Here is a 57,671-nt window from a genome sequence, read left to right as displayed (position 1 = left end):
TCTTCAGGTTTCGCAGCGTACTGCGCATGGCGGTGATCTCCGCCGCTGTCAGGCCGTCTGTGATTCCGTCGATCTCCATCAGGGCAGCGAGATCCATTTTCGCAGTGAGGTTGAAAGCGGTGCCGCTTTGCAGCAAATCCAGATCCGCGTCCATATGATAGGTTTTGTCGCCGCTGATGGAGTCCAGCATGGTGAGGTTGGCATCCAGTCCCACGGCGGTTTTATAGTTTTTGGAGGCGTCCAGCTCCATGGCCTCCAGCATCCGGTTGAGGACGGTAAAATCCTGGTCCAGCTGCGACACAAGGGCATCCCGCTGCAGCAGCACCGCCGTCTGGAAGGCGGAGTCCCATATAACATCACAGCCCATGGCCTCGGCAAAGGGACGCAGAGGCATGTAGGTGCTGCCGCCTTTCTCATAGCAGGCCGCACCCAGCTCTATGACGGAGGAGGACGCACCGTCAGCGGTGGTGACAGAGATGGTGTCGCTGCCGCTGCGCAGGTGGTAGATGGTGCCGCTCATGGTGCAGATCACTTCTCCGCCCTCATGACTGACGATGCCGCCGAAGGCCTGCAGCACCGGTCCACAGGGAACCATGGTCCGGCCGTCCTTCACCTCGGGCACGGCACCGGAAAACTGGATGTACGTTCCGTCCAGCATCACGCCGATCTGGCCCGGAACCGTGCCCAGGGCCGCTCGGGTCCGGGCAATCAGCGTGGACTGCCGGTAGGCCTGCCACTGCTCGTCCAGCCAGTCCTCCAGCAGGGTATCCCGGAACTGCTCATCCGTGTCCAGCAGCCACTCCTCCATAAATGCCTCTTTGGAATCATAATAATAGGAGAACCAGCAATCGCCGGATTCCCAGTAGGCGTCCGCGTCAAAGGAGGCGATTTGATCCGCCATCGTGGTCTTTTCCCACTGTTCCCGATCCAAGCGTTCCTCCACATCCGCCTGGTAAGCGGTTTCATCGCCGCCGTACATATACGCAATGCACTCCTCGCGGGAGCTGTAGCCATATTCCTGCCATAAGGGTGGGGTCAGATCCTCTGCCGCCAGGGCGGGAATTGCCAGGGAAAGTGCCAGGATCAGGGAAAGTGCCAGTGAAAAAATGCGTTTCATGTTCAAATCCTCCTTATTTGTTTCACGATGTGGGGGTCTATTAAAAGCCGGGGATTGCCTCCTGGCATGTACAGAATTCCACCGGCGCCATGGAAAAGGCCGGCTTGCGGCGTTTTGCATCATAAAGGGCCTGGTCTGCCCGGTGAAAGGCCGGCTCCAGCGCCGCCGTCCCGGCGGACAGATAGGTGCCGCCGAAGCTGCCGGTGACCAAAGGCTTTTCGCACAGTCCGTCAAAAAACGGACGAAGCCGGTCCAACAGGGCAGCCTCCTCCAAAGGAGGAAGCAGCAGCAAAAACTCATCTCCGCCCCAGCGGCCAATGACCTCCGCCTCCGGAAAATGCTCGGTCAGGGCGCTGGAAAAAGCCAGCAGCGCTTCATCTCCCGCCAAATGGCCGCAGTGGTCGTTGATGGCTTTCAACTCGTCCAGGTCGGCCAGGAGCAGCAGGCGGAGTGCCCCCTTTCCTGCTGTCAGTGCCGCCTCCAGCCTGTTCTGCAGCCCGTGGCGGTTGGCCAGCCCGGTGAGGAGATCCAGCTCTGCCTGAATGCGGTACTGTTCCGTGGTGCGGAACATGCTGTCCAAATTGGATACAACACCTACCATCCGCACCGGAACGCCGTTCTCCATAATGGGCGTCACATCAATTTTGCACCATGTGAACGCAGTGTTTCCCGCCCGCATGCGGGCAAAGTAGGAGGCGGGGCGGCCGGCGTAAATCTCTTGAAAAGCGGCGCCGATAGCCTCAGCATCACCCGGATGGGAGAAATACGCCGACACGGCAGCTTGGTATTCTGGAGGGCTCAGGCGGGAAAATGGCTCCAGATCCCGAAGAATCTGCTGGCCGGATTTTCCATAAATGGCCTCTGCATTTTCAAAAAACGTATACCGCTGACCGGGAATATCCACCTCAAAAACGCACATTTGCGCCGCCTGTAAGGCTAAGCTCAAGCGCTGCCGATAGGCGCGAAGACTTTCCAAAACGTGTTGCTCCGGAACCATTGCTTCCCCCTGTCTGCTCCCGCCGCCCTGCCGCGGCAAAAACAAAATCTTTTACAAAACCAACCATCCCTGTCAGGCCAGTAAGAAAACTCAGCGTCTCCAGTTCGCCGCCGGATAATGGCTCGCTTCAACGGAATGCTTACGGTAGCTGTCAAGATACGCACATTCCTTGGCATCGGAGCATTCCTCCCAGCCAATCCACAGATTCTCGTACCCTGCCGCCTGCCAGACCGCCCGACCGCCGCGGTGTGTTTTTCCCTGCCCGTATCCATAACGGATATACTCCCGGATTCGCTTTTTCAGGCTGCCCCTGCGCTGCGCTTTCCCAATGTACAGCGTCACATGGTCGCCGCCGTCCCATTTTTTTGGATTTCCTGAAGCGTTTCCCCCTGATAGGGGCTATCAAACAGATTCACTTTATGCAATGGCAAAAACGCAACCGGCCGCTCTGTCCGAACCGCAACAAGATACACGCCGTTTCCCTCTGGAACCTGGGTGCAGTGCTCTTTTTCCAGTTCCCGGATATACGCGCCATGCTCCATGAACACGCGCCAGCTTTCCGGGCTTATCCAACTTGGCGCTTCCCCTGTGCCGTGCATATCGCTGCCCCATTTCCGCCGATCAAGAGATATCCGCCATCTCCAGATACTTATATCCGTTTTCTGCGATGTGGTCCTTTCGCCCCTGGAGATTGTCCCCCAGCAGAAGGTCAAAGACGGCTGCCGTCCGCTCTACATCCTCCGGCATCACCCGGATGAGGCGTCTGGTGGCCGGGTTCATGGTGGTCAGCCACATCATGTCCGGGTCGTTCTCACCCAGGCCCTTGGAGCGGTCAATTTTGACCTTTTTCCCCTCCAGGGATTTGACAATATCCGTCTTTTCCTTATCGGAGTATGCAAACCAGGTCTTATCGCCGCAGTTGATTTCAAAAAGAGGCGTCTCCGCAATATAGACATACCCCTTCCGGATGAGTGTTGGCGTCAGGCGATAGAGCATGGTGAGGATCAGCGTCCGAATCTGAAAGCCGTCCACATCGCCGTCGGTACAGATGACCACCTTGTTCCAGCGAAGGTTCGTAAGGTCAAAAGCCGCCATGTCCTTTACGTGCTTATTCTGAACCTCTACGCCGCAGCCCAGAACCTTCAGCAGGTCCGTGATAATCTCGCTTTTGAAGATGCGGGCATAGTCCGCCTTGAGACAGTTTAAAATCTTGCCGCGGACCGGCATGATGCCCTGGTACTCCGCGTCCCGGGAGAGCTTGACGCTGCCCAGAGCGGAGTCGCCCTCCACAATATAGATCTCCCGCTTGTCCACGTCCTTGGAGCGGCAGTCCACAAACTTCTGCACCCGGTTGGCAATGTCGATATTGCCGGAGAGCTTCTTTTTGATGTTCAGCCGGGTCTGCTCTGCCTTTTCCCGGCTGCGCTTGTTCAAAAGAACCTGTTCGCCGATTTTTTCTGCGTCAAAGGGGTTTTCGATAAAATAGATCTCCAGGTTGCTGCGGAGAAACTCCGTCATGGCCTCCTGAATGAATTTATTCGTGATGGCCTTTTTCGTCTGGTTTTCATAGCTGGTCTGGGTGGAGAAGTTGTTGGAGACCAGAACCAGGCAATCCTCGATATCCGCCCAGGTAATTTTGCTCTCGCTCTTCTGATACTTCCCCTGGTCCCGGAGATATTTGTCCACCGCGGAGACAAAGGCGGATTTCGTGGCCTTTTCCGGGCTGCCGCCGTGCTCCAGCCAGCTGGAGTTGTGATAGTGCTCAATGACGTTGACCTTGTTGGAAAAGCAGCAGGCCACGCTGAGCTTTACCTTATATTCCGGCTTGTCCGCCCGGTCCCGGCCCTTCTTTTCCGCCTGCCAGAAGGTGGGGACGGTGAGGCCGCCCTCCCCCGCCAGCTCCGCCACGTAGTCCTGAATGCCGTTTTCATAGAGAAACTCCGTCTCCTCAAACTGCCCGGGAGCCGTTTCATCCCGGAAGCGGAAGGTAATGCCCTCATTCACCACCGCCTGCCGTTTCATCACGTCGGTAAAATACGCTGCGGGAATGGCAATGTCGGTGAACACATCCAGATCCGGCAGCCACCGGGTTCGGGTGCCGGTCTTTTTCGCCTGGCTTTTGGGCAGAGGCTTCTTCTCCAGCTCGCCAACAATCTCGCCCCGCTCAAAGTGGAGACTGTATTCAAAACCATCCCGCCAGACGGTGACGTCCATGTAGCGGGAGGCGTATTGGGTGGCGCAGGCGCCCAAACCATTCAGGCCCAGGGAATACTCATAATTGTCGCCTGAGACATTGTCATATTTGCCGCCGGCGTACAGCTCGCAGTACACCAGCTCCCAGTTGTACCGCTGCTCTTTCTCGTTCCAGTCCACCGGGCAGCCCCGGCCCAAGTCTTCCACTTCAATGGAGCGGTCGGCGTACCGGGTGACAGTAATGGTTTTGCCATGGCCTTCCCGGGCCTCGTCAATGGAGTTGGAGAGAATCTCAAACACTGCGTGCTCGCAGCCGTCCAGACCGTCCGAGCCGAAAATGACACCGGGCCGCTTCCGGACCCGGTCTGCGCCCTTCAGGGACGAGATGCTCTCGTTGCCGTAATCGTTCTTTTTGATTGCCATGAACTCCTCCAAAAGGCAGAAACTGCCGTAAAATCAATAAAGGTATTGTATCACACCAGCACGCCCTCTTTCAAGTGTCCCGCCAAAAGCCGGCACATTTCCTGCAAGTTCCCGCACTTTACGCAAACTTCACAAAAATGTTGTTGCGCAAAATTTTGCATAACGGGGGTGTCACCCGGGTAAAACACCTGTATTTCAGGGTTTTACACATTCTCCACAGGATTTTCCACACTGTTATGTCAACTGTGGAATTTCTCAAAAAATACACGATGCACCATGTCCCCTGAAAATTCCGATGCGATCCTGGAAAACAGGGAAAGATCATGGAGAACGGCGGCACCAATTATGACGGCCCTTGTTAACAAGCTGTAAATTTCTCCAAAAATTTTCCATTTGTTGCAAATGCAATCTATAATTACATTTGGGTATGCTAATATATACCTCAGAAGGAAACAACCATCGGCCTTTTGGCCGGACACAGAAAGGATACAGGTGAACGGTATGATGAAGTTTTATATTTGCAGACATTGCGGCAATGTGGTGACCAAGCTGACGTCCTCCGGGGTTCCCGTGAAATGCTGCGGTGAGGATATGCAGCTGCTGGAGGCTGGCGTCACCGACGCGGCGGTGGAAAAGCATGTGCCTGTTGTCACGGTGGAGGGCAGCTTGGTAAAGGTAAATGTGGGATCTGTTACCCATCCCATGACGGCGGAGCACCTGATTCAGTGGGTGGCGCTGGAGATGGAGCAGGGCGCGCAGATTCATTGGCTGCACCCTGAAGAGACTCCAGAGGCGGTGTTTGCCCTGCCGGAAGGCGGGAAAGCCAAGTCGGTGTATGCCTACTGCAATCTCCATGGCCTGTGGAAGGCGGAGCTGTAAAACGGCGCAGAACAGCGGGTGCGAAGAATTCGCACCCGCTGCTTTTTCCCCGCAACCGTCAGTTGCGGGAATGCCAGCCTTTGCTGGTTGTACGCAACCGTTCCTTCTGCTATGATAAGGGCAGAAAGAGGTGAGCGGATGGAACTAAAGGAAGTACTGGTGCGGGAGCGGAAATTCCGGGGACTCAGCCAAGAGGAGCTGGCGGCAAAGATACGGGTATCGCGCCAGGCGGTCAGCAAGTGGGAGACTGGGGATGCGCTGCCGGATTTGCCTCGTCTTCTGGCCTTGGCGGACGCACTGAAGGTTTCACTGGACACGCTGTGCGGCCGGGAGGCGGCCCCTTTGGAGCAGCAGACGGCGCCTGCCGGAAGCGTGCGTGCACGGAGCTGGCCTTGGCGTGGCGTCTGCATTCTTCTGACTGTTTGCCTGCTGGCAGGAGGATTCTGGGTCTGGGTGCACCGGAATGATGTTCCGGCCGAAGAAGCCGCAGCGGAACAAACTACGCTGCCGGAGACCTTTGCCGCCACCGGAGAGCGCTTTTGCGGCGCGGGAGCCGGTCAACTTACCTATCTGTTTACGCCGAGCGTCGCCGGCGAGGACTATACCTATCAGATTACGTTCACTGGCCTGGACGGGCAGGCCCAGACCTTTGACGCACCGTACAGCGGCGGTGTCTGTACGGATACGGTGTATTTGAGTCAGGCGGAGCATTACCAGGTAACGGCGCTGATCAGCGACGGCAGCGGCAGCCGGGCCGCCTTGCTGGCCCGGGATCTGCACTTTGACGAAACGGGGGCGGAATGGACGCCAGCGGAGCAGCCGTCTTGAAAATCTCCTTGCGTTTGGACGCCGGACGTGATATAACTTCCTCCGGGAATGAAGTTCTCCCACGGGCAACCGAAACCGCTTTTTCAAGCTGATGACTTCTGTGATGTTCAGGTCGCAGAAACCATCAGCTTTTTTGTGGTCCAAGGAGGTTTTTTATGCTGACATCACTGGCTCTGATTTTTCTTGTGGGGCTCGCTGCGGCGGCAATCTGTCAAAAAATTCATCTGCCCCGAATTATCGGAATGCTGATCACGGGCATCCTGCTGGGACCCTATGTCCTGAATTTGCTGGACAGCTCCATTCTGCTGGTCTCCGCGGATTTACGGAAGATGGCCCTGGTCATTATTCTCATCAAGGCTGGCCTGTCGCTGAATATTCGGGATTTGAAGGCCGTGGGCCGTCCGGCTCTGATGCTGTCCTGCATTCCAGCCAGTGCGGAGATTCTGGCCTATGTGCTGTTCGCCCCCGACCTGCTGGGCATTACCCGGGTGGAGGCGGCAGTGATGGGCGCCGTACTGGGGGCGGTATCCCCGGCGGTGGTGGTGCCCCGGATGGTGCACCTGATGGAAAACCGCTGGGGCACCCGCAAGCGGATTCCCCAGATGGTGCTGGCGGGTGCATCCATGGATGATGTATTTGTCATCGTCCTGTTTTCCACTTTCACCGGTATGGCCCAGGGCGGCTCTGCCAGTCTGGCGGATTTTGCCGCCATTCCGGTGTCCATTGTGCTGGGTGTGGCTGTGGGCGCTGCGGCGGGGGTTGTACTGGCCTGGTTTTTTGAAACCAGCTATGCCCGGGCCAATCCCATTCGCAACAGCATGAAGGTCATCATCGTGCTGGGTACTGCCTTTTTGCTGATTGCCCTGGAGGCATGGCTGACGGAAAGCGTTCCGGTCTCCGGGCTGCTGGCGGTAATGAGCATGGCCTGCGCACTGCAGCTGAAAAGCGCCCCGCCGGTCTCCCGAAGACTGTCGGAAAAATTTGGCAAGCTGTGGCTGGCGGCGGAGGTCACGCTGTTTGTGCTGGTGGGCGCGGCGGTGGACATCCGCTATACGCTGGAGGCCGGACCCAAAGCGGTTTTGCTGATTTTTCTGGCGCTGGCTGTACGGTCCCTGGGCGTATGCCTCTGTGCGGCGGGTACCTGCCTCAGCCGCCGGGAGCGGCTGTTCTGCGTAATCTCCTATCTCCCAAAGGCAACGGTTCAGGCGGCCATCGGATCTGTGCCGCTGGCCATGGGTCTTCCCTGCGGCAATCTGGTGCTGTCCGTGGCGGTGCTGGCGATTTTAATCACCGCGCCGCTGGGGGCCCTGGGGATGGACGCGTCCTACCGGACGCTGCTGGAACAGGAGCCGGCTGAGGGCGATGGACGGTAAAATGCAAAGACAGAAAAGGAGGCGCGCCCTTTAGGAAGGGCGCGCCTCCTTTTTTGCATGCAGGAAGGGTGTTTACACCAGTCCGAAGAGCTTGAGAATCACCCCGTAGATCACAGAGACCAGTGTTCCGAAGACAATGACCGGCCCTGCCACCAGGAACATTTTGGCGGCCATGCCGGTGATGAAGCCCTCGCTTTTGAAGTCAATGGCCGGTGACACCACGGCGTTGGCAAACCCGGTGATGGGAACCAATGTGCCGGCTCCGCCGAACCGGGCCAGCTTGTTGTACAGGTTCAGCCCCGTCAGCAGGGCGGAGAGAAACACCAGCGAGCAGGAGGTGGCGGTGCCGGCGTCCTCCTTGCCGAGACCCGCGGCGGCCCAGCCGTTTTGAATGAGCTGGCCGAGGACGCAGATAAGTCCGCCGATGACAAAGGCCAGAATCATATTCTTCACGATGGGGGACTTTTTTGCGTGCTGCTGCACATACTGCTGATATTCCTGGGGAGACATATCCATGGAGATTCCTCTTTTCCTGTGTTTTCCCTAGTTTCTCCAAAACCGGAAAACCTTATGCATACCCTTGCAATCCGGCAGGAAAGCAGGTAAACTGGGAGAGAATTTTCCGGCGCTTGGAGGGCCCTTTATGAAACCTGCTGAAAAAAGGCTGGGACTGTATGTCCACATTCCCTTCTGCAAACAAAAATGCGTCTACTGTGATTTTTACTCTCTGCCCCACACGGAGAGCCGCATGGATGCATACACTGCCGCCCTCTGTTCCCATTTGGCGGAGACGGCACCCTTCGCGGCCGGATACCGTGTGGATACAGTTTATTTCGGCGGTGGCACACCCAGCTATCTGGGGGTGAAGCGGCTGGAGAAAATTCTGAAGGTTATTCAAAAAAAGTACCGTGTAGAGCGGGAGGCGGAGATTACCCTGGAGGCCAATCCGGATTCCTCCGGAGACTGGCGGGCGCTTCGGGCGCTGCGCCGCTGTGGCTTCAACCGGATTTCCCTGGGGATGCAGTCTGCTGATGATAAGGAACTGCATGCCATTGGACGGATCCACACCATGGAACAGGTGCATGCCGCTGTGGAGGCAGTTCGAAAGGCTAAGCTGAAGAACCTCTCTCTGGACTTGATTTACGGCCTGCCCCGCCAGACCATGGAGCGGTGGAGAGAGAACCTGGCCGCCGCCGTGGCGCTGGAGCCGGAGCACCTGAGCTGCTATGGACTGAAGGTGGAGGAGGGAACCCCGCTCTTTGCGGTCCGGGAAACTGCCGGCCTTCCGGGGGATGAAGAGCAGGCAGAGATGTATCTGTACGCAGTGGAATTTTTGCGCCGGCATGGGTACGAGCAGTATGAGATTTCCAATTTTGCAAAGCCGGGCTTTGCCTCCCGGCACAATCTCAAGTATTGGACGCTGCAGGAGTATGCGGGATTCGGCCCCGGTGCCCACTCGGACTTCGGCGGTGTGCGGTATGCCTACGCCAGAGATCTGGAGGGATATCTCCGGGGTGTGACGGAACACACACCCATGCTGTCGGAAAACGAGCGCATTCCTCCGTTGGACCGGGATACGGAGTGGGTGATGCTGGGGCTTCGGACGGTACAGGGACTGGAACCGGCGGTGTTTGAACACCGTTTCCGGCGGCGGTTCAGTTGCTTTCTGCCCTTTTTAACTGCGTGTGAAGCTGCCGGATACGCCGTGCAGGAGGAGGGGCGCTGGAATCTGACGCCAAAGGGTTTTTTGGTGTCCAACCAGATCATCGGCGGGATGCTGGACGCGCTGGCGGAGGACAAACGGCGCCGGGCAGAGGCCGCCGCACGGGGCGATTTCCGGGTGGAGCTGGATTGAGAGCGTCTAGGGGAAGCCGGGCGAATCTGCGCCCGGCTTTTTTACTTTCTGAAAGTTTCCCGAGCTGTGGAACCTACATCGGCCGAATAGCGTCTAATAAAAAAGCAACCCTGGAAAATTTCTGTCTTTTTGGAGACATTTGTTTCCATTTTGACATTTACTTTAGGTATGGGGTGTGCTATTGTAAAAGGCGTTATGTAGACCGTTTGTTTGCGCATTTGGAGGCAGTACATGAAAACAATCTTTCAAAAAACGATTTCTTTGCTCCTATCCATGTCCCTGCTGTGCGGCGTCAGCCTGACAGCGGCGGCGTCAGACGCCCTGGGGGAGGATCTGACTGCCAGAGATACCCTGTTAAACCAGGAGACGGAGCTTTCCACCAACGTATTTTGGAGCAGTACCTATTCCGATCTCCGAACGGAGAATCTCATTACATATGCCCCCAATGAGGATGTGACGCCCATTGTCACCTATGGCAATGCGCTGACGGACCGCAGCACGATTTCTTCCATGGCCAAGACCCTGGAGAGTCAGGGTTACCGGGTGGTGGCCGGGATCAACGGCGACTTTTACAACGTGGGGACCGGCCTGCCCATCGGGCTTGTCATTTCCGGGGGCCAGCTGCGCAGCAGTGACGGCGGCTATTATGCCATCGGCTTCCGGGCTGACGGCACCGCCGTTCTGGGAAAGCCGGCGGTAAAGGTGACCGCTGACTTGGGCTATACCGTGACCGACGGCTACGGCGGAACCACAGCGGTGGCCCGGCAGCTTACCGGCGTCAATAAAGCGCGGGTTTCCACCGGCGGTATCTATCTCTATACGTATGACTTCAATGCCAAGCATACCACCGGCAACACAGAGGCGGGTGTGGATGTGATCTGCACCATCGAAGACGGCAGCCTCTCCATCGGAGACACATTGACTGCGACGGTGGATCGGATTGTGGAGGCCGCGGCTGCCACCACCATCGGGCCGGATCAGGTGGTGCTGTCTGCAAACCTGCAGTCCAACAGCTACCATTTGGATGCGCTGCGGAATATTCCGGTGGGTGCCACCATCACCTTGTCCACGGCCGCGGCCAGCGACGAGTGGAATGATGTGGAATACGCCGTGGGCGCTTTGTATTCTCTGGTGGAATACGGCAGCGTGGCCTCGGGCCTGCAGGCCGGTGTGAATCCCCGCACCGCCGTGGGGCAGAAGGCAGACGGGACTCTGGTGTTTTATACCATCGACGGCCGGAAATCCGGCCACTCCATCGGCGCGTCCCTGACCCAGGTGGCCCAGAGAATGATAGAGCTTGGCTGCGAGACCGCCCTGTGCCTGGACGGCGGCGGATCCACTACCATGGCGGTTACAGAGCCTGACGATGTGTCGGCCAAGACCATCAATACCCCATCCGAGGGCAGTGAGCGGGCAGTTTCAAACCAGATTTTTCTGGTGGCCGACAGTGAGCCCACGGACCGTCTCAGCCATTTCTACGTACAGGCGGACAATCAGTATGTCCTGGCAGGCAGTAAGGTGAATATCACGGCCTCTGCTGTGGACACCAACTTTATTCCCATGGATCGCAGTTATGATTTGGAGGCGGATGACGGGGAGCTGAACGGCAATGTGCTGACCACGCCTGCCTCCGGCGGTGAGATCACCGTCACGGCCGAGGGCGGCGGCAAACGCGGGACGACCACGGTGTGCGCTGTCACAGATCCGGATGCGATTACAGTCCGCAGCAGCAGCGGCACCGTACTCACCAGCCTGAATGTAGCGCCGGGCGCCTCCGCGGCGCTGGTTGCATCTGCCGTATACCGCCACCTGAGTTTGAAAGCAGATCCGGAGGCCTTCACCTGGACCGTCTCCGGCGATGTGGGTACCATTGACCAAAGCGGCATCTTTACCGCCGGAGCGCCTGGCAGCGGATCCATCACGGTCTCCGCCGGCAGCAAGAGCGTGACCATTCCTGTCACGGTGTCTACCCTGGCGCTGAAGACAGTAGAGGATTTCGAGGGCACCAGCACCATCTTCCGCGGCAGCGGCACTGGCATGGACTTCAGCCTGAACCACACGGCTGATTTGGTGAAGATGGGCCGGGGATCCGGCAAGGTGGATTACACGTTGTCTGATTCGCTGGACTACAAGGCCCAGTGGCATGCGGCGGCTCAGACCGACATCAGCGGCCAGGTCTATACCAGCTTGAACCTCTGGGTTTACGGCGACGGATCCGGCAATATTCTGCGCCTGCTGTACAGCGACGGTACCACTGGTACGCTTACCACCGATGTCGCCACGCTGGATTTCACCGGCTGGAAGCAGGTGAGCGTGTCCACTCAGGGCGGCAGCTTTGCCATCCAGGGACTTGAGATCTCCGCCGGTGATCGCGCATATATAGACGACGGGCTGGGCGGTCAGATTACCGCCGCGCCTACCACACCCACCTCCGGTACCATTTATATCGACCAGATCGTAGCATCCTTTGCCGGCACGGTGGACAACGAGGTGCCCGTTATTACGGCAGCGCTGGACAACGCCGCCTGGAGCGTCACTGCAACAGTTTCTGACGCGGTGGACGGTGTGCTGCCTGCTTCCACTGTCTCCGTTTTCTATAATGGCAAGGATGTGACCGGCAGTGCCTCCTATGATGCCTCCACCGGCAAGGTGACCTATGCCCTGCCTGGTCCCGGCGAGACCCATGAGGCCATGCGGGTGACCATCACGGCCAAAGACGGATCCGGCAACATTGGCCGCGCTTCTGTAGATGTGGAGCCTTATGGAGTGGATCACAAGTTTACCGACATCGGCGATTACTGGGGAGCCACTTACGTGGATTTCCTGTATACCTCCAATATCACCACTGGCTATGACGACGGGACCTTCCGGCCAGGGCAGAATATTACCCGTGCCCAGTTCTCCGTGATGCTGTACCGGTATCTGGGCCTGGAGGAGAGCAAGTACGCAGACGTGGCGCTGCCCTTTGCGGACAACAGCGCTATTCCGGCGTATGCGGTGCCGGCGGTCCGGGCGCTGTATACGGAGGGGATTATCAACGGCTCCGCCGGCAAGAACGGAAAGCTGTACTTCAATCCCGGATCCAGCCTGACCCGGGCCCAGGCGGCCACCATGATTGGCCGCACCCAGGAAAAGGGATACGCCACCACGGCGCTGACCTTTACGGACACCGCCTCCATTCCCGCCTATGCCACCTATTATATCCAGACCATGGCGGCACAGGGAATCATCGGCGGCTACACGGACGGCAGCTTCCAACCCCATGCAAATATCACCCGGGGCCAAATGGCGAAGATTCTTTATAACCTGCTTTGATGGCAGTCGAACGGAGGCCGGCGCATTTGCGCCGGCCTCTTCTTAAAAAAAGAGATCGCTTTACGGATTCTTTACCGGCACGGCTTGCTTTTTGGCCGTTCCTGTGGTATGATACCACTCAATTAGTCGGCCGCCGTGCCAAGAAAGGAACTGTGGAACAACCGTGGATCAACCTCCGTTACCCACCCACATATGCCTGTTTGTATCAGGACAGTCTGCCTCAAAAGGGGGTAAGACTGCCCTTTTTTGCGCCTGCGGCCAAAATTTTGGAGTTTTTTTAAGGAGTGATGAAGTTCCTCATGGACCCTTCCAGTCTGACGATGACCGCTGCAATCGTGATGCTCATCTGCCTGTCGGCCTATTTTTCCGCTACGGAAACAGCCTTCTCCAGTCTGAACAGAATCCGATTGAAGAGCAAGGCCGAAGCCGGAGACCGCCGGGCGGCCTTGACGCTGGAGCTGGCGGAGGATTACGACCGCCTGCTCTCTACCATCCTCATTGGCAACAATATTGTGAACATCACCGCCACCACCGTGGGCACGGTGCTGTTTACCAAACTGGTGGGAGAGGGATATGGCCCCACCGTCTCCACCATCGTGCTGACGGTGGCGGTGCTGATTTTTGGGGAAATTTCACCCAAAAGCATTGCCAAGGAGTCTCCGGAGCGCTTTGCCATGTGGTCGGCCCCTGTCCTGCGGATATTTTTGGCTGTGCTGCGGCCGGTAAATTTCCTTTTTGCACAGTGGAAGCGGCTGCTCAGCCATGTGTTCCATACGGCAGATGATCCCGGTATTACCGAGGAGGAGCTGATTACCATGGTTTCCGAGGCGGAGAGCGAGGGTGGCCTGGATGCACATGAGAGCGAGCTGATTCGGTCGGCCATCGAATTCAGCGATTTGGAGGCAGGGGATATTCTGACGCCCCGGGTGGATTTGGTGGCCATTCCGGAGGATGCAGCCATGGAGGCTGTGGCCACCGCTTTCGCGGAGAGTGGATACTCCCGCCTACCGGTATACCGCAGGAGCATTGACGAAATTGTGGGCGTGCTCCATGAGAAGGACTTTTACGCCGCCCGCTACCGGGGACAGAATACGCTGAAAAATGCCGTTGGCCCGGTGCACTACACCACGCCCAACGCCCGCATCGACCAACTGCTGCGGGTACTGCAGAAGGAAAAGGTCCACATGGCTGTGGTGGTGGATGAATACGGCGGCACAGAGGGCATCGTCACTATGGAGGACATCATGGAGGAGCTGGTGGGCGAGATCTGGGACGAACACGACGAAGTGGTGGAGCAGTTCCGAAAACAGGGGGACGGCAGCTATCTCATTGACTGCAGCGCGGATTTGACGGATCTCTACGACCTCTTTTCCGTCCGCGGCGGAGACTGCGATGCCAGCACCGTTTCCGGCTGGGTGATTGAGCAGCTGGGCCGGGTCCCCAAGGATGGGGATCGCTTCCAGGCTGATGGGCTGGATGTGACGGTCACCCGGGCGGATCAACGCCGGGTGCTGGAAATTCGGGCCAGTGCGCCGGGCCGCGAGATGGCGGAGGTTTGAATTTAGACACCGCGCGATCTTTGGTGATTGTGGCGCCGCGGCTTCCGTGGTAAAATTAGAACGGGAGTTATCATGTAACAGAAGGAGCGTTGCGAGGGGATGCATGTCTATTCAACGGGCCAGTGGGTGCTGCTATTTTTCTTTTACTGCTTTTTGGGCTGGGTGTGGGAGAGCTGCTATGTCTCTTTGAAACAGCGCCATTGGGTAAACCGCGGTTTCCTGCATGGACCGCTGCTCCCCATCTATGGCTCCGGTGCCATCATCATCCTGCTGGCTACCATTCCGGTGGAGGATGATCTGCGGCTGGTATTTTTACTGGGCATGCTGGCCGCCACTGCGCTGGAGTATGTCACCGGGGCGGTGATGGAGCGGCTGTTTAAGGTCCGGTACTGGGATTATACAAAGCAGCCCTTCAACTTGAATGGCTACATCTGCCTTACCAGCTCCATCGCCTGGGGATTCTTTTCCATCCTGATGGTGCGGTTTATCCACCCGCCCGTTGCCCGGCTGCTGAAGGATGTACCGGCCTGGTGTGTGGATCCGCTGGCATTGCTGCTGACAATCGCCTTTACTGTGGATGCGGTCCGATCCGTCCAGGCGGCTATGGATCTGCGGGAGGTTCTCACTAGGATGACAGAGGAGAACGAGGATTTGCGGCGTCTGGCCAAGCGGGCGGAGGTCTATTCTGCCTTTGCCGGGGAAGAGCTGAGAAAATTCCGGGACCGGACAGAGGTGGAGCGGCTACTGCTCCAGGACCGGATAGAAGCGGAGCGGCAGCAGCGCCAGGCCCGCGCCGCGCGGGCGCTGAAGCGCCAGGAGTTGATGGAGGAGACGCTGCGCCGCCGCACAGAGGCCAAGCTGGAGGCGCTCCGCAACATTGCGGAAGTGCTGGAGAGCTGTCGGGATCATCTGGAGGATGCCAGGGATTTGACGGAGGAAATGCTGGCCAAGCGCAGGGCGGACTTGGAAGAGGCCATCGAGGGACTCCGCCGGCGGGAGGAAGCCGTCCGTACCAAAACCATTCAAACGTATCAGCGCTCCCTGCGGATTCTGCGGGGAAATCCCTCTGCTAAGGCAGGGGAGTTTGCCGAGGCACTGGAATCTCTGCGGAAGCTGGGAGAGATCCGCCGGAGCAAGGATAATTGACGGCTGCTGAAAGCCTGACAAAAAACCAGCGCGGTCCGGTATGCGGATCGCGCTGGTTCTTTATGACAGCAGAGCATTTCCCAGCAGGGCCAGAAGAGCCGCCAGGTCATCCTGGCTGATATCCGGCTGAAAGAGAACGGGAGAAGGGGATTCTTCCATGCGGCGCCTCCTCTCTCAGCGGCTGTGCCGCCGGTAAAACCGCAGGGACAAAGGAATGGACACCGCATTCAGCACCAGGGCGGCAGCGGCCATCGCCGGAATCAGCCAAGCGGGAAGCTGTGTGCCGCCGTAACTGGTGGAGATGATGGCAATCGAACTCAGTGCTCCGGCACTGCCGCAGACCAGGAAGATGAAGAGAAACATCACCACCCGGCCCTTTTCCACGCCAAAACGGAACAGCGGCGGCAGCATGATGGCGACAATGCCAAGTGCCGCGCAGCCGGCCAGAAGGATCAGTACAGGAGAATAGCCGCCGGAGGTGGGCTGCCAGAAGAGGGAAATCACACCTTGAAGAAGCAGAGAGATCACTGCGGCTGCCGCCGTTGCCAGCCAGCCCAGTACATATTTGCTCAGAACGACGTCCCGGTCTGCATAGGGCATCATCGCGGCCAGCTGATCCCATTTGCTGCGCTCGTCATAGGCGCCAGCGGTATAGGGCAGCATGGCGGCGTAGACCACGGCGAAGAGATTGTTGAAGGAACTGGGAATGGCGGAAAAAATCAGGATGATCAGAAGAAAAATCCGCATCTGCTTCCACAGTACGTAAAAATCTTTCATCAGCAGCGCTTTCATTGCCTTTTTCCTCCCTTGACCAAAAAGAGAATGACATCTTCCACCGTAGGCCGATCCAGAACCAGCGTGGCAGGTACTTCGGACCGCTTTACCAGTGCCCGGACGCCGCCATAGCCGCTGCTCTCCCGGCCGATAACGGCCTCCGGCACCAGGCTGTCCGCCTGCCCAGAGGTTCCCGTGAAAAGGCCGTAGGTCTCCAGCAGCCGGTCTTTTTCGTCACAGAACAACAGCTGCCCCTGATGGAGAAAGGCAATATAGTCGCACAGCTTCTCCAAATCGGAGAGAATATGGGAAGAAATCAGAATGGAGTGCTCCTCCTGACGGGTAAACTCATTGAACAGCTCCAGAACCTCGTCCCGGACAATGGGGTCCAGCCCGGCGGTGGCCTCGTCCAGCACCAGCAGCTTCGGACTGTGGCTCATAGCCACGGCGATGGCCAGCTTCATTTTCATACCCCGGGAAAAATCCTTGAAGGCTTTTTTCAGGGGAAGGTCGAACCGCTGGAGATAGGCGCGGTACTGATCGGCGTCCCACCGGCGATAGGTCTTTGCCATTACCTTCCCCACCTGGGCGGCATTCAGAACCTCCGGGTAGTAGGCCTCGTCCAGCACGACGCCCACATCCTCCTTGACACTGAGAAACTCGGGAGAGGACGTATCCACCCCAAGAACAGCGGCGCGGCCGCTGTCCGGCTGCAGCGCGCCCATCAGCAGGCGGATGGTGGTGGATTTTCCAGCACCGTTTTCTCCGGCCAGACCGCAGATGGTGCCGCTGGGGACCGCCAGGCACAGATCCCGGATGGCAAATCCGCCGAAGCTTTTGTTGATATGGGACAATTCAATGGCATTCATATGGTTGACTCCTCCTCTGACAGGATGCGCAGCATTTCATGCAGCTCCGCGGACGACACGCCGCAGGCGGCGGACAACTCCACAGCGGCAGAGAGATGCGCTTCCAGCTCCTTCAGCTGCTGTTCCCGGACCAGGTCTAAATTTTTTTCCGACACAAAGCAGCCTTTGCCCGCCACGGTGTACAAAAAGCCGTCGGCCTCCAGCTCGTCATAGGCCCGCTTGGTGGTGATGACGGAAATGCGCAGATCCTTGGCCAGCGCCCGGATGGAGGGCAGCGCTGTCCCCGGCTGCAGCGCTCCGGAGAGAATCAGGGCTTTGATCTGAGTATAAATCTGGTCGTAGATGGGTTGATTGGTGGTGTTTCGGATGATCAGTTCCATGGAAATCCTCCGTTCGTACTGTACATGTACAGTATATACAGTATGAACGGAATGTCAAGAGGAAATGAAAAATATTTTTGCAGCGATATTTTATGGACCTTGCACCTAGGAAAGCGGCGAAAACTGTGATATACTGCAAGCTCAGAAAGAGCAGGGAGGCAGCGACGCGTGGAAATACTCAGGGGCGCCAACAACTGGAAACTGATTTGCCGCCGGGACAGGGACGGGGTGACGATTCTGAAGGCCTCCACCTGCGACTGCCGGGCGGCCCTGCCGGAGACGATTTGGGATCTGCCGGTGAGGGCGCTGGGGGATCACGCCCTGGCCCCCGGTGCCTTTGAGGCCCTGGACGGTACGGAGATTTTAGTGACCTGCGGCCCCGTCACCGGCGGCGAGGAGTGGGACACTCTGAAGCTGCAGGAGCTGTGGCTGCCGGACAGCCTGGAACGGGTGGGGGATTACGCATTTTTCAACTGCAGGCAGCTGAAGCGGCTGCACCTGCGGGACACGGTCCGCTATTGGGGCGGCGGTGCCCTGATGAACTGCCGGGTCCTGGATACCTTTGATCTGGCCTGCACCGGTCAGGAGGGGGAGCTGCTGGCCTATTTTGCCGGAGAACTGCCGGCCGAACTGGATGTGACGCTGACGGAGCCTGATGGAGAGACTGTCCGGCTGATTTTTCCGGAATACCAGGAGATTTATGAGGAGAACTGCCCGGCACACCATTTTGATTACAACATCAGCGGGGCGGGCTATGCCTATCATCACTGCTTTTACCAGAAAAAACTCAACCTGAAGACCTACGACGAATTGTGGCGGCCCATGCTGGGCATGGAACACGACCCGGACTGCGCGCTGCGCCTGGCTTTTTACCGCCTCCGGATGCCCCGGGATCTGGAGGCTGGAGCGGAAGCGGACTATCTTTCCTACCTGCGCAGTCATACGGCGGAGGCCGCGGAGTGGCTGCTGCGGGAACGGGATACGGCGGGCCTGCAATTTTTGCTGCAGCGGACAGAGCCGGATCGGCCAACGCTGGCGGCTGCCTGCGAGCTGGCCCGCACCGCCGGTGCATCGGAGGCCCTGGCCCTCCTTCTGGAAGAGCAGCACCGGCGGTATCCGACCGGGGCGGAAAAACGGTTTGACCTGTAAAGCGCGGGCGATCCCTGCGCCGCCGCGGAAGCGGCGCACAAGGGGATTGACGGATCCAAACCCTTGGCGCAAGGCGGAATTCAGTTCCACCGCGCAGGGGAGGGGAAACCATTCGGCAGACGTGTGGAAAGGAGGGGACGGAAGATGGCGGAGCAAAAAAATCTGACGGAGATTGGTGCGGAAATTTTGGCGACAGCCCGGAACCAGCTGTATCTGAACCTGCCCTATCTGGATGTGGCGCTGTGCGGCCTGGCCTTCCAGCCCGGCGGCGGTGTGACGGATACGCTGGCCACCAACGGAGAGGTACTGTATTATGACGGCAGCTACCTGTCGGAGCGCTATCTGCGATCTGACCGGTATGTGAACCGGGCCTACCTCCATGTGATTCTCCACTGCATGCTGCGGCATCTGGCCAAAAAGCGGGGACGGCGGGAGGAACTGTGGGATCTGGCCTGCGACATCGCGGTGGAGAGCATCCTGGACGAGCTGCCCTACCCCTGCCTGAACGCCGGACATACCCCTCTGAAGCAGAAGGTCTACGGGGAGAACCGGCAGGAGATGAAAGTGCTGACCGCCGAAGGAATCTACCGTCGGTTGCTTCGCCAGGACCTGCCGGCATATGAGCTGGCACGGCTGCAGCGGGCCTTCCTGGTGGATGACCACGGGCCCTGGGTGCCGCAAAACCAGGACCAGCAGGAGCAGAGCCAGCGGCAGGATGAGCGGTGGCAGGGCAGCGCCGAGCAGACCCAGACGGGGCTGGAAACCGTGCTGGCAGGCGTGGCCACCGGCGCAGAGGCGGTCCGGCAGCAGCTGCAGGTGGCCAATCGGGAAGGCGTGGACTACCGGGCCTTTCTCCGGCGGTTTGCCGTTCCCCGGGAGGTTATGGAGGTGGACGGCGACGGCTTTGACTATGGCTTCTACTCCTACGGCCTGCGGCTTTACGGCAATATGCCCCTGGTGGAGCCTCCGGAGACGAAGGAGGAGAAGCGGATTGAGGACTTCGTGATTGCAGTGGATACCTCCATGTCCACCTCCGGCGAGCTGGTGCGGCAGTTTTTGGCCTGTACCTACGCCATCCTCCGCAGCATCCAGACCTTTACCAGGAAGGTGAACATCCGCATTCTCCAGTGCGACGATCAGGTGCGATCCGATACGGCCATTCATCGCCTGGAGGATCTGAAGGACTATATGGATCACTTCGAACTGGTGGGCGGCAGCGCCACGGACTTCCGGCCGGTGTTTGCCCATGTGGCGGCACTCCAGGCCGCAGGGGTCTTTACCAATCTGCGGGGACTTTTGTATTTCACCGACGGCATGGGCGTCTATCCACAAAAACGCCCGCCCTATGACACGGCGTTCGTCCTGCTGCAGGAGCCTGGTCTGGACGTCCAGGTACCGCCCTGGGCTATCCGGCTGGTGCTGGATGTGCCGGAGCTGGAAGAGACTGTGCGCCAGGCAGCGGAGGAAGCGCCGGATTTGATTGACTTGAGCGAGCTGCCCCAGCTGTAACAAGAGAAAAAACCGCCGCGGGCCGGAGCGGCCGGCGGCGCTGCGGAGGAACCAATATGAACATCAAACAGGCAAAGCAAGAAATTTCCAATACGCTGAAGGCCTATCTCACCCGGGACGAGCTGGGAAATTATCTGATTCCAACCATCCGGCAGCGGCCCATTCTGCTGATGGGCCCTCCGGGCATTGGAAAAACGCAGATTATGGAGCAGATTGCCGCCGAAACAGGGGTGGGCCTGGTGGCGTACACCATTACCCACCATACCCGGCAGAGTGCCATTGGCCTGCCCTTTATTGAAAAGCGCACCTATGGCGGACGGGAATTTTCCGTCACCGAGTACACTATGAGCGAAATCCTGGCCTCCGTGTACGATCTGATGGAGAAGACGGGCTTAAAAGAGGGTATCCTGTTCCTGGACGAAATCAACTGCGTGTCCGAGACGCTGGCGCCCATGATGCTGCAGTTCTTACAGTGCAAAACCTTCGGCAACCAATCCCTGCCGGAGGGCTGGACGATTGTGGCGGCGGGCAACCCGCCGGAGTATAACAAGTCTGTCCGGGACTTCGATGTGGTCACCCTGGACCGGGTAAAGCGCATCGACGTGACGGAGGACTTCGCTGTATGGAAGGAGTACGCCTACCGCCGGGGCATTCACGGCGCCGTCATCTCCTATCTGGACATCAAGAAGGAGCATTTTTACCGCGTGGAGACCACGGTGGACGGCCTGCAGTTTGCCACGGCCCGGGGCTGGGAGGATTTGTCGGAGCTGATTGGCGCCTATGAAACGCTGGGCCTCCGGGTGGATCGGGAGGTGGTGGGCCAGTACATCCAGCTGCCCCGTATCGCCAAGGACTTCGCCAACTATCTGGAGCTGTATTACAAATACCAGCAGACCTATCATGTGGAGGAGATTTTGCAGGGCAGCTGGAAGGCTGTCACCATGTCCGAGCTGCGGGCCGCGCCCTTTGACGAAAAGCTGTCCGTCATGGGACTGATTCTCAGCCGGCTGGCGGAGGAGAGCGGCCGTGTCCGCGGCCAGGATGCGCTGACCACGGCCCTGCATACCGATCTGCTGGACTTGAAGGAGCAGCTGGCCGCGGGGGCGTCCCCGCTGGAGACGCTGGCGTCGCTGATTGCCGGGCGGCAGACCGAGGTCAAGCGGGCCAAGGAGGCCGGACAGCTGGACAAGGAGACCCGGAACCTCTGCCAGCGGGAGATCCAGACCCTGGAGCGATACCGGCAGGCGCTGCAGCAGGAGGGAATTTCGGACGGCGACACGGCAATGGCGGCTGTCCGGGAGTGGTTCAGCCGGGAGATCGAAAGCCGGAAGAAGCTGGGAGAAGAGACGGGCACGCTGTTTGCCAATGCCTTCCGCTTCCTGGAGCAGACCTTCGGCGACAGCCAGGAGCTGGTGATTTTTGTTACGGAAATCACCGCCGGATACAACACCAGCTGGTTTGTGGAGAATTTCGGCTGTGACGCCTATTTCCGCCACAACCGGGAGCTGCTGTTTGACAACACCCGCCACCGGATTCGGGAGGAGATTGCCCAGGCCCGGACGGCGGAGGAAACAGAGGCTCCTGAGTGAGGGAGATCTCGCGCCCCGGTACTGCCGCTGCCTGAGCGGGAGATGAAGCCGGTGGAGCTTTGGCATCAAAAAAAGAGTGTGCGGACGATGCCGCACACTCTTTTTTGCTTGGAATGGTGATGAAATCAGCCCTGGCAAACGGGGACAATCCAGCCCTTGGTGTCAGGAATCTTGCCCCACTGCATGCCGGTCATGGTGTCGTACAGCTTTTGGGTGACGGGACCGATTTTGCCCTCACCGATGAAGATCTTGTCGCCCTTCCAGTCCAACTCCTTGACGGGAGACACGACAGCGGCGGTGCCGGTGCCGAAGATCTCCTCCACCTTGCCCTCGTGGCCGGCCTTCATCAAATCGGCGATGGCCAGGTGATCCTCAACAACCTCATAGCCCCAGTCGCGCAGGAGCTCGATGCAGCTGCGGCGGGTGACGCCCGGCAGCACCGTGCCGTTGCAGGGAGCGGTGTAAATCTTGCCGTCAATCTTGAACATAATGTTCATGCTGCCGACTTCCTCTACATACTTCTTCTCCACGCCATCCAGCCACAGAACCTGGGCGAAGCCCTGCTCCTCAGCCATTTCGCCGGCCTTGATGGAGGCGGCGTAGTTGCCGCCGCACTTGGTAAAGCCGGTCAGGCCGGGGGCGGCGCGGATATACTCATCCTCCACATAGATCCGGACGGGGTTGATGCCCTCGGCATAGTAAGCGCCGGAGGGGGAACAAATGATGCAGAAGGTATAGGTGGGGCTGGCGTGAACGCCCAGCGCCACATCCGTGGCAAAGGCGAAGGGGCGGATATACAGGGAGGCACCGTCAATGTGGGGCACCCAATCCTTATCCACTTCCACCAAGGCCTTGACGGCCTGGACATAGTCCTCCACGGGAACGGGAGGAATGCACAGACGCTCGGCAGAATCCATCATCCGCTGGCCATTGCACTCGGGACGGAACAGCTGGATTTTGTTGTCGGCGGTACGGTATGCCTTCATGCCCTCAAAAATCTCCTGGGCATAGTGCAGCACTACGCAGGCGGGATCCATGGTAAAAGGCTGGTAGGGGACGATCCGGGGATCGTGCCATCCCTGCCCCTGGGTATAGTCCATCAGGAACATATGATCGGTAAACAGCTTGCCAAAGCCCAGCTTGGTCTCGTCCGCGGGCTTGGCCTTTGGGGTTGTGGTTCTGGTGATCTTGATATCCAGCATGTCAGTGTTCTCCTTTTATATTCTTGAAGTTTTGCCGTTCAGAATAAAATAAAAGACCTCCGCTTCACCTGCGTATCCGCAGGAGAGGCGAAAGTCAAACTTCCGTGGTACCACTCTCATTGCCGTCCCGTAGGATCGGCCGCTTATCTGCCCTGATATCGGTGGGCTTCCGGTGCGGCGTACTGGGAAAATCCGTTCCGCCTACAGCTCCCGGGTGAGACCGGCGGAAAGCCCCCTGCTGCCTTGCACCTGACGGCAGCTCTCTGCAAGAGGAAAAAATCCGCGGCATATCCCGTTCATTGCATCTTCATATAATGGATATTATCTCATTTATACGCCCGCAAACCGGTAAAGTCAATCGGTAAAATGCACATAAAAAAGGGAGAACCGGCAAAATTGCCGCCGGTTCTCCCCCGTGCCTGCGTCCGAAGCGGTGTTATTGAACACAGGCCATGCCGCGGCGAAAAGCCTCAATGTTCAACGGCACCAGCTTTGCCTTGGATCCAGTGAACATATGGTGAATCATGGCTTCGATTGTTTCGGGCTTCAGAAGCCCCGTCTGGGCCACATATGCACCCAGCATCACCATGTTGCCCACTTTGGGATTGCCCACCTCCTCCGCAATTTGGGAACAGGGAATATAGTAGGCGTGCAGATCCGTACGCTGGACCTTGTCGGTGACCACATCGCTGTTGACAAACACCGCGCCGCCCGGCTGGACGCCAGCCTCAAATTTCGCCAGAGAGGGTTCGTTCAGGGCGATGAGCTCCGTGGGATGTGCAAACACCGGGGAGCCCACAGGCTTATCGGAGAGCACCACGGAGCAGTTGGCGGTGCCGCCCCGCATTTCGGGGCCGTATGAGGGAGCCCAGGTGACATTTAATCCTTCGGCCATGCCTGCCTCCGCCAGATTTTTGCCGATGGCAAGTCCCCCCTGTCCGCCAAAACCGGAAATGATGATTTCTCGTTTCATCTTATTTCACCTCCGCCTGTTTCAGTGCCGTTTCCTTGATAACGCCCAGAGGATAATAGGGAATCATATTGTTCTTCAGCCAGTCGATGGCCTTCAGCGGGGTCATGCCCCAGTTGGTGGGACAGGTGGACAGCACCTCAATAAAGGTGAAGCCCTCCCGGTTCATCTGCTTTTCAAAGGCCTTCTTAATGGCCCGCTTCGCCTTGTTGATGTTGGCGATGTCGGTGACGCAGACCCGCTCGGCATAGACACAGCCATCCAGTGTGGACAGCATCTCCGCTATACGGATGGGCATGCCCGCCTGCTCCACAGTGCGGCCCGACTGACAGGTGGTGGCCTTTTGGCCAATGAGGGTAGTAGGGGCCATTTGGCCGCCGGTCATTCCATAAATAGCGTTGTTGACGAAAATCGTGGTAAATTTCTCTCCCCGCATAGCGGCGTGAACAATTTCCGCGGCACCGATGGAGGCCAGATCTCCGTCACCCTGGTAAGTAAAGACCGCCTGGCTGGGATGGGTGCGCTTAATGCCGGTGGCCACAGCGGGCGCCCGGCCGTGGGCGGCCTCCTGCATGTCGCAGTTGAAATAGTTATAGGCAAAGACGGAGCAGCCGACAGGGCATACGCCGATGGCATCGTCCAGCAGGCCCAGCTCCACCAGGGACTCGGCCACCAGCTTGTGAATGATGCCGTGGTTGCAGCCGGGGCAGTAATGCAGCTCCGCGTCTGTCAGACCTTTGGACTTTTCATATACGATTGCCATCTCACTTGACCTCCTTCAAGGCCGCCTTGGCCGCATCAACCATTTCCTCCACGGTAGGCATCACGCCGCCGGCGTGGCCTAGGTAATGGATGGGCTTTTGCCCTTCCACTGCAAGCCGGACATCATCCAGCATCTGGCCGCTGGAACTCATCTCCACATCCAAAAAAGCTTTTACGTGGCTGGCAGCCGCCAGGTTGTGAAGGGCCCTTTCCGGGAAGGGCCACAGGGTGACGGGGCGGAAGAGACCGACCTTCACGCCCTCGGCCCGCAGCGCCTCCAAAGCGGTCAGGGCAATCCGGGCAGGCGTACCGTAGGCGGTAATGACAATCTCCGCGTCTTGGCATTGATGCTCCTGCCAGCGGGTTTCGTTCTTCGCCATGGCCGCGTACTTTTCCGCCAGATGGTGATTGTGGCGGTCGCAGTCCTCAGGAGCCATGTACAGGGAGTTGATAATGTTGTTGTGCTCCCGGCTCTTGCGCCCGGTGGCGGCCCAGTCCTTGGGGGGGAGTTTTCGTTTGGGAATGGGATGCCATTCAATGGGTTCCATCATCTGGCCGATGAGGCCGTCACAGACAATCATAACGGGGTTGCGGTACTGGTCGGCGATGTCAAAGGCCTCCTGAACAAAGTCCACGGTTTCCTGAACATTGGAGGGAGCCAGCACCAGCGTCCGGTAATCGCCGTTGCCGCCGCCGCGGGTGGCCTGATAGTAGTCACCCTGTCCGGGCTGAATGGTGCCAAGGCCTGGGCCGCCCCGCATACAGTTGACGATGACACAGGGCAGTTCTGCGCCGGCGATGTAAGAGATGCCCTCCTGCTTCAGGCTGATGCCGGGGGAGGACGAGGAGGTCATGGCCCGCATACCGGAACCGGCAGCGCCGTAGACCATGTTGATGGCCGCCACCTCAGATTCAGACTGGACAAATACGCCGCCGTGCTGGGGCAGATGTACGGACATGTACTCAGGGACTTCGCTCTGCGGGGTGATGGGGTACCCGAAGAAACAGTCACAGCCGGCCCGAATGGCGGCCTCGGCGATGGCTTCATTGCCTTTCCAAAGTTCTTTTTCCACAGTTCACAACCTCCTTCTTCAGAATTTTTCCACAGTGATAATGGAATCCGGACAGATTTTTGCGCAGCTGGCGCAGGCGATGCACTGGGCAATGTCCGTCACATGGGCGGGGTGATAGCCCTTGCGGTTGATGACCCTTGTGTCGATTGCCACAATGTGCTTGGGGCAAACCATCGTACACAACTCGCACCCCTTGCACCGGTCGGAGTTAAAGGTTACCTTGGCTGTCATAATAGATAGATTCTCCTTTCTCCGGAAGTCCACGGGTCATTCCCATGGCTTTTTCATCCTGATGGTAATGGGGAACACAGGTTCCCGCAGGTCAGACAATTGATTGGTAAATTGCGCTTCCGCCATATGGCAGAGAACGGGAATGCCGGTTTGGGAGGAGACCGCCCCCGCCAGGGCTGCACCCTTGCGGATCTCCTCTGCCGTAGTCTCTCCGCAGAGGTGGGTGTTATTGACAATCCCGCCGCAGGTAAGACCGGTGACTGCTTCGATGCCCCGTAAATAGCGGATTGCGGCATCAGCGGTTTTTACCTCGGGGCGGTTTGCATTCAGAACATAAATTAACTGGTAATCCTCTCCTGCAATTTTAGGCTGGAACCGGGCCAGCACCCGGGCACCCACCGGATCACCGCCAATATCCAGCACACCGCGGACTTTCCGGTTTTCCAGAATGGCCAGCAGCTCGGCGGGAAGGGCGGGAACGTCGGCGTCGGAACAGGCTTGGGAAGATGAGATCAACTCAATACCGGCGGATTCCAGCATCTGTCTGCGCTCCCTGGAGCGAAAGTAGGGATTCACAATGTCCAAGTCTGCCATCATAACAGGCTTCCCCTCCTGGGCCAGAGCCAGCGCCAGATTCACCGCAAACTCTGTCTTTCCGGTTCCATAGTGGCCGGTGACAATAGAGAGCCGATGCGTACAAATATCCCCTGCCGTCAAAATAAGCTCACCTCCCAAAAGTTGGCTTCCCAAAAACTTGCTACAAAACTAGTTGTATTATTTCGCTTATGTTGTATGATGTCATTGTATACGAAAAGAAATATGATGTCAAGAGCCTTCTTGCAAGATCACACAAAACGCGATATGATACAAAAACAGAAAACCAGGAATGGCCGCGGCAGTGCCGCGAAAAGGAGTTGGACAAAGGATGAGAGCACAGAAAAAGACCAAGCTGTCCGAGCGGACCTCAGACCGTCTGTACGAGATGATTATGGAGGAGAACCGCTATGAGCCAGGCAGCAAGCTGCCCAATGAAAACGAGCTCAGTGCGGCGCTGCAGGTCAGCCGCACCACTCTGCGGGAGGCCATTTCGTTTCTGGTGGCGCAGGGCGTCTTGGAGATTCGCCGGGGTAAAGGCACATATGTATCAGAAACCCTGCCGGATACCGGCTTGAATCTTACAGCGCTTTCCAGCCTGCGGGCCAAGGAACGGGCAATGGACCTTTTTGAGATGCGGCTTATTTTTGAACCGGAAACGGTGGCGCTGGCCTGCCAACGGGCCACAGATGAAGAATTGCAGCAGATCCGAAAGAAGGCGGAACGGATGGAACAGGTGGCCGCCTCCGGCGGAGATTGGCCCTTGGCAGATCAGGAATTTCATATGGCGCTGATCAAGGCATCCCATAATGAATATATGCGCCGCCTTTACCCCATTATCAACGGCGCTGTCAACGAGATCCTGCAAATCTCACAAAACCGGCAGCAGATGCAGGAGATTGCCCTGGCGGATAACCGGCTGATTCTGGAATTCCTGATGAAACGGGATGAAACGGGAGCGCGCCATGCGATGAGTATCCATATGAAGCATTTGATCAATACGCTGAACCGGTAATTACCTGTACAGCCGGAAACGCTGGGTCACCGGAGAAAAAAGAATTTTTGGCAAATTAACCCAAACCCAAAGCGGAAAATGTGTATAAAGCACAATGGAGTACAGAAAAACCAAAAATTTGCTAGATGAAATACACAACTTTACCCCACTTATTCACAAATTGTACACAAATTTAATGAGACCCTCTTAACAAAGCTGAAATGTTCGTGTATAATGAAAGCTGTAAAGAGCGTTTAGATTTCATCATAAATAGCAGGAAGAACGCTAGGATTTTATCAAAGTTAAGGAGTTCCTATGGAGATGACCCTGCAGGAGCGGCTGGAGCAGTTGTTGAACGCCTATTCTTACTATTTTGACATCGAAAGGGACATTCAGGTATCCGGCGGAAGCTTTCCGGCCGCAGCGGCCTATCACATGCGGGAGGAGAATTACGTCGCCACCAAGGCCCACACGATTTATGCGACGGAACAAAATGAGTACGTATACTTTTACGTGACAGAGCATCTGGATGCCCAGACGTTGCAGCAGCAGGTAGACCTGTCCCGGAAGGCGGGCCTGGCTGCCATCAATCCCCACAAGGAGCACATGTTTTCCTATGTTACGCTGGTGATTCTGGCGGACACCATTGATCCGGAGGCACAGAAACTGATCAAACGGACACGCTTCCGGAAGAATTTTTGGCTGGCACTCCACGGCTGGATGGAGTATCACATAGCAGCAATGGAATGTTCTACGCAGAGCTTCTTTTCCAATCCAGCCGGGAAAGAGGCACGCAAGACCTTGGAGCGCAATTTCCTACCCAAGGCAAAATAAGAAGGGAGAGTATCATATGAACTCGTTAGTAATCCTGTTGATTTCTATCGTCGTTCTGGTCGGCGGCTATTTGTTCTATGGCAAATGGCTGGCAAAGCAGTGGGGGGTGGATCCTTCCCGGGAGACCCCTGCACATACCATGGCGGATGGCAATGACTACTGTGCCGCCAAGGCCCCTGTTCTGCTGGGTCACCACTTCGCATCCATCGCCGGAGCCGGCCCCATCAATGGACCCATCCAAGCGGCTATTTTCGGTTGGGTTCCCGTCCTTTTGTGGATTCTGGTCGGCGGCGTGTTCTTCGGCGCTACGCACGATTTTGCCGCTCTGTTTGCCTCTATCCGGCACGAGGGTAAGTCCATCGGCCATGTCATTGAGGTCAATATCGGCCGCCGCGGCAAGAAGCTGTTTCTGGTGTTTGCCTATCTGACGCTGCTGCTGGTGGTTGCCGCCTTCGGTTCCATCGTGGTGGGCACATTTGCCGGGTTTAATGCCGATGGATCCCAGAACATCGCCAATGGCCGGACTGCCATGATTTCCATGTTGTTCATCGTTTTGGCCATTGCGTTCGGGTTCCTGGTGTACCGGAAGAATGCCCCGCTGGGAATCTCTACGGTTATCGGGGTTGCCGCCCTGGTGGCCTGCATTGCCATCGGCTACAATATTCCGGTGTTTGCCAGCGCCAATTTCTGGACCATTTTCGTCATGGCCTACATTCTGATCGCCTCGGTAACTCCTGTGTGGATTCTGCTGCAGCCCCGTGACTATCTGAACAGCTTCCTGCTGTATGGTATGATCATTCTGGCTGTTGTGGGCATTGTGGTGGCACACCCCACCATGAACCTGCCGGCATATACAGGCTTCGGCGGTGTGGACGGCACAAGCCAGCTGTTCCCGGTTCTGTTCATTACCGTGGCCTGCGGCGCTATCTCCGGTTTCCACTCCCTGGTGGGATCCGGTACCACTGCAAAGCAGCTGGACAACGAGAAGGATGCGATGGCCATCGGCTACGGCGGCATGCTGATCGAGTGCGCGCTGGCCGTCATCTCCCTGATTTGCGTCAGCTTCCTCTTCGGCAGCGACCTGATTGCCCTGAAGGCCTCCGGTATCCCCGATGCTACGCCTACGGTGGTATTTGCCACTGGCATTTCTCAGATGCTGGCAAAGATTGGTCTGCCCACTGATGTGATGTACTCCGTACTGATTCTGGCTGTATCCGCATTCTGCCTGACCTCTCTGGACACCGCCACCCGTCTGGCCCGCTATATGCTCCAGGAGTTCTTTGTGGATGAGGGCGAAAGCGTTGAGAATCTGACCGGCTTCAAGAAGGCAGTCTCCAATCCGTTTATTGCTACACTCATCACTGTTGTCCTGGGCGGCATTCTGATGACCGGCGGCTACAGCCTGATTTGGCCCCTGTTCGGTGCTGCCAACCAGCTGCTGGCTGCTCTGGCTCTGCTGGCCTGCGCTGCCTGGCTGGGCAACATCGGCAAGAACAACAAGATGTTCTACATTCCCATGGTGTTCATGCTGATTGCCACCCTGACCTCTCTGGTGATCACCTTCAAGACCAAGATTGGCCGTCTGATGAATCCTCCTGAGGCTCCCACTGTCCTGGCTGACGTTCTGCAGGCCGGTTTCTCTGTGGTGCTGTTCGTCCTGGCCATTGTGCTGGTGTTTGAGGGTTATAAGGCTCTGACCAATAAGAAGGCTGCACAGAGCAAGTAAGCAAGCACTTGTGCGTTTCATGTGGCAGAGTGCCAGTCTCTGCAGGCAACACAAAAACAATAAAAGGCGCCTCCGGTTCAACCGGGGGCGCTTTTTTTAGCCTATATGCCGTTGTTGTCTGATGCGCCGGCAAGCAGGCGAAGGGCTTCGATATATCCACGAAACCCATGTCCCTTGATGGTGGCGATGCAGGCGGCGCGGAGATAGGAGATGCGGCGGAATTCCTCCCGGGTGTCCGGATCGGAAATATGAACCTCCACAGTTGGAATGCTGACGCCCTTTACCGCGTCCAGCAGGGCCACACTGGTGTGGGTATAGGCGCCGGGATTGATCACAATGCCGTCCACGTGGTCAAAGTAGGCTTGCTGAATGGCGTCCACCAGCGCTCCTTCGTGATTGGACTGGAAAAAGGATACCCGTACGCCCAGCCGATCCGCCTCGGCCTGAATCATGGCACACAGGTCGTCATAGGTCTCATGGCCGTATATTTCCGGCTGCCGGATGCCCAGCATGTTCAGATTCGGGCCGTTCATCACCAGAATGTTCACAAAAATCCCTCCAAATCGCGGCGGCGGTATCTGCCACCGCACCGTTGTTGTCGATGGCCGCGTCCCGGAACTGCTCGTACAGGGGGGCTCGCTCTGTCCACATGGCGGCAAGGTCCGCTCCCTGGGACAGCGGGCGGCCGTCTGTGGGAAGGGCATCCAGCGCCCGGATTAACTGATAAATCCGGCCGTTTTGGTGCAGGGCAGCATAGTTCCGGGGATCCTTCACCACGCCTCCCCCTGTGAGAAGCAGCTTGCCGGAGAGCTTTCCGGCTTCCGCAGTCTCCTCCTGCTCCAGTGCCCGAAAGGCCGCTTCGCCGCCCTGGGCGAAAATCTCCGGAATAGAGCAGCCGGCCCGCTCCACAATCCGCTGGTCAATGTCAATGGCCTCCCGGCCGGTGAGCGCTGCCAACGCAGCGCCGACGGTGGTTTTACCGCAGCCCGGCATGCCAATGAGCACCAGATTGGTGGCATCCCGCCGCAGCAGGGAGAGGATACGTTCATTCCCGCCGGCGGGAATGACCTTGTCAAAGAAGAACTCTTCCGCCGCCACCGCCTGGGCCACCAGCATGGGCAGGCCATCCGAGTAGGGCAGGCCCAGCGCCTCGGCCTGCAGCAGCAAAGCCGTCCGGCGGGGATTGTACACCACGTCCAGCACGCCCTGGCAGGCGGGAAAGGCAGTGAGATCCACCGGGGCGGCGCCGTTATGGGGGTACATGCCGACCGGCGTGGTGTTCACCACAATTTCCGCATCCGCATGGCGGGAGAGGTTTTGGTAGTTGTCGGGACCGGAGCGGGAGATGACCACTACCTCCCAGGAACCCAGCTGCGCCGCCACGGCCCTGGCGGTCAGAGAAGCGCCCCCGCTGCCAAGAATCACGGCTTTCCGACCGGCAAAGGAGATGCCCGCCCGTGCTGCCATATAGCGGAAGCCCGCGGCATCGGTATTATAGGCATACAGCTTTCCATCGGCCCGGCGGACCAAGGTATTGACACTGCCGATGGCGGCGGCCATCTCGTCGATGACATCGCAGTAGGGGATGACGTCCCGCTTGTAGGGAATGGTGACATTCAGGCCGCCGATGTCCCCACGGCGGAGGAAGTCCGGCAGCTCCTCCGGCTCCAGCTCAATGAGACGGTAGCCCTCACAGCCCAGTGCCTTGTGAATGGGAACGGACCAGCTGTGGCCCAGCTTGCGGCCAAGCAAACCGTAGATCTTGTCCATCAAATCAGTTCCTCCCTAGAGAAGTCAGGGGGAGTCCGCTCCCCCCTGAAATTTTATACTTCCGCGTAATTGCCCAGGAAGCTGAAGTTGGCGCAGCTGCGCTCCATCTCCTCCAGCATGGCCAGCACGCTGGGATCCTGCACGGAGGCGTCCAGTTCCAGGAAGAAGATGAACTCAAAGTCGCTGCCCACCACGGGGCAGGATTCCAGCTTTGTCAGGTTGATATCCAGCGCCGCCAGCTTGGAGAGAATCTCATACAGCGCGCCGGGACGGTTCTCAAAGGCAATGATCAGGCTGATGCGGTTGGCGCCGGCGTAAATGGCGGGATCTTTGGAGATGCAGATAAAGCGGGTATAGTTGTTGTCGCTGTCCTGAATGCGGTCGTTGATGCACTCCAGACCATACAGGGCGGCGCAGGGGTGGGAGGAGATGGCCGCAGCATGGCGGTTGCCGCTCTCCGCCACCATCTTGGCGGCCATGGCGGTGTTGTCACAGGGAATTACCCGGACACCGTTCAGGCCACCCAAAAATTTGCTGCACTGGCCAATGGCCTGCTCGTGGGAGTAGATCTCCGTGATGTCGCCCAGCTTCACGCCGGGCAGCGTCAGCAGCTCGTGACGAATGCACAGGCGGGTGGAGCGGACGATGGAGAGGTTGTGCTCCTGCAGCAGCTCGTATACCGCCCGGACGGAGCCGTTGGAGCTGTTTTCAATGGGCAGCACACCGAACTTGCACAGGCCGGACTCCACAGCGGAGACCACGGCCTCAAAGGTCTTGACATACACGATATTGCCCCGGGGCAGCAGACGGTCGCAGGCCACCTGGGAGTTGGCGCCCTCCACGCCCTGGCAGGCCACCAAACCCGTCTGGGGGAACACGGCACTGCCGGCCTCCAGGGAGGCCTTTACCTGGGCGGCCACCTTGGTGGGGGCGGAGAGAAGTTCCGCCTGCCGGGAGCGGGCCAGCTCAAACAGCGTGGAGAACAGGTGGTAGGCGTACCGTTCCTTTTCCCCGGATTTTTCCGTAACCTTGGCCAGCACTTCCCGCTCCCGCTGTTTGTTCAAAATGGGCAGATGATGCTCGTTCTTATAGGCGGCGACGTCCTCCGCCAGGCTCATGCGCTCCAGAAACAGCTGCAGCAGCTGATTGTCCACGGCGTCGATTTTCGTACGGATTTCAGAAAGTTCCATGATGTCCCTCCAATAAAATATCTAGCAGGACCGCCGCAGTGACGGCCTCCACCACCGGAACGGCCCGGTGGGCAATACACGGATCATGACGGCCCCGAATCTGAAGCTCCGCCGTCTCCATAGCGGACAGGCTGACAGTCTGCTGAGGCCTGGAAATGGACGGCGTGGGCTTGATGGCCACCCGCAGGATTACCGGCATCCCGGTGGTGATGCCGCCCAGAATACCGCCGGCGCGGTTGCTTGCCGCAGCAACGCTCCCATTCTTCACGGTAAAGGGGTCGTTGTTTTCGGAGCCGCGGAGCCGGGCGGAGGCAAAGCCTGCGCCGAATTCCAGCCCCTTCACCGCCGGAATGCCGAAAAGAGCGGCGGCGAGACGGTTTTCCATGCCGTCGAACATGGGGTCCCCCAGTCCGGCGGGAAGGCCGATGGCAGCGCATTCAATGACGCCGCCCACACTGTCACCATCCTGTCGGGCAGATTGGATGACCTGGCGCATCCGCGCGCCGGCCTCATCGTCCATGACGGGAAAGGGCTTTGCGGCAATGTCCGCAAACAGTGCCGCTGTGGGATACAGGGGAAAGACACGGTCTTCCTCCGCTCCCACGGATTGAAGATGCGCTCCCACATGGACGCCCCGGCGGGCCAGAATCTGCTTGGCAATGCCGCCGGCCACGCACAGGGGGGCCGTCAGGCGGCCGGAAAAGTGCCCGCCGCCCCGCATGTCCGCCTGGCCGCCCCATTTCACAAAGGCGGTGTAATCCGCATGGGAGGGCCGGGGTTTGTCCCGAAGCTCCTCGTAATCCGAGGAGTGCTGGTCGCTGTTTTCGATGACGGCACACAGCGGCGCACCGCAGGTGACGCCGTTTTCCACACCGGAGAGAAACAGGGGGATGTCCGTCTCCTTCCGCGGTGTGGACAGACCATCCTTCCCCGGGCGGCGGCGGTCCAGAAAGGCGTTCAATTCCTCAAAATCAATGGCTTCCCCGGCGGGAAGTCCATCCATATTGACGCCGATGGCACGGCCGTGGGACTGGCCGAAGACAGAGATTTTCAGCAGCTTGCCGAACTCAGAGGACATGGACGTCACCTCCCAGACGCGTGTATTCATCGAAGAAATTCGGATAGGATTTGCGGACGGCCTCCGCTCCCAAAATGGTGACGGGGGCGGCGCAGGCTGTGGCAGCAATGGCCGCCGCCATCACGATGCGGTGGTCGTTTGCTCCATCCACAGTGCCGCCGGAGAGCTGGGGCAGTCCGTAAACGGTGAGGCTGTCGGGCCCCTCCTCCGCCTGGCCGCCCAGCGCGGTCAGAAGGCTCCGGACAGTTTTCAGCCTGTCGCTCTCCTTGATGCGGAGCCGGGCGGCACCCACGAACCGGGTGGTACCGCTGCGCACGGCGGCCATGACCGCCAGCGGCGGCAGCAGGTCGGGACAGCCGGACATGTCGATGTCCACCTCTCCGGGCTGAGTCAGCCGCAGGAAGTGGGCCGCTACCGCCATATCACCTTGGGCGGAAAAGGCATTCAAGCCCTCCAGCCCCAGTTTGCTGCCAAGGGCGATAGCTGCATACCAGAACCCCGCCTGGGACCAGTCCGCTTCCACAGTGCCGTCGAAGGCCTGATAGGCTGCGGGGCGGAGCTGCCAGCTGCCGCGCACAGGTCCCGGAGAAACTGCCACGCCGGCGGCTTCCATGGAAAGGAGTGTCATGTCAATATAGTTGGAGGATTCCAGCGCCGTGGTGCTGACAAGAGAGCTGTTTCCATCCAGCAGCGGCAGAGCAAAGAGCAGTCCGGTGAAAAACTGGCTGGACACGTTGCCCGGCAGGCGGTATTCCCCTGCCGTCAGCTGTCCGCGAACCGTCAGAGCGCCGTCCTTCTGCGCATAGAGGATGCCCTTCTCGTCAAACAGGTCAAAATAGGGCTGCTGGGGCCGCTCCATCAGCCGTCCCCGGCCGGTAAACACCCCGCCTCCGGCAGCCGCCAGGGCGATGGGGATGAAAAACCGGAGCGTAGAACCGGATTCTCCGCAGTCAAAGCGCGGCAGCTCTGAAGCGGCTGCAGAAGTTCCTCCGAAGCCGTAAATCCGGAGACAGCCGTCTTCCGGCTGCTCCCAGCGTCCTCCCAGAGACTGAATGCACCGCAGGGTAGCCTCAATGTCCTGGGAGAAGGCGATGTTTCGGATCGTGCTGACGCCGGTGCCCAGGGCGGCGGCAATCAGCAGCCGGTGAGCCATGGACTTGCTCGGGGGAGGCGTGACAGTGCCGGAGAGCTTCCGGGGGCCTATACGAATGTCCATTTACGCCTCCAGTCCCGCAGAGATAATGGGCAGCAGCTCTGCAACCGGCACCTTTTTCAAGGAGCAGAGGCCGATTTTCCGGGGAATCACCAGCGTGATGGTGTTGCCGGAGCGCTTCTTGTCCGCCAGTGCGGCTTCCGCCAGCGCGGCGGCGGAATATGCCGTGCCTGTGGGCAGTCCGTTTGCCAAAAGACATGCGGAGACGCGGCTTGCAATGGGAGCCTCCGTCCAGCCAAGACGCTCGGCAGCCCGGGCGATGACGGCCAATCCCGCCGCCACGGCGTGGCCGTGGGGAATGGCGTAATTGCTGCATTTTTCAATGGCATGGCCCACGGTGTGGCCCAGATTCAAAAGCTTCCGCTCCCCCTGTTCCCGCTCGTCCCGCTCCACAACGCCGGCTTTGTACCGGACGCACCGGGCAATGACTTCTGCCGGGGCGGAAGCGAGGGCGTCGTCCTCAAAGAGGGAAAACAGGCCCTCGTCTGAGAGAACGCCGGTTTTGATGGCCTCAGCGGCGCCGTCGGCAACCATGTCGGCGGGGAGGCTTTGCAGGCAGTCTGTATCACACAAAACGGCTGCGGGCTGCAAAAAGGCCCCGGCCAGATTTTTCCCGGCCGTGAGGTCAATGGCGGTCTTGCCGCCCACCGAGGAGTCCACAGCGGAGAGCAGCGTGGTGGGCAATTGCACGCAGCGAATCCCCCGCAGGTACACGGCGGCGGCAAAGCCCGCCATGTCGCCGGTGACCCCCCCGCCCAGCGCCGCTACGCAGTCGCCGCGGGTCAGGTGCGCCGCGGCCAGGGATTCCAGCAAATCGGACAGGGTGGAGAGGCTTTTGTGGGCCTCTCCTGCGGGAAACACATGGGTGCTGACGGCAAAACCGGCGGACCGAAGGCTGTCGGACACGGTATTCAGATACAGGGGGGCCACGGTGCTGTCGGTGATGACAGCCACCTGGCAGAGAGGGAGAAGGCCCTTCAGCCGGGGGCCGCATTGGCCCAGCAGTCCCGGCCCGATGGCCACCTCGTAAGCGGGGGTTGTGCGGATAGGAATGGTTTGAATGGAGTTGGACATAAAAGAGTACTCCTTCGTATCAAAATAGGGAAGCGGACATTGCCTCGACTTAGTTGCCTCCCGCCGTGGCCTTCTTCTCCCGACCGTCTTTCAGCAGGGCATGCAAAGCCTTGGCGTCTTTTGCCTTCAAGGCATTGGCGTATTCGGTCAAATGCGCAATCAGCTCATCCAGCTCTGCGGTCAGATAGTCGGCGTCATCCAGAAACAGCTCCGTCCACATATCCTCATCCAGCCGGGCCACACGGGTCATATCCTGAAAGCTTCCGGCGGAAAAGCCCCGGCGCTTCTGCGCCTCCGGAGATTTCACATAGGCGCTGGAGGCAATATGTGCCAGCTGGGAGGTGAAGGCGATGATGCGGTCATGTTCTTCCGGGTCGGAGAAGGTGAGGCCCGCGAAGCCCAGGTCCAGGAAAAAGGCCTTCAGTGTTTCCAAAAGCTGCATATCCGTCCGCTTGTCCGGCGTCAGAATCATGGAAGCCCCTACGTACAGATCGTCTGTGGCGGCGGTAAATCCGCCCCGCTCCCGGCCGGCCATGGGGTGCCCGCCGATATAGGAAAAGCCGTACTGCTCCGCAATGGGGCTGATGCCGGCAACCACTACCCGCTTCACACCGCACAGATCCACCACAATGGCGGACTCGGCAATCAAAGGAGCATGCTGCCGCACCCAGTCAATCGCGGCGCTGGGGCGGATGGCAATCAAAAGAATTTCGCAGGAGGGGAGATTTTCATCTGTCAGCGGAGCGTCCATCGCACCGCACATCCGGGCCATCATCATGGTCTCCCCATTGAGATCCGTGCCATATACCGTATGGGAGGTGCGGGTTTTGATGCTTTTTGCCATGGAGCCGCCGATGAGGCCCAGGCCGACAATTCCGATCTTCATTTCATCAGTCCTCCAGGGTCTTCATAACCTCGTGAAGCTTCAGAAGCTTCTTGGCCAGGGGATCAAACACCTCCGGCTTCAGAGACTGGGGACCGTCGCACAGGGCGTGGGCAGGGTCATTATGCACCTCAATCTGAAGCCCATCGCAGCCGGTAGCCACGGCGCCCATAGCTAGGGGCTCCACCAGCCAGCTCTTTCCGGTGGCGTGGCTGGGGTCGATGATGACGGGCAGGTGGGTGAGCTTCCGCAGCACGGGAATCGCTGCCAAATCCAGCGTGTTGCGGGTGTAGCTCTCAAAGGTACGGATGCCCCGCTCGCAGAGAATGACCTTCTCGTTGCCGCCGGCCATGACATACTCGGCGCTCATCAGCCACTCTTCATAAGTGGCGGACATGCCCCGCTTGATCATCACGGGCTTGTCCTGGTGCCCCACGGCTTTCAGCAGATCAAAATTCTGCATGTTCCGGGCACCGATCTGAATCACATCCACATCCTGAAACAAAGGCAGCTGGCTCAAATCCATCAGCTCGGTGACAATGGGAAGTCCCGTTTCCTGTTTGGCAATTTTCAGATATTCCAGGCCTGTGGCACCAAGGCCCTGGAAGGAGTAGGGGGAGGTGCGGGGTTTGAATGCACCGCCGCGGAGCATGGTGGCACCGCTGGCCTTGACAGCCTTGGCGATGGCTACGACCTGTTCCTCAGATTCCACAGAGCAGGGACCGGCCATGATCGTCAGGGTGCCGCCGCCGATCTGGGTATTTCCCACCTTGACAACAGTGTCCTCAGGGTGAAATTTCCGGTTGGCATTTTTGTAAGGCTCCTGCACCCGCTTGACATCCTCCACGATGTCCAGAGCGGAAATCAGGTCAATGTCCAGTTGCGAGGTGTCGCCCACCAGGCCCAAAATGGTGTTGGACTCGCCGATACTGGTGTGAATGATGATGCCTTTGTCCTGGAGCCAGGAAATCAAGCTCTCCAGCTGGTCGCGGTTGGGATTGTGTTTCAGAATGACGATCATGGTAAATTCCTCCTAAAAATGGTATAAAAAAGACCCGCAGCTTGGCTCAGCTGCGGGTCGTCATGTACCGATAAATTCTGACAGCGTCAAAATCAAGCACACACGTTTTCAGCCAAACCGAAATAAGCCTTACCCAGAAAATAGGTAAAGCTAAAGTAACGGTATTCAGCTGCACGAGTGAGGTTGGTCATGATCGATGTCCTTTCAGACGCTTTAGATGTTTAAAGAATAGCACTTGTCGGAGCAAATGAAAAGTGACAAAAGTGACAAACTGTATAAAAATATTTCGACAATTTTACACCACTCAACCAAAGGTGCCCTCAAAATCCCCTTCAGGTAAGGGCTCCGGCAGGCTCCGGCAGACAGCCGGCCATCAGCAGGGCGGTGGCCTCCAGAATGTACTGAACATCCATGCGCTGATCGGCCGCGGCCTCCATGTAGTAATCATGGAGCTGAGAGATCGCGCCGCACACATCGGCACGGAACTGCTTCCGCCGCAAGGTATACCCCCGGAGATACTCTTCCAGATACGAGCGCAGATCCGTCTCATACTGGTGGTGGGCCAGCATGGTGTCCGGATAATGCTCATTATGCGGATAGGTAAACGCGTCCGCCAGATAATGCGTCAACTTCCCAAGCGTGTAGTACTGCCATACAGTCCAGCGCGCTTTCCGCTGCTGAAGGCGGCAGATACGGGAGAGAATGTAGGATTTGGAATTGGTGTAATTGTGCCCGCCAAACGTCCGGGCCCGGATAGAGCCCTTCAGATAAGTAAATGGATTACAGTCCGGTTCAAAAGAACCAAACAAAAAAGCGAGTTCATATCGTTTGGAGCAGAACCCATTCTCACACTGCAGCAGAGTGTATGCCAGTAATTTATGGCTGCGTTTCTGCAAGGCGCACCTCCTGGGAAATGTCAGTTAAAAGCTGTGAACAGGGTCAGTATAGCATATGGCAATCAACACATGCAAGCATGAAAAGTGAAAAAGAATGTGAACTCTTCATGAAGAGACCGTTGCATGCGACGGTGCTGCGCGGTACAATGAAACGAAATAAAGTTTCGGGGGAGAGATGACAGATGACGGGACAAATTTCCACAAGGGCCGGCAGGTGTGCGGGCCTTGGCGATTGGAGACGGCAATATGCGGTCCTGCAGATGACGCCGGCGGAAGCCGCTGCACTGGTACGGGACGGTGACACCGTTGTCATGACAGCTGCGGCCAACCGGCCGACCGCAGTGGATCAGGCGCTTGCGCAGTTTCTGCAGGATCAGAAAAGACGGATTGAGCTGAATTCCCTCTTCGCGCTGCCGGATACCCGCCTTTTAGCGCCGGAGTGCACACCCTGGGTGGACTACCGGTCTAACTTTTTTGCTGGGGAGCGCGCGCTGGCCGGCCAGGGAAATATTCACTTTGTTCCCACCCATTTGAGCCAAACCGGAGAGTGGATGCGCTCCAGGCACCCCAGAGTGGCGATTCTGGCATGCTCCGCCCCGGACGAGCACGGCTGGATGAGCCGTTCCCTCTGGGGAGCCTCCCTGAGCCGTGAACTGCTGGAAACGTGCGAAGTTGTCATTGCAGAGGTAAATGCAGAGCTTCCCTCCTTTTCCAGCGGCGGAGAGGCGCATATGCTGCTCCATGTCTCGGAAGTGGATGCCATTGTGGAAAACAGATGCTCTCCTGCGGAGAACCTTCCGGCCGCTGCGGATGAGACGGACAGGGCCATTGCCGGGTATATTGCAGATCTGGTGCCGGACGGAGCCTGCGTCCAGTTTGGCCTTGGGGGGCTTGCCAATGCGGTGGGGGAAAATCTGGCCTACGCCGGGAAAAAGGATTTGGGTGTCCAGACAGAGGTTCTCAGCAACTGCCTGGTGGAGCTGATGGAGAAGGGCGTGGTCAACAATAGCCGCAAGCAGACCTGCCCGGGCCGGACAGTAGGGGCATACTTCATCGGAGACCGGAGGCTGTGGGCGTTTGCCAGGGACAATCCGGCATTTTCCCAGAAGGAAATTGCTTGGGTGAATGATTCTCGCAACATTGCGCGGAATGAACGGGTGGTCTCCATCAACAATGCCATGGAGATTGACCTCACCGGCCAGGTAAATGCAGAGACCGTGGGTGCACGCCAATGGTCCGGTACCGGCGGCCAGCTGGAGTGGGTGATTGGATCGCAGTGGTCCAACGGGGGAAAGAGCATTATTGCACTGCGGTCTGCCTATCGGGATAAATCCGGAATACTGCATTCCAAAATTCTGCCGCAGCTGGCTCCAGGCAGCGTAGTTACCACACCCCGGACCTGGGTGCAGTATGTGGTGACAGAATACGGTGTGGCGGATTTGAAGTACAAAAGTGATTTGGAACGGGCCAGGGCGCTCATTGCAATTGCCCATCCGGATTTTCGGGACGAGCTGCAACACTGGCAAAACCGATAAATGCATGCTGGAAGGCCCCGGGACGGTTTTTGTCCCGGGGCCTTCCAGCGTAAGAAGAAAAAAGAGAAAAGATGGAATCGAACAGACGCGCCGCAAGCAGCGCATCTGAATCGGCAAAGAATAGAACCTCATCAAATATGAGGGGCAAAAAGAACGCAGTGGGGCGGAAATCATCCGCGCGCCATTGTGCCCATACGGTTTCAGAGGGGGGCGTGCGCCCGCAGTATCGGGACGCACGCCCAAAGGGAGGGCACCACTTCACCGCAGAGCGGGAAGTGCCGCATTAAACGGAAAACAGCAGGTCGCTGTAAACCGGGAAGGGCCAGTATTCGGAGGCGGTCAGCGTTTCCAGCGTGTCAGCGGCCTCCCGGGCCTTGGCCATATCGGTAATGATGGTCTTATGGCAGTATGCCATGGCCTTTTTGGAATCTGCGGGGATCTTGGCCACATCCTTCTCCAGCTTGTCGCAGGCATCCAGCAGTGCGTCCGTCAGCTTTCCGATCTCGGCAGCTGTGGACTTTTCGTACTTGCAGGCAACCCCGAGAGCGGACTTGCTGTCCGCGCGTTCACACAAATCAGTGGCGTAGGCGGAGACGGCGGGCAGGATATCGTGGCGAATCATATCCACCATGGTATTGGCCTCAATGGTAATCACGGTAGAGTAATTTTCAATATGAATTTCAGCACGGGCCTCAATTTCACCCTTCGTATAAATTCCGTGCTTAATAAAGAGATCCATGTTTTTCTTGGCGGTATATACCGGCAGAGCGTCGGCAGTGGAGGTCAGGTTGGCAAGGCCGCGCTTTTCCGCCTCGGCAATCCAGGCGTCGTCATATCCGTTGCCGTTGAAAATAATCCGCTGATGCTCGGTGAAAACCTTTTTAATCAGCTTCTGGAGGTCGGCCTGGAAGTCCTTGGAGGTCTCCAGCTCGTCGGCAAACTGCTCCAGTTCCTCCGCCATCATTGTGTTCAGGGCAATGTTGGGGCCGGAAATGGACTGGGAGGATCCAAGCATCCGGAACTCGAATTTGTTGCCGGTAAATGCCATGGGAGAGGTGCGGTTCCGGTCGGTGTTGTCCTGGGGAATGGCAGGCAGCACATCCACGCCGATTTCCAGCGTGCGCTTGCCGGAGTCCTTGTGTTCCGTACCCTTGATGATGGAATCCACCACGGCGCCCAACTCGTCACCCAGGAAAATGGAGATCACAGCGGGAGGAGCCTCTTGAGCGCCCAGGCGGTGGTCATTGCCCGGGAAGGCCACAGTGGCCCGCAGGAAGTCCTGATACTCATCAACACCCTTCACGAAGGCGGCCAGGAACAGAAGGAACTGGGCGTTCTGGCTGGGGGTGGAGCCGGGCTTGAAGAGGTTTTTTCCCGTGTCGGTAGAGAGGGACCAGTTGTCGTGCTTACCGGATCCATTGACACCGGCAAAAGGCTTCTCGTGCAGCAGGCAGACGAGGCCGTGCTTATCAGCAACCTTCTTCATCATCTCCATGGCCAGCTGGTTGTGATCGCAGGCGGTGTTGGCGTCGGAGAAAATGGGGGCCATCTCATGCTGAGAGGGAGCCACCTCATTGTGCTTGGTTTTGGACAGAACGCCCAAGGCCCACAAGGTCTCATCCAAATCCTTCATGTAGGCGGCAACGCGGGGCTTGATGGCGCCAAAGTAATGATCCTCCAGCTCCTGGCCGCGGGGAGGCTTGGCACCGAACAGCGTACGGCCGGTCATCCGCAGATCTTCGCGTTTGCTGTACAGTTCTTTGTCAATCAGAAAATACTCCTGCTCGGGGCCGACGGAAGCAGTGACCCGCTTGGTCTCCGTATCGCCGAACAGGCGAAGGATGCGGATGGCCTGGCGGCTCACCTCGTCCATGGAGCGCAGCAGGGGGGTCTTCTTGTCCAGGGCCTCGCCGGAATAGGAGCAGAAGATGGTGGGGATGCACAGGCTCCCCTCCTTAATAAAGGCAAAGGAGGTGGGGTCCCAGGCCGTATAGCCCCGGGCCTCAAAGGTGGCCCGCAGTCCGCCGGAGGGGAAGGAGGAGGCATCCGGCTCGCCCCGGACCAACTCCTTGCCGGAAAACTCCATAATAATCTTTCCGCCGCCCACGGGGTTGATAAAACTGTCGTGCTTTTCGGCGGTGACGCCGGTCATGGGTTGGAACCAGTGGGTAAAATGAGTGCAGCCCTTTTCCACGGCCCACTGCTTCATGGAATCCGCAATTTCATTGGCAGTGCTGATATCCAGGGGGGTACCTTCGGTTACGCACTTCTTCCAGGCTTTGTAGGATGCGGAGGAGCAGCGCTCCTGCATGGCCTCCTCGTTAAAGACCATGCTGCCGAACAGCTCGGGAAGTTTCATGGTAGTACTCATACGTTTCATCCTCCTATTATTCTGTATCATATCGTAACATAAACTGTCTAAAAGACAAGGTCATACGTTCACGTTTTTGAGGAATAGACCGGATTAAATCTCATACTCCGCTCTCGCCGTAATTGGAGAGCACCCGGGCGGACGGATCGCTGACATTGCAGCCAGCCCAGTTTTTGTTCGGCATCCAGAAGTCCTTGACCATGGTTGCCTGGCCCGGATAGTAGGTTTCAAAGATCTCCCGGTACAGCAGACTCTCTTTCGTAAAGGGCATACAGTAGTCGTATTTGCGGCGGAGGGAATTAAATTCTTCATCAGAATACGTCTCTTCAGCATAGGCCTTCAAATCGTCCACCATGGAATGGCCCACCGCATCGGAGAAGGCGGCCTTCTGACGCCAGAGAATGTCGTCCGGCAGCAGGTGATCCTTTTCAAAGGCGTGGCGCAGCAGATATTTGCCCATGTGGTAAGTGTTCAATTTCATGGCAGGATCGATGCTCATGACATATTTTACGAAATCCAAGTCGCCAAAGGGGACCCGCGCTTCAATGGAATTTGCGGAAATGCAGCGGTCTGCCCGCAGGACATCATACATATACAGCTCATCCACCCGCTTTTTGCTCTCAGCCTGAAAGGCAGCGGCACTGGGGGCAAAATCCGTGTACTTGTAGCCAAAGAGCTCGTCGGAAATCTCACCGGTCAGTAGCACCCGGATATCGGTCTGCTCGTGAATGGCCTTGCAGCAGAGGTACATACCCATGCTGGCCCGGATGGTGGTAATATCCCAGGTGCCCAGAAGTGCAATGACTTCCTCCAGGGAATCCAGGACCTGTTGGCGGGTCATGTAGACCTCCGTGTGGTCGGCACCGATGAAGTCGGCCACCTCCCGGGCGTACTTGAGGTCAATGGCGTCTTTGTCCATACCGACGGCAAAGGTACGGATTTTCTTTCCCAGGACAACGGAACTGATGGCGCACACCAAAGAGGAGTCCAGGCCGCCGGAGAGCAGAAAGCCCAGAGGAGCATCGGCATCCAGACGCTTATCCACGCCGGCAATCAGCTTGTTGCGGATATTGCGGCAGGTGGTTTCCAGGTCATCGTGGCTGTATGCTTTCACAGTGGTGAGATCCGCATAGCGGACGAATTTGCCGAAGGCGTAATAGTGGCCGGGAGGGAAGGGGCAAACCTCGTCGCACAGGCCAATCAGGTTTTTGGCCTCACTGGCAAAAACAATGGCACCGTCGTGATCGTAGCCATAGAACAGCGGCCGGATCCCGATGGGATCCCGGGCGGCGATCAAGGAGTCCGTGATGGAATCATAAATAATCATGGCGAACTCTGCATCCAACCGGGAGAACATGCTCAGACCGTACTCGTGGAACAGGGGCAGCAAAATTTCACAATCGCTGCCGCTTTTAAACTCGTACTTTTCGGATAACTGCCGCTTCAGCGGCCGGAATCCGTAAATCTCGCCGTTGCAGACCACATAGTCGCCCTCCAGCTCAAATGGCTGCATACCGGCTTCTGTCAGACCCATAATGGCAAGGCGGTGAAAACAGAGATAGCCGGACTTTGTCTCAATGATACGGCTCATATCGGGGCCGCGGGAAAGGGTTCGGTCAAAATACGCGGGGATATCCTCTTTGCTGACCGTCTTTTTGGAAAAACCCATAATTGCACACATAAATAAAAGCACCTCCGGATCGTTCCCATTTCGGCTCTTTACCGAAATAGGCATAAAAAACGCAGCTATCTCCTAAAATTTTAGGACGAATAGCTGCTATCCGCGGTGCCACCTAATTTGCCCCTGAGGGGCCACCTTCAAGGCTCCAACAAGCCCGTGTGAAATAACGATCACAACTCGTCGCACTTACTAGCGGTTACCGCGTTCAGATTGCAGCTACGGAGTGTTCTTCACGCAGATTCTTTGTTATGAGGTTCCCACTGTCCCCCACTCACTGAAACGGAACGTCTGCGATACTTTTCTCCATCAACGCCTTTGTCGATGTTTCAATTAATGTTTGGAGTTTACCACCGGGGACAGGCCTGTGTCAATGTCAAAACCCACAAAGTTAAACTGGGATTTTTCGAAACTTTTCTGCAGGGGACAGGCAAAATGACTAAAAACAAAGAAAAAAGATTTCGCACGGCAGCCGTGCGGTCCGCAGGAAAAAGCCGCTGTCCCATTCCGGACAGCGGCCTGAAAGAAGCACAATCAGAGGTTGATTTCGGGTTTTTCCCTGCTGGCTTGGGCCAGCAGGGGCTGTACACTGCGAAGAAAGACATCCACCTGCTCCGGGCAGCGGCCGATATAGGCGGAGGGGGTCAGGATGGCTTCCATTTCCGCCTCTGTCATGCCGAAGGCGGGTTCTGCGGCCAGACGGGAGAGAAGGTCGCACTTCTCTCCCTCCTTCATCTTGGCGGTGGCGGCCATGGAACAGGTACGAATAATTTCATGAAGATCCTGGCGGTTGCCGCCCCGCTTCACAGCCTCCATCATCAGATTCTCCGTGGCAATGAAGGGCAGATACTCCCGGACGGTGGCATCCACCACTTTTTCATTCACATGGAGCCCGTCGGTGACATTCTGGCTGAGGCGCAAAATTGCGTCGGCACAGAGGAATCCCTCCGGCATGGAGATCCGGCGGTTTGCAGAATCGTCCAGCGTCCGCTCCAGCCATTGGACGGAGGCGGTCATGGGAGCATTCATGGCATCGGCCATCAGATAGCGGGAGAGGGAGCAGATTCGCTCCGAGCGCATGGGATTGCGCTTGTAGGCCATGGCGGAGGAACCAATCTGATTCTTCTCAAAGGGCTCCTCCACCTGGCGGTCATGCTGCAGGAGGCGGATGTCGTTTGCCATGCGGTAGCAGCTTTGGGCAATGGCGGAGAGACAGCTCAAAATGCGGCTGTCGACCTTTCGGGGATAGGTCTGGCCGCAGACGGCAAAGCACTGGTCAAAGCCGAACTCGGCGGAAATCTGGCGGTTCATCTCGTCAACTTTGACGCCGTCGCCCTCAAAGAGATCCAGGAAGCTGGCCTCCGTGCCGGTGGTGCCCCGGCAGCCCAGGAATTTCAGATTCTCCAGCACAAAGTCCAGCTCCTCCAAATCCGCCAGCAGATCCTGCATCCACAGCGTGGCCCGCTTGCCGACGGTTACCAGCTGAGCCGGCTGATAGTGGGTGTAGCCCAGGGTGGGGGTGGCCTTGTACTGTTCCGCAAACTTGGAGAGGTTGGCCAGCACGGCAATCAGCTCACCGCGGAGGTAGCGCAGGCCCTCCCGGTAGATGATGAGGTCGGCATTGTCGGTGACGTAGCAGCTGGTGGCGCCCAGGTGAATGATACCGGCGGCGGAGGGGGCTGCTTTGCCGTAGGTGTAGACATGGGCCATCACGTCATGGCGGACTTCCTTTTCCCGGGCCGCCGCCATCTCATAGTCGATGTCCGTCAGGTGGGCCTCCAACTCCGACACCTGTTCGCTGGTGACGGGAAGGCCCAGGTTGTGCTCCGCCCGTGCCAGAGCCACCCACAGGCGGCGCCAAGTCTGAATGCGGCAGTCCGGAGAAAACAGGTGCAGCATAAATGCGGAGGCGTACCGGGACGCCAGGGGGGATTCATAACGATCAGTGGGCATAATGGTCAACCTTTCTGCGTTTCAAACGTAAAGAGGCACCCGAAGGTGCCTCCGTTGTTGGATGGTGTTTCGCCGGAGGCGAACAAAGGGGATTGCGCGGTGGGTCGGCCTCCCTTTACCGAAGGATGATGGCGTCCCGCTCAGGGCCGACAGATACATACGTGATGCGGCAGCCGATCTGAGCCTCTACATATTCCACATACTTCCGGGCCGCCGCGGGGAGATCCTCCCACTTCCGGGCGCCGGAAATGTCGCAGTTCCAGCCGTCCAGATACTCCACCACCGGCTTGGCGTCGGGCAGCACGGCGGGGAAGGGGAAATCGTCGGTCTGCTGGCCGTTCAGGGTATAGTGGGCGCAGACGGGGATCTTGTCCAGGTAGCTCAATACGTCCAGCTTCGTCAGGGCAATGTCCGTGGCACCTTGGCACTGGATGCCGTAGCGGGTGGCCACAATGTCGATTGGGCCCACCCGGCGGGGACGGCCGGTCTTGGCACCGTATTCGCCGCCGGCCTCACGGAGCTTTTCCGCCTCCCCACCGAACCACTCGCAGGTGAAAGGCCCCTCGCCCACGCAGGAGGAATAGGCCTTCACCACACCCACAATTTTGTCCAGCCTTGCGGTGGGCAGGCCGGAGCCGACGGGGGCATAGGCCGCGATGGGATTGGAAGAGGTGGTATAGGGATAGATGCCGTAATCCAAATCCCGGAGGGAGCCCAGCTGCGCTTCAAACAAAACATTCTTGCCGTCGGAAACGGCCTGGCGCAAAAACGCGCCGGTGTCGCAGACAAAGGGCTTGATTTTCTCACCGTAGTTCGCCACCCAAGCCTTCAGATCGTCCATGGTATAAGGCTTGGCACCGTAAACCTTCTCCAGCGTCAGATTTTTCCACTCCAAAATGCCGGACAGATGCTCCCACAGCTTGTCCGGATACAGCAGCTCTCCGGCCATCACGGTCTTTTTCTGAAACTTATCAGAGTAAAAGGGGGCGATGCCCTGCTTGGTGGAGCCGTATTTCTTGTCGGCCAGGCGGGCCTCCTCCAAACCGTCCAGCTCCCGATGCCAAGGCAGCAGCAGGGAAGCACGGTCGCTGATTTTCAGATTCTCCGGGGTAATGGACACACCCTTGGATCGAACATCCTCCATCTCGGTCCACAGGCTTTCGCAGTCCAGAGCCACGCCGTTGCCCAGCACGTTTGCCACATCCTTGCGAAAAATGCCGGAGGGCAGCAGATGCAGGGCAAACTTGCCCAGCTCGTTCACCACGGTATGACCGGCATTGCCGCCGCCCTGATAACGGACGACAACATCATAGTCGCAGGTCAGCAGGTCTACCATGCGGCCCTTGCCCTCGTCGCCCCAGTTGATGCCTACGATGGCGCAATTCGACATAATCAAAAAACCTCCCGGTTGAATTTACCAAAACGGACAGGTCAACCTTTTTTATCAAAAGCAGCCTAACCTAAATTATTATATCGGGGCTTTCAAAATAAGTAAAGCATAAAGTAGTAATATTGAGGATAAATTCTGCTTATGAAAAGTTGACCTTTCCGGATTCTCTTTCCATCCGGCGCGAAATATGATATGATTTGTCTCGAAAAAGAGGGAGAGGGGACAACCACATATGAAAGACGTCGGCTTTGACAACCAAAAGTATCTGACCATGCAGTCCGCGCAGATCAAAGAGCGGATAGCGCAGTTCGGCGGCAAGCTGTATTTGGAGTTCGGCGGCAAGCTGTTTGACGATTACCATGCGTCCCGGGTGCTGCCCGGTTTTGCGCCGGACAGCAAGCTCCGCATGCTGCAGCAGCTGCAGGATGATGTGGAAATTGTGATCGCCATTAATGCCGCGGATATCGAAAAAAATAAAGTCCGGGGAGATCTGGGTATCACCTATGACGACGATGTGCTGCGCCTGATCGATATTTTCCGGGGGCTGAACCTATTTGTGGGCAGCGTGGTATTGACCCGATATAATGGACAGGCTGCAGCGGATGCGTTTTTGAAGCGGCTGACCGCGCTGGGAATCCGGTGCTACCGGCACTATCCCATTGCGGGCTATCCCTCCAACATTCCCCATATTGTCAGCGATGAGGGACTGGGGAAAAACGACTACATCGAAACCAGCCACTCCCTGATTGTGGTGACGGCGCCTGGCCCCGGCAGCGGGAAAATGGCCACCTGCCTCTCCCAGCTCTACCATGACTATAAGCGGGGTGTGGCAGCGGGCTACGCCAAGTTTGAGACCTTCCCCATCTGGAATCTGCCCCTGAAGCACCCGGTGAACCTGGCCTATGAGGCCGCCACGGCGGATTTGAATGATGTCAATATGATTGATCCCTTCCATCTGGAGGCCTATGGCACAACGGCGGTCAACTACAACCGGGATGTGGAGATATTCCCGGTTCTGAATGCGATTTTTGAGAAGATTCAGGGCCAGTCCCCCTATAAATCCCCCACTGACATGGGCGTGAACATGGCCGGCAACTGCATTGTGGACGATGCCGTGTGCTGTGCCGCCAGCCGCCTGGAGATTCTCCGACGATACTACACCGCCTGCGTGGAACGGCTGCAGGGCAAGTGCGAGGAGGAGACAGTGCGGAAGCTGGAGCTGGTGATGAAGCAGGGCGGCGTGACGCCGGACATCTGCCCGGCGGTATCTGCGGCGCTGGTGAAGGCGGAAGCCACCGCCGGCCCGGCGGGCGCCATGGTGCTGCCGGACGGCACAGTGGTCACCGGAAAGACCTCGGATACACTGGGGGCGGCGTCGGCGCTGCTGCTGAACGCGCTGAAGTCACTGGGCGGCATTGCTGACCACTTTGAGCTGATTTCCTCCCAGGTGCTGGAGCCAGTGTGCCGGCTGAAGACCCAATACCTGGGCCATAAAAATCCCCGGCTTCACACGGACGAGGTGCTGATGGCGCTGACCATCTCCGCCCTGACAAATCCGCTGGCAGAGCTGGCACAGCAGCAGCTGCCGAAGCTCCGGGGCTGTGACGCGCATTTTACTGTGGTGCTGAGCGACGTGGATGAAAAGCAGCTGCGGCAGCTGGGTATTCTCGTCAGCTGTGAGGCCCGGTATGAGACGAAGAAGCTGTATCATAAATAAGAACGGCGATTGCACCGCGCAGCAGAGGGCGGCGGAACAGGAAGCGTTCCGTTTCTTGAAAGGCGGCAGAACTGCGCGGCAACGAAAAAACTGGAGAGGAACATGATGAATCCCATTATCGAACAACTTGCAGAAGAACTGGACAAGCTGCCCCAGCACGTGGAAAACGTGGTGCGGCTTTTGGACGAGGGAAATACCATTCCCTTTATTGCCCGCTACCGGAAGGAACTTCACGGCGCCATGGACGACACGTCCCTGCGGACGCTGGAGGAGCGCCTTGCCTATCTGCGTGGGCTTCAGGAGCGGCGGGAGGCTGTGAAGAAGTCCATTGCCGAGCAGGGCAAGCTGACAGAGGAGCTGGCTGCCGCCATCGACGGCGCAAAGACCCTGGCGGAAGTGGAGGATCTGTACCGTCCCTATAAGCAAAAGCGGCGCACCCGGGCGACCATCGCCCGGGAGAAGGGACTGGAGCCGCTGGCCGCACTGCTGTTTGCCCAGGCGGCGGACTGCCCCGATCCGCTGACGGAGGCGGTACGCTATGTGGACGCAGACAAGGGTGTGGAGACGGCGGAGGAGGCCCTGGCCGGCGCCGGAGACATCATCGCGGAGCAAATCAGCGATGACGCGGAGCTGCGGAAAAAGCTCCGGACGGTGCTGGAGAAAAACGGACGGCTGCATTCGGAGGCCGTTACGGACGAGGACACCGTCTACCGCCTGTACTATGACTTTACCCAGGCGCTCTCCCGTGTGCAGGGCCATCAGGTGCTGGCGGTCAACCGGGGAGAGAAGGAGGGAAAGCTGAAGGTCTCTGTGGAACTGGACCGGGATCTGGCGCTACAAGCTGTCCGGCGCCACGTGGTGATCCCCGGCAGTGCGGCCATGGAATTTATCAAGGCCGTGGCGGAGGATGCCTATGACCGATTGCTGCTCCCCTCTCTGGAGCGGGAGGCGCGATCCGCCCTCACCGACGCGGCCAGCGAGGGCGCCATCGGCCAGTTTGCGCTGAATCTGAAGCCGCTCTTGATGCAGCCGCCTGTAAAGGGCAAGGTCACCATGGGCCTGGACCCCGGCTACCGGATGGGCTGCAAAGTGGCGGTAGTGGATGGCATCGGCCGTGTACTGGACACTGCCGTAGTGTATCCTACTTATGGCGAGCGCCAGAAAAACGAGGCCATTGCAGCCTTGGCAAAGCTCATTGAGAAGTACGGTGTGGAGCACATTGCTATTGGTAACGGCACTGCCAGCCGGGAGACGGAGCAGATGGCTGTGGAGCTGATCCGCAAAGTCGGGGATGAGGGCCATTCCGTCAGCTATATGATTGTCTCCGAGGCCGGCGCCTCCGTCTATTCCGCCTCAAAGCTGGCGGCGGAGGAGTTTCCGGAGTACGACGTTAATCTCCGCTCCGCCGTGTCCATTGCCCGGCGGCTCCAGGATCCCCTGGCGGAGCTGGTGAAAATTGACCCCAAGGCCATCGGGGTGGGCCAGTATCAGCACGACTGCCCCCAAAAGCGCCTGGACGAGGCATTGAACGGCGTGGTGGAGGACTGCGTCAACGCCGTGGGCGTGGATGTAAACACGGCTTCCCCCTCCCTGCTGCAGCGGGTGGCAGGTCTGAACGGCACCACGGCGAAAAATGTGGCGGCCTACCGGGAGGCCAACGGCCCCTTCACATCCCGGAAGCAGATTTTAAAGGTGCCGAAGCTGGGCCCCAAGGCCTTTGAGCAGTGTGCGGGTTTCCTCCGAGTACCGGAGAGCAAGTCCCCGCTGGACAATACCGCCGTCCACCCGGAGAGCTACGCTGCAGCGGAACAGCTGCTGAAGCTGACCGGCCACACCCTGACGGATGTGCGGAACGGAAACCTGGCGGATCTGCCGGAGAAGGTGCGCGCTTACGGCGTGGAACAGGCTGCTGCGGCCATCGGTGTGGGCGTTCCCACGCTGCAGGATGTGATGGCGGAGCTTTTAAAGCCGGGCCGGGACATTCGGGACGATTTGCCAAAGCCCATTCTCCGTACCGACGTGCTGGAGATAAAGGACCTGAAGCCCGGCATGGTACTCACCGGCACCGTGCGGAATGTCATTGACTTCGGCGTGTTTGTGGACATCGGCGTCCACCAGGACGGTCTGGTGCACATCTCTCAGGTGGCGGACAAGTTTATCCGGCATCCCTCGGAGGTGGTCTCCGTGGGCGATGTGGTGAAGGTGCTCGTGCTGGATGTGGACGAGAAGAAAAAACGCATCAGCCTCTCTATGAAGCAGGCGAAAAACGGATGATGTACTCCATTGACGAAGTAAATGCCCTTCTGGACGACATGACGGAGACCTTTCCGGAAGCGCTGTTCCACGGCCTCAACGGCGGAGTCAACTTGTTGGAGGAGGTTCTTCCGGACGAGGAGTTCCCGGAGGGGGAGATGTATATCCTGGGCGAGTACTGCGAGGATATGCTGGGACGGTATATCAACCTCTACTACGGATCCTTTGCCGCCTTGGCAGAACGGGAGAAGTGGGATCGGGATACGTGGCTGGATGAACTGCGCACGACGCTCTCCCATGAGCTGACACACTATATGGAAGCGTTAAGCGGGCTCCATGCACTGGACGATCAGGATGCAGAGGAGCTGGAGAGATGGCGTCTATCCGATTGGGAACGCAGGGAAAACCCGGGAACAAAATAAGAGCAAACAGCCTCCGGAACCTGATGAACAGGATCCGGAGGCTGTTGAAACATTTGGCGAACAACAGGGGGTATCTTGAAGGGGGGAATCCTACAGCAAATACATGGGAACACAGCCCCAACAAAAAACACCAAAAATCAGAAACGTGCCCAAAAACCAGGCAATTTAAAATGGAGAGAGGTTACCAGATCAGGAATTCAGCGGCCTGCCGCCGCAGTTCTTCCCGAAAATCAGGGTGTGCAATTGCAATCAGGCTTTGGGTGCGCTGCCGGATGCCGGCACCCCGCATGCGGGCAATGCCATATTCCGTAACAATGTAATCGCTTAAATTCCGCGAGATGGAAACAGCTGCACCTGGAGACAAAAATGGCTGGATACGTGAGACGGTTCCGCCCTTGGCTGTGGAGGTAATCGCGATAATGCTGCGCCCGCCTTTGGAGAGATAGGCGCCTTCTGCAAAGTCGGTAGCGCCGCCTGTCCCGGAGTACTGGCGGTTTCCGATGGATTCGGAACAAACCTGACCGGTCAAATCGATTTGAATGGCGGTGTTGATGGAAACCATATTGTCATTTTGGGCAATTGTCCGTGGATCATTTACATAAGCTGCCGGCAGCAGGACAATATCCTGCCGCCCGTCAATATAATTATAAAAATCGCCGCTTCCCCAGGCAAAGGCGCAGATGGTTTTACCCGGGTGAAGGGTTTTGCGGCTGTTGTTAACGGCGCCCTTTGCCATAAGCTTGCCCATAGCGGTGCTGAGAGACTCGGTATGAATGCCAAGGTCGTGCTTTTGAAGAAGAGCCTCGCTGAGAGCATTGGAGGTATTGCCGATACCAAACTGCAAAGTATCCCCGTCCTGCACAAGAGTGGCGACATGCTCTGCAATCTGCTGTTCAACAGCGGTCACTTTCGGCTCGTCAATCTGGAAAATTTCACAGCCGGCTTCTATGACACAGGTGACGTCACTGATATGTATCTTCGCTGGGCCATAGAGGCGGGGAACATGGGGATTGACTTCCAGAATCCGAACGTCTGCCGCCAGAAAGCTTTCATATTCGATTTGCAGAGAGGGAGAGAGATGGAAATATCCATCTTCGTCCATCGGGGGAACAGCAGCTGCAAAAACCCGCGGCCTTTCATGAGCGATGATACCGGCGGCACTGTCCCGCAAGAAGAAAGGGAAAAAGGTCACACGGCCGCTGCTGTGAATTTTCCGCGTTTGAGACCCATAAAAAAAGCTGTTAATGAAAAACTGTTTCATGTATGCATCTTCTACCAGAAAAGGGTAGTCTTCCTTTGCAATACCTGTCCAAACTTTGATATCGTGGACACGGTCTGCAATGGTATGCAGGTTTCGAAACAGCAGGATTGGCTCACAGCCATAAAATCCGCCTACGATGGTGTCGCCGGAATGAATATAAGACAAAGCCTCTTGGGTGGTAACCCTCTTTTTGGCATAAAGGTCCTGAGGTTCCATATGTTCTGGTTCTCCTTTGAAGGGTTCTCTTATGGCCGGAGCCGAAAATGCTGCGGCCGGTTTCTTCCATTTATACCATATTGCAAGCTGAAAATCCACAAGAAAAGGATGCTTGCGCACAAGAAAAGCGGTGGAGGGAAACACGCGACGCTGCACAAGGCCAGAATACGGCAATTTTGCAAGGGCCGCATACAAAGAAGTGTTGCGCGGAGTATCAGAGACTTACAGGCCTATGAAAAGGAGTTGCCTCCGTACAGAGTCTGTACGGAGGCTGTGAGGGGAAAAAAGGAGATAAGATAAAAATCAAAAAGAGAGAACGGAATTCAACAAATTACCATGCAGCCAACTTGCGGCCCAAATCACGGCAGGCTTCCTGAGCCGCGTCATCGGGAGCTTCCTTCACAATCAGCCCTTCTTCATTGAAGAGGATGGCATTTGCAGAGTCGCAGCGGCTGCACCAATCCCGCATCCATTGGCCGTCACCCCATCCATAAGAGCCGAACAGGGCAATTTTCTTGCCGGAAAGAGTACCTTCCAAATCAGCAAACATCGGCTCAAAATCAGCCTCTTCCAATACTTCACTCCCCATGGCCGGACAGCCAAAGGCGATGACGCTGAACTCAGAAAAGCGGGAAGAAGAGAATTCTGCGGGGCCCATCAGGGTGACCTCCGCACCAGCTTCTTTGGCACCTTCCGCAATGCAGGACGCCATCGCTTCCGTATTGCCGGTGCCGCTCCAATAGACAACTGCAAGCTTATTCATGTTGAAAAAACTCCTTTCAAGATATGACCTGTTTAAAACTGCAGCAAAAGGAACACGCCTGCGTTTTTTCTGTGCCATGCAGCCATGGGCCTTCCGGGCTGAGGAGTACGGGTGGCTTCGAGAGGATCGGACGAAGCCACCCGTTTTGGTGTGGGCGGATCCCAAAACGCCCATCTGAAAATAATGGTTCAGGATATAGCCAAATGAGGAAACTAGAATGATGGATGCCCAGGCGCTATCCTGATGGGAGAGGGGGAGCATGAAATGACTCCGTAATGTGAGGAGGTGCTTCTGCACAATGGTTAGACATAACTAACTGTTGTACAAAAAAATTACGGAGGCAATGCATCCGTGGTTAGTTTTAACTAACCACGGGCAAATCATAACATACGGAGCGGTGCTTGTCAATAGTTTTTTCAAAAAATAGTTGATGGGTATAAAATAAAGGCCTATATGTGTATATCCCATATGTAGTGGAGCCACACCCGTATTCAGACGAAAAACGGTTTTTATGGAAACAATGAATTGCCGTGTGCCGGCATATAAGAAGAATTCCAAAAGCCAGAGCGGGCTTTTGGAATTCTTCTATAAGGAACGGACAAGCCGTACATCAGGTTACGTAAATGAAGGCGTTCTGCCTGTCGGGTTGTTATCGCCTGTATGGCTGCCATTTTTGAAAAAACAGAAAGCGCTCTCCGCAAAAAAGCAGCCTGGAGCAAGGTCACTGGATACTTGGTTTTGACGAATTTTGCAGCTTATAGCCAGCCCGCTTTTTTTCACGTTCGGGTTCGCATTTTAACACAAAACCATACTGCTCGTGATTCGGAATAAAGGAATCAATCGTATAACTCTTTACATATTGAATAAATTCGGAGATTGCCAGAGAGGCATCCTTTGACGAATTAATTTCCATGCCAATGGTCCTGTATGACTGTGGGGTAATATGCTGGATGGTCAGGTAATCCATAAAATGAAAGGTCATCAGCTCTGGGAGAAGGCTGACGCCAAGACCGCTTCGAATCATATACATAATGGAAACATAGTCCAGAGAAGACATGTATGAACTGAACTCCAGATTATTCTGATCGATAACGGGCTCAATATCAACGTCAATCACATGATCCATGATGGGCATAATGAAATCATATTGCGCCAGATTCTGTACGGCAAAACGTCCCTGATCATCCAGATCAAGCTGCATATCCTTTGGAAAAACTGCGACAATGGGGTCGTCAAATAACGGAATTTGTTCAAAGGAATCCCCGGGTGTCAGGCTTGTAAAGGCAATGTTGATCAGGTTGCCGACAAGAAGGCGCTGGAGCTCAGCCTTGGAACCCTCAATAATCTCAATGGTGATTCCCGGATAATTCCGCGTAAAGGACTTCAGTAATTCCGGAAGGAAGTGCATGGATACGCTGGCATAGGTTCCGATTTTAATGTGGCCTTTGTTCAGCTTTTGGATGGAGCTGATGGTCTCGTCCATCATATTGATGCTTGAGACGATTTGCCGTGCCAGAGGGAGGAGAACTTTGCTTTCCTCTGTTAAAACGACGCCGTTTTTGGTTCTTCGAAACAGTTTAAAACCGAGCTCTTCTTCTGCACGGTTAATTGTATGACTCAATCCGCTCTGTGAATAAGCCAACTTTTCTGCGGCACGGGATATGTTTCCGGTGTCGGCGATTTCCACAAAAAGCTTGTAAAAAAGTGATGAAATCATGAATTACACCCCCAATCTGCAAGAGAATGCCAAATAAATAGTACAATATGACACAAGTTCATAATACATATGTCGGAGTGTCGATTGTACTATTTCAGGCAGTTCTATATAATTATAACAAAAGTGATGTTGAACATCAAGAACACATTAGTACTTTTTGATTTTTACATTATTTAATCAGGAGGACAGAGACATGAGCGTAAGCGGGGAAAAGAAAAGATTGCTGCCAAAGGCCATCAGCTTCGACATTTACGGAACGATTATCGACTGGGAGGGCGGCACCATTGAATGGTACCAGAAATTCATGGACCGTCATCACATCACCCACGTCTCCGCCAAGGAAATCGAGAGCGCATGGGAAAAGCTCCAGTTCGAGTACATCCGCAATTACCGGCCGTTCCGCCAGGTTTTGATGGATACCTTCGAGAAGACCGCGTGGTACTATGGCTTCCAGTATGACCAGGACGACGTCATCAGCTTTGCAGACGAGATGGCAAAGATGAAGGCATTCCCCGATTCGGCAGAGGGCATGCAGCAGATCCGGGATCTGGGCATCAAGGTATGCGCGCTGTCCAACGTGGACAACGACATCATTACCGAGTCCTTCCGGCACGAGGGCATCGTGATGGACGCAATTGTGACGGCGGAGGATGTGAAGTGCTACAAGCCGCACTACGAGGGCTTCCTGAAGTCTCAGGAGGTTATGGGCTGCACCGCGGATGAAATGCACCATGCCGCATTCGGATTCAAGTACGACTGTGTGCCGGGCAACGCCCTGGGCTACACCACCGTATGGATTCGCCGCGGCGACATGCTTCGGGATGCATTTGACCTGGAGGATGTGTGCGTGGGCGATCTGAAAACCTATGCCGCATATCTGAGAGGTCTCAAGGCCATCGACGAAGAAAACGGCTTTCATTACTAATTGA

Annotated in this window: 49 protein-coding genes, 1 riboswitch and 1 other annotated feature (1 of these 51 running past the window's edge); of the genes, 18 read left to right on the top strand and 31 right to left on the bottom strand. The window is 57.3% G+C overall.

All coding sequences use genetic code 11. The annotated features are described in order from the left end of the window. From BMZ81_RS11145 to BMZ81_RS11125, 5 genes are all read right to left on the bottom strand, one after another. Positions 1-1,117 carry the 5' portion of a copper amine oxidase N-terminal domain-containing protein gene (locus BMZ81_RS11145; RefSeq protein ID WP_177187296.1) on the bottom strand. 737 nt of this gene lie to the left of the window's left edge, so the window shows 1,117 of its 1,854 coding nt (coding positions 1-1,117); its start codon is at positions 1,115-1,117; its stop codon lies off the left edge, out of view. 40 nt (positions 1,118-1,157) lie between these two features. Beyond that, entirely contained in the window at positions 1,158-2,036 is an 879-nt protein-coding gene (locus BMZ81_RS11140) for a GGDEF domain-containing protein (protein WP_177187295.1), read from the bottom strand. 168 nt (positions 2,037-2,204) lie between these two features. Beyond that, complete coding sequence (locus BMZ81_RS11135) at positions 2,205-2,456, bottom strand: hypothetical protein (protein ID WP_091132065.1); 252 nt, start codon at positions 2,454-2,456, stop codon at positions 2,205-2,207. Continuing rightward, positions 2,453-2,656 carry a hypothetical protein gene (locus BMZ81_RS11130; protein ID WP_143072773.1) on the bottom strand — a complete coding sequence of 68 codons (204 nt, stop codon included), beginning with the start codon at positions 2,654-2,656 and terminating at the stop codon, positions 2,453-2,455. Before BMZ81_RS11130 ends, BMZ81_RS11135 begins: the two co-directional genes overlap by 4 nt. 79 nt (positions 2,657-2,735) lie before the next feature. Beyond that, entirely contained in the window at positions 2,736-4,730 is a 1,995-nt protein-coding gene (locus BMZ81_RS11125) for a DNA gyrase/topoisomerase IV subunit B (protein WP_091132061.1), read from the bottom strand. Between the two features lie 504 nt (positions 4,731-5,234). Here BMZ81_RS11125 and BMZ81_RS11120 point away from each other — a divergent pair. The 3 genes from BMZ81_RS11120 to BMZ81_RS11110 all read left to right on the top strand — a co-directional run bounded on the left by BMZ81_RS11120 (position 5,235) and on the right by BMZ81_RS11110 (position 7,810). Further along, positions 5,235-5,609 carry a desulfoferrodoxin family protein gene (locus BMZ81_RS11120; RefSeq protein WP_091132059.1) on the top strand — a complete coding sequence of 125 codons (375 nt, stop codon included), beginning with the start codon at positions 5,235-5,237 and terminating at the stop codon, positions 5,607-5,609. Positions 5,610-5,747: 138 nt separating this feature from the next. Continuing rightward, positions 5,748-6,437 (top strand): helix-turn-helix domain-containing protein, encoded by a 690-nt coding sequence (locus BMZ81_RS11115; RefSeq protein ID WP_347498065.1) that lies wholly within the window; start codon positions 5,748-5,750, stop codon positions 6,435-6,437. 35 nt (positions 6,438-6,472) lie between these two features. Next, positions 6,473-6,545: riboswitch (Fluoride riboswitch) on the top strand. A 47-nt stretch (positions 6,546-6,592) separates the two neighbouring features. Then, positions 6,593-7,810 (top strand): cation:proton antiporter, encoded by a 1,218-nt coding sequence (locus BMZ81_RS11110; RefSeq protein ID WP_091132056.1) that lies wholly within the window; start codon positions 6,593-6,595, stop codon positions 7,808-7,810. A gap of 72 nt (positions 7,811-7,882) precedes the next feature. Here the strand turns inward: BMZ81_RS11110 and spoVAC are convergent, their stop codons facing one another. Beyond that, positions 7,883-8,326, bottom strand: a complete 444-nt coding sequence (gene spoVAC, locus BMZ81_RS11105; protein ID WP_091132053.1) for a stage V sporulation protein AC — start codon at positions 8,324-8,326, stop codon at positions 7,883-7,885. A 127-nt stretch (positions 8,327-8,453) separates the two neighbouring features. On the opposite strand from spoVAC, the gene hemW reads away from it, so the two are divergent. The 4 genes from hemW (at position 8,454) to BMZ81_RS11085 (ending at position 15,685) form a co-directional block, all read left to right on the top strand. Further along, positions 8,454-9,665: a radical SAM family heme chaperone HemW gene (hemW, locus tag BMZ81_RS11100; RefSeq protein WP_091132051.1), complete on the top strand. Its 1,212-nt coding sequence runs from the start codon at positions 8,454-8,456 to the stop codon at positions 9,663-9,665. A 231-nt stretch (positions 9,666-9,896) separates the two neighbouring features. Next, on the top strand, positions 9,897-12,980 hold the full coding sequence (locus tag BMZ81_RS11095) for an S-layer homology domain-containing protein (RefSeq protein ID WP_091132048.1): 3,084 nt from the start codon (positions 9,897-9,899) through the stop codon (positions 12,978-12,980). Between the two features lie 299 nt (positions 12,981-13,279). Next, on the top strand, positions 13,280-14,539 hold the full coding sequence (locus BMZ81_RS11090; RefSeq protein ID WP_091132107.1) for an HlyC/CorC family transporter: 1,260 nt from the start codon (positions 13,280-13,282) through the stop codon (positions 14,537-14,539). Positions 14,540-14,638: 99 nt separating this feature from the next. After that, the gene (locus tag BMZ81_RS11085; protein ID WP_091132047.1) at positions 14,639-15,685 is read left to right on the top strand and encodes a putative ABC transporter permease; all 1,047 of its coding nucleotides are present in this window, start codon (positions 14,639-14,641) and stop codon (positions 15,683-15,685) included. A gap of 174 nt (positions 15,686-15,859) precedes the next feature. Here BMZ81_RS11085 and BMZ81_RS11080 read toward each other — a convergent pair whose 3' ends face one another. From BMZ81_RS11080 to BMZ81_RS11070, 3 genes are read right to left on the bottom strand one after another with little or no spacing between them, the layout of a single operon-like run. Next, complete coding sequence (locus BMZ81_RS11080; RefSeq protein WP_091132045.1) at positions 15,860-16,477, bottom strand: ABC-2 transporter permease; 618 nt, start codon at positions 16,475-16,477, stop codon at positions 15,860-15,862. Continuing rightward, positions 16,474-17,328: an ABC transporter ATP-binding protein gene (locus tag BMZ81_RS11075; protein WP_091132043.1), complete on the bottom strand. Its 855-nt coding sequence runs from the start codon at positions 17,326-17,328 to the stop codon at positions 16,474-16,476. Before BMZ81_RS11075 ends, BMZ81_RS11080 begins: the two co-directional genes overlap by 4 nt. After that, positions 17,325-17,708 (bottom strand): GntR family transcriptional regulator, encoded by a 384-nt coding sequence (locus BMZ81_RS11070; RefSeq protein WP_091132041.1) that lies wholly within the window; start codon positions 17,706-17,708, stop codon positions 17,325-17,327. Before BMZ81_RS11070 ends, BMZ81_RS11075 begins: the two co-directional genes overlap by 4 nt. 168 nt (positions 17,709-17,876) lie before the next feature. Here BMZ81_RS11070 and BMZ81_RS11065 point away from each other — a divergent pair, with 168 nt between their 5' ends. The 3 genes from BMZ81_RS11065 to BMZ81_RS11055 all read left to right on the top strand — a co-directional run bounded on the left by BMZ81_RS11065 (position 17,877) and on the right by BMZ81_RS11055 (position 21,955). Continuing rightward, positions 17,877-18,857: a leucine-rich repeat protein gene (locus tag BMZ81_RS11065; protein ID WP_091132039.1), complete on the top strand. Its 981-nt coding sequence runs from the start codon at positions 17,877-17,879 to the stop codon at positions 18,855-18,857. 144 nt (positions 18,858-19,001) lie between these two features. Further along, on the top strand, positions 19,002-20,366 hold the full coding sequence (locus tag BMZ81_RS11060; protein ID WP_091132036.1) for a vWA domain-containing protein: 1,365 nt from the start codon (positions 19,002-19,004) through the stop codon (positions 20,364-20,366). Between the two features lie 56 nt (positions 20,367-20,422). Then, complete coding sequence (locus BMZ81_RS11055; protein ID WP_091132034.1) at positions 20,423-21,955, top strand: ATP-binding protein; 1,533 nt, start codon at positions 20,423-20,425, stop codon at positions 21,953-21,955. Positions 21,956-22,080: 125 nt separating this feature from the next. Here the strand turns inward: BMZ81_RS11055 and BMZ81_RS11050 are convergent, their stop codons facing one another. The 6 genes from BMZ81_RS11050 to BMZ81_RS11025 all read right to left on the bottom strand — a co-directional run bounded on the left by BMZ81_RS11050 (position 22,081) and on the right by BMZ81_RS11025 (position 26,928). Next, complete coding sequence (locus tag BMZ81_RS11050) at positions 22,081-23,157, bottom strand: branched-chain amino acid aminotransferase (RefSeq protein ID WP_091132031.1); 1,077 nt, start codon at positions 23,155-23,157, stop codon at positions 22,081-22,083. A 436-nt stretch (positions 23,158-23,593) separates the two neighbouring features. After that, positions 23,594-24,130, bottom strand: coding sequence for a 2-oxoacid:acceptor oxidoreductase family protein (locus BMZ81_RS11045; RefSeq protein WP_091132029.1), 537 nt, complete (start codon positions 24,128-24,130; stop codon positions 23,594-23,596). Between the two features lies 1 nt (position 24,131). After that, entirely contained in the window at positions 24,132-24,890 is a 759-nt protein-coding gene (locus BMZ81_RS11040) for a thiamine pyrophosphate-dependent enzyme (protein ID WP_091132027.1), read from the bottom strand. Position 24,891: 1 nt separating this feature from the next. Further along, complete coding sequence (locus BMZ81_RS11035; protein ID WP_091132024.1) at positions 24,892-25,962, bottom strand: 3-methyl-2-oxobutanoate dehydrogenase subunit VorB; 1,071 nt, start codon at positions 25,960-25,962, stop codon at positions 24,892-24,894. 18 nt (positions 25,963-25,980) lie between these two features. Beyond that, positions 25,981-26,193, bottom strand: a complete 213-nt coding sequence (locus BMZ81_RS11030; RefSeq protein ID WP_091132022.1) for a 4Fe-4S dicluster domain-containing protein — start codon at positions 26,191-26,193, stop codon at positions 25,981-25,983. A gap of 36 nt (positions 26,194-26,229) precedes the next feature. After that, positions 26,230-26,928: a nucleotide-binding protein gene (locus BMZ81_RS11025; protein ID WP_242942628.1), complete on the bottom strand. Its 699-nt coding sequence runs from the start codon at positions 26,926-26,928 to the stop codon at positions 26,230-26,232. Positions 26,929-27,118: 190 nt separating this feature from the next. Here BMZ81_RS11025 and BMZ81_RS11020 point away from each other — a divergent pair, with 190 nt between their 5' ends. The 3 genes from BMZ81_RS11020 to BMZ81_RS11010 all read left to right on the top strand — a co-directional run bounded on the left by BMZ81_RS11020 (position 27,119) and on the right by BMZ81_RS11010 (position 30,341). Then, positions 27,119-27,802, top strand: coding sequence for a FadR/GntR family transcriptional regulator (locus tag BMZ81_RS11020; protein WP_091132020.1), 684 nt, complete (start codon positions 27,119-27,121; stop codon positions 27,800-27,802). Between the two features lie 294 nt (positions 27,803-28,096). Next, a complete protein-coding gene (locus tag BMZ81_RS11015; RefSeq protein ID WP_242942627.1) occupies positions 28,097-28,615 on the top strand; it encodes a DUF8052 family protein in 519 nt (172 codons plus the stop codon). Between the two features lie 16 nt (positions 28,616-28,631). Further along, positions 28,632-30,341: a carbon starvation CstA family protein gene (locus BMZ81_RS11010; protein WP_091132018.1), complete on the top strand. Its 1,710-nt coding sequence runs from the start codon at positions 28,632-28,634 to the stop codon at positions 30,339-30,341. Positions 30,342-30,442: 101 nt separating this feature from the next. Here the strand turns inward: BMZ81_RS11010 and aroQ are convergent, their stop codons facing one another. The 9 genes from aroQ to BMZ81_RS10965 form a co-directional block, all read right to left on the bottom strand. Beyond that, positions 30,443-30,889 carry a type II 3-dehydroquinate dehydratase gene (gene aroQ, locus BMZ81_RS11005; RefSeq protein WP_091132015.1) on the bottom strand — a complete coding sequence of 149 codons (447 nt, stop codon included), beginning with the start codon at positions 30,887-30,889 and terminating at the stop codon, positions 30,443-30,445. Then, entirely contained in the window at positions 30,816-32,111 is a 1,296-nt protein-coding gene (locus tag BMZ81_RS11000; protein WP_242942630.1) for a shikimate kinase, read from the bottom strand. The genes aroQ and BMZ81_RS11000 overlap by 74 nt, the downstream gene beginning before the upstream one ends. A gap of 53 nt (positions 32,112-32,164) precedes the next feature. Further along, entirely contained in the window at positions 32,165-33,301 is a 1,137-nt protein-coding gene (locus BMZ81_RS10995; RefSeq protein ID WP_091132010.1) for a bifunctional chorismate mutase/prephenate dehydratase, read from the bottom strand. After that, positions 33,288-34,379, bottom strand: coding sequence for a chorismate synthase (gene aroC, locus BMZ81_RS10990; protein WP_091132008.1), 1,092 nt, complete (start codon positions 34,377-34,379; stop codon positions 33,288-33,290). Before aroC ends, BMZ81_RS10995 begins: the two co-directional genes overlap by 14 nt. Further along, a complete protein-coding gene (locus tag BMZ81_RS10985) occupies positions 34,369-35,595 on the bottom strand; it encodes a 3-phosphoshikimate 1-carboxyvinyltransferase (protein WP_091132006.1) in 1,227 nt (408 codons plus the stop codon). Before BMZ81_RS10985 ends, aroC begins: the two co-directional genes overlap by 11 nt. Next, positions 35,596-36,666 (bottom strand): 3-dehydroquinate synthase, encoded by a 1,071-nt coding sequence (gene aroB / locus BMZ81_RS10980; protein ID WP_091132004.1) that lies wholly within the window; start codon positions 36,664-36,666, stop codon positions 35,596-35,598. A 49-nt stretch (positions 36,667-36,715) separates the two neighbouring features. Further along, on the bottom strand, positions 36,716-37,552 hold the full coding sequence (locus BMZ81_RS10975) for a prephenate dehydrogenase (protein ID WP_091132001.1): 837 nt from the start codon (positions 37,550-37,552) through the stop codon (positions 36,716-36,718). 4 nt (positions 37,553-37,556) lie between these two features. After that, positions 37,557-38,570, bottom strand: a complete 1,014-nt coding sequence (aroF, locus tag BMZ81_RS10970; protein WP_091132000.1) for a 3-deoxy-7-phosphoheptulonate synthase — start codon at positions 38,568-38,570, stop codon at positions 37,557-37,559. 332 nt (positions 38,571-38,902) lie between these two features. Further along, positions 38,903-39,466, bottom strand: coding sequence for a zinc dependent phospholipase C family protein (locus tag BMZ81_RS10965; RefSeq protein WP_091131998.1), 564 nt, complete (start codon positions 39,464-39,466; stop codon positions 38,903-38,905). A gap of 182 nt (positions 39,467-39,648) precedes the next feature. Here BMZ81_RS10965 and BMZ81_RS10960 point away from each other — a divergent pair, with 182 nt between their 5' ends. Further along, on the top strand, positions 39,649-41,001 hold the full coding sequence (locus BMZ81_RS10960) for an acetyl-CoA hydrolase/transferase family protein (RefSeq protein WP_091131996.1): 1,353 nt from the start codon (positions 39,649-39,651) through the stop codon (positions 40,999-41,001). Positions 41,002-41,284: 283 nt separating this feature from the next. Here the strand turns inward: BMZ81_RS10960 and BMZ81_RS10955 are convergent, their stop codons facing one another. From BMZ81_RS10955 to BMZ81_RS10935, 4 genes are all read right to left on the bottom strand, one after another. After that, entirely contained in the window at positions 41,285-43,372 is a 2,088-nt protein-coding gene (locus BMZ81_RS10955; RefSeq protein ID WP_091131994.1) for a glutamine synthetase III family protein, read from the bottom strand. Between the two features lie 100 nt (positions 43,373-43,472). After that, complete coding sequence (gene asnB / locus BMZ81_RS10950; protein ID WP_091132099.1) at positions 43,473-45,053, bottom strand: asparagine synthase B; 1,581 nt, start codon at positions 45,051-45,053, stop codon at positions 43,473-43,475. A 78-nt stretch (positions 45,054-45,131) separates the two neighbouring features. Beyond that, positions 45,132-45,372 (bottom strand) — a binding site (T-box leader). A gap of 212 nt (positions 45,373-45,584) precedes the next feature. Then, complete coding sequence (gene purB / locus BMZ81_RS10940; protein WP_091131988.1) at positions 45,585-47,003, bottom strand: adenylosuccinate lyase; 1,419 nt, start codon at positions 47,001-47,003, stop codon at positions 45,585-45,587. 115 nt (positions 47,004-47,118) lie between these two features. Then, positions 47,119-48,393 carry an adenylosuccinate synthase gene (locus BMZ81_RS10935; RefSeq protein WP_091131986.1) on the bottom strand — a complete coding sequence of 425 codons (1,275 nt, stop codon included), beginning with the start codon at positions 48,391-48,393 and terminating at the stop codon, positions 47,119-47,121. A gap of 232 nt (positions 48,394-48,625) precedes the next feature. On the opposite strand from BMZ81_RS10935, the gene BMZ81_RS10930 reads away from it, so the two are divergent. From BMZ81_RS10930 to BMZ81_RS10920, 3 genes are all read left to right on the top strand, one after another. After that, positions 48,626-50,110, top strand: coding sequence for a DUF1846 domain-containing protein (locus BMZ81_RS10930; protein WP_091131983.1), 1,485 nt, complete (start codon positions 48,626-48,628; stop codon positions 50,108-50,110). A gap of 105 nt (positions 50,111-50,215) precedes the next feature. Further along, positions 50,216-52,384 (top strand): Tex family protein, encoded by a 2,169-nt coding sequence (locus BMZ81_RS10925; RefSeq protein WP_091131981.1) that lies wholly within the window; start codon positions 50,216-50,218, stop codon positions 52,382-52,384. After that, the gene (locus BMZ81_RS10920; RefSeq protein ID WP_091131979.1) at positions 52,381-52,785 is read left to right on the top strand and encodes a metallopeptidase family protein; all 405 of its coding nucleotides are present in this window, start codon (positions 52,381-52,383) and stop codon (positions 52,783-52,785) included. Before BMZ81_RS10925 ends, BMZ81_RS10920 begins: the two co-directional genes overlap by 4 nt. Positions 52,786-52,966: 181 nt before the next feature. On the opposite strand, the gene BMZ81_RS10915 is transcribed toward BMZ81_RS10920, so the two are convergent. The 3 genes from BMZ81_RS10915 to BMZ81_RS10900 form a co-directional block, all read right to left on the bottom strand. Then, positions 52,967-54,262 (bottom strand): acetyl-CoA hydrolase/transferase family protein, encoded by a 1,296-nt coding sequence (locus tag BMZ81_RS10915; protein ID WP_091131976.1) that lies wholly within the window; start codon positions 54,260-54,262, stop codon positions 52,967-52,969. Positions 54,263-54,593: 331 nt separating this feature from the next. Further along, a complete protein-coding gene (locus BMZ81_RS10905) occupies positions 54,594-55,025 on the bottom strand; it encodes a flavodoxin (protein ID WP_091131972.1) in 432 nt (143 codons plus the stop codon). A gap of 721 nt (positions 55,026-55,746) precedes the next feature. Next, entirely contained in the window at positions 55,747-56,742 is a 996-nt protein-coding gene (locus tag BMZ81_RS10900; protein WP_091131971.1) for a LysR family transcriptional regulator, read from the bottom strand. Positions 56,743-56,935: 193 nt separating this feature from the next. Here BMZ81_RS10900 and BMZ81_RS10895 point away from each other — a divergent pair, with 193 nt between their 5' ends. Next, the gene (locus BMZ81_RS10895; RefSeq protein WP_091131968.1) at positions 56,936-57,667 is read left to right on the top strand and encodes an HAD family hydrolase; all 732 of its coding nucleotides are present in this window, start codon (positions 56,936-56,938) and stop codon (positions 57,665-57,667) included. Positions 57,668-57,671: the final 4 nt, after the last annotated feature.

Origin of the sequence: Oscillibacter sp. PC13, assembly GCF_900115635.1 — a bacterium.
Taxonomy (GTDB): domain Bacteria; phylum Bacillota; class Clostridia; order Oscillospirales; family Oscillospiraceae; genus Oscillibacter.
This window is presented reverse-complemented; position numbering and strand designations above follow the sequence as displayed.

Bases quoted from the DNA above. Each gene is read 5' to 3' on its own strand.
- BMZ81_RS11140 (WP_177187295.1), bottom strand. From the start codon at position 2,036: ATGTGCGTTTTTGAGGTGGATATTCCCGGTCAGCGGTATACGTTTTTT.
- BMZ81_RS11130 (WP_143072773.1), bottom strand. From the start codon at position 2,656: ATGGAGCATGGCGCGTATATCCGGGAACTGGAAAAAGAGCACTGCACC.
- BMZ81_RS11125 (WP_091132061.1), bottom strand. From the start codon at position 4,730: ATGGCAATCAAAAAGAACGATTACGGCAACGAGAGCATCTCGTCCCTG.
- BMZ81_RS11120 (WP_091132059.1), top strand. From the start codon at position 5,235: ATGAAGTTTTATATTTGCAGACATTGCGGCAATGTGGTGACCAAGCTG.
- BMZ81_RS11115 (WP_347498065.1), top strand. From the start codon at position 5,748: ATGGAACTAAAGGAAGTACTGGTGCGGGAGCGGAAATTCCGGGGACTC.
- BMZ81_RS11110 (WP_091132056.1), top strand. From the start codon at position 6,593: ATGCTGACATCACTGGCTCTGATTTTTCTTGTGGGGCTCGCTGCGGCG.
- spoVAC (WP_091132053.1), bottom strand. From the start codon at position 8,326: ATGGATATGTCTCCCCAGGAATATCAGCAGTATGTGCAGCAGCACGCA.
- hemW (WP_091132051.1), top strand. From the start codon at position 8,454: ATGAAACCTGCTGAAAAAAGGCTGGGACTGTATGTCCACATTCCCTTC.
- BMZ81_RS11095 (WP_091132048.1), top strand. From the start codon at position 9,897: ATGAAAACAATCTTTCAAAAAACGATTTCTTTGCTCCTATCCATGTCC.
- BMZ81_RS11090 (WP_091132107.1), top strand. From the start codon at position 13,280: ATGGACCCTTCCAGTCTGACGATGACCGCTGCAATCGTGATGCTCATC.
- BMZ81_RS11085 (WP_091132047.1), top strand. From the start codon at position 14,639: ATGCATGTCTATTCAACGGGCCAGTGGGTGCTGCTATTTTTCTTTTAC.
- BMZ81_RS11080 (WP_091132045.1), bottom strand. From the start codon at position 16,477: ATGAAAGCGCTGCTGATGAAAGATTTTTACGTACTGTGGAAGCAGATG.
- BMZ81_RS11075 (WP_091132043.1), bottom strand. From the start codon at position 17,328: ATGAATGCCATTGAATTGTCCCATATCAACAAAAGCTTCGGCGGATTT.
- BMZ81_RS11070 (WP_091132041.1), bottom strand. From the start codon at position 17,708: ATGGAACTGATCATCCGAAACACCACCAATCAACCCATCTACGACCAG.
- BMZ81_RS11060 (WP_091132036.1), top strand. From the start codon at position 19,002: ATGGCGGAGCAAAAAAATCTGACGGAGATTGGTGCGGAAATTTTGGCG.
- BMZ81_RS11055 (WP_091132034.1), top strand. From the start codon at position 20,423: ATGAACATCAAACAGGCAAAGCAAGAAATTTCCAATACGCTGAAGGCC.
- BMZ81_RS11050 (WP_091132031.1), bottom strand. From the start codon at position 23,157: ATGCTGGATATCAAGATCACCAGAACCACAACCCCAAAGGCCAAGCCC.
- BMZ81_RS11045 (WP_091132029.1), bottom strand. From the start codon at position 24,130: ATGAAACGAGAAATCATCATTTCCGGTTTTGGCGGACAGGGGGGACTT.
- BMZ81_RS11040 (WP_091132027.1), bottom strand. From the start codon at position 24,890: ATGGCAATCGTATATGAAAAGTCCAAAGGTCTGACAGACGCGGAGCTG.
- BMZ81_RS11030 (WP_091132022.1), bottom strand. From the start codon at position 26,193: ATGACAGCCAAGGTAACCTTTAACTCCGACCGGTGCAAGGGGTGCGAG.
- BMZ81_RS11020 (WP_091132020.1), top strand. From the start codon at position 27,119: ATGAGAGCACAGAAAAAGACCAAGCTGTCCGAGCGGACCTCAGACCGT.
- BMZ81_RS11015 (WP_242942627.1), top strand. From the start codon at position 28,097: ATGGAGATGACCCTGCAGGAGCGGCTGGAGCAGTTGTTGAACGCCTAT.
- BMZ81_RS11010 (WP_091132018.1), top strand. From the start codon at position 28,632: ATGAACTCGTTAGTAATCCTGTTGATTTCTATCGTCGTTCTGGTCGGC.
- BMZ81_RS11000 (WP_242942630.1), bottom strand. From the start codon at position 32,111: ATGGACAAGATCTACGGTTTGCTTGGCCGCAAGCTGGGCCACAGCTGG.
- BMZ81_RS10995 (WP_091132010.1), bottom strand. From the start codon at position 33,301: ATGGAACTTTCTGAAATCCGTACGAAAATCGACGCCGTGGACAATCAG.
- aroC (WP_091132008.1), bottom strand. From the start codon at position 34,379: ATGTCCTCTGAGTTCGGCAAGCTGCTGAAAATCTCTGTCTTCGGCCAG.
- BMZ81_RS10985 (WP_091132006.1), bottom strand. From the start codon at position 35,595: ATGGACATTCGTATAGGCCCCCGGAAGCTCTCCGGCACTGTCACGCCT.
- aroB (WP_091132004.1), bottom strand. From the start codon at position 36,666: ATGTCCAACTCCATTCAAACCATTCCTATCCGCACAACCCCCGCTTAC.
- BMZ81_RS10975 (WP_091132001.1), bottom strand. From the start codon at position 37,552: ATGAAGATCGGAATTGTCGGCCTGGGCCTCATCGGCGGCTCCATGGCA.
- aroF (WP_091132000.1), bottom strand. From the start codon at position 38,570: ATGATCGTCATTCTGAAACACAATCCCAACCGCGACCAGCTGGAGAGC.
- BMZ81_RS10960 (WP_091131996.1), top strand. From the start codon at position 39,649: ATGACGGGACAAATTTCCACAAGGGCCGGCAGGTGTGCGGGCCTTGGC.
- BMZ81_RS10955 (WP_091131994.1), bottom strand. From the start codon at position 43,372: ATGAGTACTACCATGAAACTTCCCGAGCTGTTCGGCAGCATGGTCTTT.
- asnB (WP_091132099.1), bottom strand. From the start codon at position 45,053: ATGTGTGCAATTATGGGTTTTTCCAAAAAGACGGTCAGCAAAGAGGAT.
- purB (WP_091131988.1), bottom strand. From the start codon at position 47,003: ATGCCCACTGATCGTTATGAATCCCCCCTGGCGTCCCGGTACGCCTCC.
- BMZ81_RS10935 (WP_091131986.1), bottom strand. From the start codon at position 48,393: ATGTCGAATTGCGCCATCGTAGGCATCAACTGGGGCGACGAGGGCAAG.
- BMZ81_RS10930 (WP_091131983.1), top strand. From the start codon at position 48,626: ATGAAAGACGTCGGCTTTGACAACCAAAAGTATCTGACCATGCAGTCC.
- BMZ81_RS10925 (WP_091131981.1), top strand. From the start codon at position 50,216: ATGAATCCCATTATCGAACAACTTGCAGAAGAACTGGACAAGCTGCCC.
- BMZ81_RS10920 (WP_091131979.1), top strand. From the start codon at position 52,381: ATGATGTACTCCATTGACGAAGTAAATGCCCTTCTGGACGACATGACG.
- BMZ81_RS10915 (WP_091131976.1), bottom strand. From the start codon at position 54,262: ATGGAACCTCAGGACCTTTATGCCAAAAAGAGGGTTACCACCCAAGAG.
- BMZ81_RS10905 (WP_091131972.1), bottom strand. From the start codon at position 55,025: ATGAATAAGCTTGCAGTTGTCTATTGGAGCGGCACCGGCAATACGGAA.
- BMZ81_RS10900 (WP_091131971.1), bottom strand. From the start codon at position 56,742: ATGATTTCATCACTTTTTTACAAGCTTTTTGTGGAAATCGCCGACACC.
- BMZ81_RS10895 (WP_091131968.1), top strand. From the start codon at position 56,936: ATGAGCGTAAGCGGGGAAAAGAAAAGATTGCTGCCAAAGGCCATCAGC.